Below are 55,385 nucleotides of genomic sequence, written 5' to 3' on the forward strand. Positions count from 1 at the left end.
TGAAGGCTTAAACGCTTTTATCGACTGGCGGCTGCCTGCGGTGTTTTTGCATGGCGGGCGGTCGCAAATGTCAGCGCGGCAACGGCCAGCAAGGTGACGAGATAGACCAGCACCTGCAATTCGCTCGGTCGTTGCGCATAGCCGATCATCGTATGCATGACCCGGCCAAGCATGCTGTTTTCATCCAATATCCACGACGTATCCCAAGCGGTGGCCGAAAGCCATGAAACCTTGCCTGCCTTTTCCAGAAAGGCCGCACTTTGCGAGGCCATGGCGGCGGCAAGGAAGGTGATCAGCAGTGTTGTGACCGAAAAGAGGTGGCGCATGGGGATTTTGACCAGACCGAAATAGGTGAGCGCTGAAACGCAAGCGCCGAGCGCCAGCCCCGCAACCGAACCGAGCGCCAGCGACGTCCAGCTCTCGCCGCCAGCCAGGACGATACCGTACATGAAGAGCGCCACTTCCGCGCCTTCGCGCAGCACCGCAACGCCAACCACGATAGCAAGCGCTGCAAGAGGCCGGCTGCCGTCTTCCACCTCGCTTCCCGCCTTCATCAGGTGAGCGGCCAGTTCACGCCCGTGATGGGCCATCCAGAGATTGTGCCAGATCAGCATGACGACTGCGACGGCGAGCACGCCTGCATCGAAAAGCTCCTGCCCAAAGCCATCCGCCCAGCGCGAGACAGCACCGGCGAAGAAGGCCAGAAGAACGCTCCCGGCCACACCACCGGCCACGCCGCCTGCGATCCACCATCGGCTCCCCGAAACCAGCTTCGTGGCTGCCAGCAGAATGCCGACAACCAGCCCGGCCTCAAAGACTTCGCGAAAGACGATGATCAATGCGCCCAGCATGGTGCTCTCCCCACTTGTCAGCCTTTATTCGGCAATGATGTAGCCAATGACGTCATTTTTCCGGAAGTCGTCGAAGAATTCGTATTTTCCGGGCTCTTGCGGACGAACATTCACCACAATGTCAAACGTTCCCGGCACCAGCTTTTCCACGTCAAGGTCGGAGGATTCAAACTCGGCTGGGGCCTTGTTCTTGTTGGTGACCTTGATGCGGAACGGTTCACCGGCCTTCACCTTGAGCTCGCTCGGGGTGAATTGCGCGCCATCGATCGTCACATCATAGGTGGTCATATCCGAAGCGCTCGCAAAAGCCGCGGTGCTGAGAATTGCAGTTGCTGTTGCTGCGGCGAGAATAGACTTGTTCCATTTCAACATATGTGCACTCCTTGCCGTCACGGCGGACGTCCATCTTCATCTTGCAAGAATGGTCTCCGTCCGTAAGACGATATTATGACATATGCGGTCAAGAAATAATTTGTCGCACCTTTGTTGGCCCATGGCAGCTTCCGGCAAGCTTCATTGGCCATATTTCGGCAGGGCGACCTTGTATAATATAGTCCTGAACGGGCCTTGAATTGCCGCTGACGAACGCATTGATATAAGTTCAAAATCTTTACGGAACGGGCAGTTCGCCCACCCTGAACAGATTGCGAAGGCTGATATGTACCGCGCGCTAACACGCGACATCGAAGTGACGGTGGAACCTTATTATCTGGAGGAGCAATCCGATCCGGACGACAGCCGCTATGTGTGGGGCTACCGCATCGTGATTTCCAATTTTTCAGAAAAATCCGTGCGCCTGATGCAGCGCTATTGGCACATTACCGATGAAAACGGACAGGTTGACGAAGTCAGCGGCCCCGGTGTTATTGGCGAACAACCAACACTCGGGCCCGGCGACACTTACGAATATTCCTCCGGCTGCCCGCTCGACACCCCGTCCGGCCTCATGTTCGGCCACTACACAATGGAAGCCGAAGGCGGCGAAGTCTTCGACGTCGACATCCCCGCCTTCTCGCTCGATATCCCGAACCTCACCCGGACGCTGAATTAAACAGGACGCAGCCGTCAAGTTCCATGCAAGGCTGTATTTCTAATCTTCCCTCAACAGTGAGGGTAGCATGAACGTTCAGGGTATTGGTCAAGCAGGTTTATTTGTTGACAGGTCGGCAACGTCTTCCAAGTCCAGAGAAGCCGCACCCTCTGCGACGGACAATCCAGCTCTGACTATTCTGGACGCAGTTGCGGGTGATGATGAGGACATCGGACTATATGCGCAGAACGGTCAGGCCGTCGCAGCCATGGCCCAGCGCTATACGGCTGCGCCTAACGGCTATGAAATCTATATGCCGGTGCGTGAAGGTTATAGCTCCAACAATCTGGCGCTTGCCATTACCGATCCATCCGCCGAGCCCTTTTCCGGCGGCCTGACGAAGGCAGAGGTGACAGAAGCGGCCCGCAAATCACTTGATGCACAGTATGCGCGCATGAAGGCCGATGGCAGCCCTTTTCAGTACAACAGTTTTGAAGGCGTCGACTGGTATTCGGCCTTCGGCGAACTCGACCGGCGCGCGCTGAACGCCATCACCACTGACGACAACGGGCTCTTCACGAAAGAAGAAAAGAACGTTGCACAATCCATCATGTCGCAACAGCAGGGGCTGGCTATGGGCCTCTATTCCGGGCCCACACGTCTTGCAGGCGACTTTCAGTCTGCGCATGCCACGTTCAGCGACGGAACCGAAGGGACCATGAACATGGCCAAGACTGCCGTCGAGTGGCTCGACAAGCTCAGCCTTGATGAAAAAACCACGTCTCGCACTTGGGTGGAACAGCGCGCAGTCAATCAGAAGGTCTACGAGGACAAAGCCAAAAGCCTTGGCCGCGAGCCCGATGATCTCAGTTCGGGCTCCTCGTTTGTCGACATGCTGATCCGCTCCATGAAGGAACTGGAGGACATGGGGCCGGATCATGGGCTCACAGATACCCCATCATACAGCAAGGTCTGGACGCTATTCGACCAGTACCGCGCCGATATGGAGCCGGATAAACGGACTTTCTTCGTTTAGCGCGGTCTCAATCCTTCTTGCGCGGCTTTTTCTTCCAGTCCGGCTTGCCACCCTTGGACGCCGGCTTTCCGCCCGGTTTGCCCTTGAATGGCTTGCCACCCTCCTTGGCGAAAGTCTTCTTGCCCCAGCCAGGCTTCTTGGCTCCACCATCGCGGTCGCCGTCGCGGTCGTTGCGTTTTCTCGGACCTGAGAGATCGGGCGCGCCGTCGAGCTGCTTGACGCGCATACTGCCTTCGATCAGCATTTTCGGGCCGAGCGCGGCGGCGAAATCACCGGCGGCGCTGGCGTGAATTTCCACGAAGGTTTCCACCGGCTGCATTTTGATGGCGCCGATATCGCGCTTGGAAATATTGCCGTTGCGGCATAGCATCGGGATCAGCCAGCGGGGCTCGGCATTCTGCTTGCGGCCGACCGAGAGCGAGAACCACACGCTTTCATCGAAGTCTTCACGCGCCCTGGAGGGCTGAGCGTCGAAATTGTTTTCGCGCGCCGGTCTGCCGTCCCGGCTCTTCGGCTGCGTGATCGACACTTCCTGAATGTCTTCCGGCGCAAAACGCGTGGCGCGGAACTGGCGGATATAGGCGGCAGCGATATTTTCAGCGCCATGGGCGGCAATCAGTGCCGCAACCACATCGCGCTCGCCCTCTTCAACCGGACGGCTCAACTCGTTATCGGCCATCAGCCGCTCGTCGTCGCGCTTCAGAATGGCTTCGGCTGCGGGCGGATTGGCCCACTCGGCCTGAATGCCGGCTGTGCTGAGCAGACGCTCGGCCTTGCGGCGTGCGGGCAGCGGAACGATGAGGGCTGAAACGCCTTTGCGCCCTGCCCGGCCCGTGCGGCCGCTGCGGTGCTTCAGCGTTTCTGCATTGGTCGGCAGGTCCGCATGCACCACCAGTTCCAGGCTCGGCAGATCGATCCCGCGGGCGGCCACGTCGGTTGCAATGCAGACGCGCGCACGGCCATCGCGCATGGCCTGCAGCGCGCGGCTGCGCTCTTCCTGCGTCAGTTCACCCGACAGCGAGACAGCCGGAAAGCCGCGGTTGGAAAATCGCGAAGTGAGGTGCGAAACGGCTGCACGCGTGGAGCAGAAAACAATCGCCGTTGCCGCATCATAATAGCGCAGCGTGTTGAGGATTGCATTTTCGCGGTCGGGTGCGGCGCAGACCAGCGCGCGGTATTCAATATCGCTATGCTGCTTTTCTTCCGCAGCGGTGGTGATGCGAAGCGCGTCGCGCTGATAGCTCTTGGCGAGCGCTGCAATCGATTTCGGCACGGTGGCCGAAAACATCAGCGTGCGCCGCTCTTCAGGTGCGGCTTCCAGAATGAATTCCAGATCCTCGCGAAAGCCGAGGTCGAGCATTTCGTCGGCCTCGTCCAGCACAACGGCGCGCAGGTTGGTCATGTCGAGATTGCTGCGACCGATATGATCGCGCAGACGGCCCGGCGTGCCGACGACAATGTGGCTGCCGCGCTCCAGCGCCCGGCGCTCGTTGCGCACGTCCATACCGCCCACGCAAGTGGCAATCACCGCTCCGGCTTCGGCATAAAGCCATTCCAGCTCGCGCGCCACCTGAATGGCAAGTTCCCGCGTCGGAGCAATTGCCAGTGCCAAAGGTGCTTCCGCGGGGCCAAAGCGCTTGCCGCCTGCCAGAACGTCGGGTGCAATCGCCAGACCAAAGGCAACCGTCTTGCCGGAACCGGTCTTTGCCGAAACCAGCGCATCGCGGCCCTCGAGTTCGGGCGCAATCACAGCTTCCTGAACGGGGGTGAGACTGTCGTAGCCGCGCTTTTCAAGCGCAGTGAGAAGAGGCGTTGCCACGCCATCAATATGGAGCATGAAGTTTTCTTTCGGGAACAAAGGCCGCGACACCAAGCGCAGCGGAGCAAATCTTGCCGCGCTTCTACATGGAGATGGGCGAAATGTACAGTGGGTGGTCGCCAAGACCCCCGCAGTGTCTCAGGCCAGACAGTCCAGCATCCATTGGACACCGAATTTGTCGGTAAGCTTGCCGTAATAGGAACCCCACGGCTGCAAGGCCAAAGGCGTGGTCACCCTGCCATCTTGAGACAATTTCTCAAATAGACACTCGGTCTTGCCACGATCTTCCATAATGAGAATGTGAGATGAGCCACGCATGGGCTCAGCATCATGATTGTCCGACGCAAAAAATAGAACGCCGGGACCTTCGAACCGTGCGTGCATCACCTTGCCAACGGTCGTTTCGCTGGCGACCGGAATGCCGTGGTCTCCGTGTCGCATCAACGTTGTCACCCGGCCAAGGCCACATTCGGCATAAAAGGAGAGCGCGGCCTCGCATTCGGTGGTGAAAAATAGATAATTGGCAAGCTGCATGGCTTTTTCCTTTGCAACGAACCGGGCAGCAATCGCGCCCGGCACGCATTCTTATTCCACAGGACGCGGCACCTTATGCGGCAGCGCTTGCAGCGATCGCCTGTCCAAGACCTGCGCTGTCGTAGCTGTCGCCGGCGATGCCCCAGCCACCCTCAGGGGCATAGACGATGTTAGACCAGATATGCTCGCGCCTGAGCCTGCCGCCGGCGGCCTTTTCAACGACGCTGGTTGCCTTTTCAATGAAGGCCTGTTTTGCCTCCGGCGTCGCCAGGGCAACCAAAGGCAGTTTCAGCTCCACGAATGCGGCGTCAACCGGCTTACCTCCAGCAAGCACACGCCCCTTCGGCAGTGTGTGTATCGAACCAACGACATTCGCTGTCATAAACGGGTTCCCGGTCAATTCAGAAACCTCGAGAAGCGCGTCTGTGAGCCCGGCAAATGCTTCCGCCTCAGCCTCGGCCGACAGCAGACCTTCGGGGATTGTGAGTGTGATAGGCATAACTTTTCTCCTTGTTGGGAATAGGGCGCAAGTTTTATATACTGAACGCTCTCTATCGATACACATCGATTGCTCTCTATGCAAGCCATAAAGAGCAATCACTCTTAAAAAAGGATTACATCATGCGCTACAGCGCCGAACATAAAGAGCAGACGCGGACCAGGGTCATTCTTGCCGCCGGACAGGTGTTCCGAAAAGAAGGCTATGGGGGAGCCGGCATTGATGCTTTGACGAAGGCGGCAGGCGTCACCAACGGCGCTTTCTACGGCCATTTCAAGTCAAAGAGAGAAGCTTTCCGCACTGCAGTCGTCGCGGGTATGGAAGAGCTCCGGCAGGGAATTGCAGCACTCAAGACCGAACAGCCGCGTGATTGGCTCAAGAGCTTTGTCAGCTACTATCTCGGATATAAGCGCACATGCGACCTTGGGGAAAGTTGCGCTCTGCCAGCGCTTTCCGCTGACGTAATGCGAGCCGATGACGAGACGCGGCGCTGTTACACCGAAGAATTGGAGCGCCTGACGGCAGAGATCGCATCCGGTCTGACGAATGAAGGTTCGCAGCATTCTCCCGAAGACCGGGCCTTACTATTGCTGGCACTGCTGGCCGGTGGCGCGACGCTTGCGCGCGCGGTGTCGGATGAGGCCTTATCTGAAAGGATTGCCCATTTGGTAACAGAACAAGCCATGCACAACGGGCTATCGCAAGAGACTCAAAGCGGCACATAGCCGGAAAACTAACCGGAGGAGCATCACCCCGCCGGTCGTTTCTCACCTCACTCCCCCATATTGCGCACTTCTTCCGCCGAAAAGCGGTAGGTCGTGGAGCAGAACTGGCAGGTGACGCTGATGAGGTCGTCTTCGAGGCTTTCCTGAATTTCCTCTTCGGACAGTCCCGCCAGCACGCCGCCGATCTTGTCGCGCGAGCATGAGCATTTGTCGTAGACCGTGTGAGCGTCGTAGACGCGCACGCCGCGCTCGTGGAACAGGCGGAAGAGCAGGCGTTCTGCTGTTACGTTCGGGTCGGTCAGTTCGTCTGCGTCGATGGTTTCCACCATGGCGCGGGCTTCCGTCCAGTGGTCATCCTCAGCCAGCTGATGGCCTTCCTCGTCGCCATCGCCGCCGGGAAGATCCGGCAGGCGCATGCGCTCGGGCGCTTCGGGCAGAAACTGGGCAATCAGCCCGCCGGCACGCCAGCCATGGCGCGGCTTGCCGTCTTCGTCGCGGTCGATGAGTTCGGCAGCGCTCAGGCGCACAGCCGTCGGGATCTGTTCGGATTGCCGAAAATAGGTTTCGGCAATGCGCTCCAGACTTTCACCTGCCAGCGGCACAATGCCCTGATAGGGCTGCATATGGGCACCCTGGTCGATGGTGAAGGCCAGCACGCCTGCGCCCAAAAGCTCCTGCGGCTCGGTGCGGCCGTTGGCAACGGCTTCCGCCAGCCGCTCCTCGTCGAAGCGCGCGTAAGCCCGAACGGCGTCAGGGGCTGCAAAATCGGCCACCAGCAGATCCACCGGGCCATCGCTTTGTGTCTGCACAATGAACTTGCCCTCGAATTTCAGCGAGGTGCCAAGCAGCACAGTCAACACCACGGCCTCGGAAAGAAGCCGGGCCACGGGGGCTGGATATTTGTGGCGCTCGAGAATGGCGTCCAGCATGGGGCCGAGCTGCACGGCGCGGCCGCGCACATCAAGGCCTTCCACCTGGAACGGCACAACATTGTCATCGCCGGCGTGGTCGAATTCGCCGAGACCAGCAGTCATCACATCACTCATCATAGAAACTCCTGCGGCCTTGCAACCGTTTTCAAAACCCAGCGTGTCGCCGCAACGTGTATCGGGATTTTTCGCCAGAAATGGCAAAGTTGCCGATTAGATGGTCATGGCGTCGCCGTTTTTCAACATCGACGCCCACGCGGCTTCCTTTGACGCTTTATAGGACAAAAGCGCGCAATCACACAAATCGGGAACGATCAGATCGCGCCGAGGCACCATGCCAGGATCGATTTTTGCGCATGCAGGCGGTTTTCAGCCTCATCAAAGACCACAGACTGCGGGCCGTCGATCACGCTGTCGGTCACTTCCTCGCCGCGGTGGGCCGGCAGGCAATGCATGAAGAGTGCATTGTCGTTTGCCTTTTCCATCAGCTTGGGGTTCACCTGATAGGGCATGAAAATATTGTGGCCGCGGGCCTTGTGTTCCTGGTTCATGGAAACCCAGGTATCGGTCACCACGCAGTCAGCGCCGGAAACCGCTTTCTCGGCATCATGCGTCAGCATCACCTTGCCGCCATTGTTGCGCGCCCAGTTCAGGAACCGGTCCTCCGGCTCCGATCCCATGGGCACGGCCATGTTCATCTGATAGCCAAAACGGGCTGCCCCTTCCACAAAGGAATGCAGCACATTGTTGCCGTCGCCGGTCCAGGCAATCGTCTTGCCTTCCACCGGCCCGCGATGCTCTTCGAAGGTCATGATATCGGCCATGATCTGGCAGGGATGCGTGTCGTCGGTCAGGGCGTTGATCACCGGCACGGTCGCCGCATCGGCCAGTTCCAGCAGGCGGGAATGGTCGGTGGTGCGGATCATGATCGCATCCACGAAACGGGAGAGAACCTTGGCCGTGTCGCCGATGGTTTCGGCGCGGCCAAGCTGCATTTCGGTGCCGGAAAGAAACAGCGTCTCGCCGCCGAGCTGGCGCATGCCGACATCGAAGGACACGCGCGTGCGCGTCGACGGTTTTTCGAAAATCATGGCCAGCGTCTTGCCTTCCAGCGGCTTGTCGCCCTTGCCGGCTTTCAGCGCCTGTTTGCGGGTTTTCGCGTCATCCATGATCAGCCGCAAATCGGCTGCGGAAACGGCGGATAGGTCCAGAAAATGTTTTACCGATGCCATATGACTCAATTCCTGAAATACTGGGTTAGCCGGCGGCCTGTTGTACGCGTTCAAGCGCATGTTCGATGCGGTTGATCCCGTCACGTGCTTCTTCGGCTGTGGTGGTCAGCGGCGGCAGAATGCGGATCACATTGTCCGCTGCCAGCACGCCCAAAACCTTTTCCTCACGCATGGCGGCCAGGAGGTCCGCATTCGGCGTTTTCGTCTTGATGCCCAGGAAAAGTCCCTCGCCGCGGATTTCCTCAATAACTTTGGGAAAGCGATCTTTCAGCGATTCCAGCCCCTGGCGGAAGACGAGTGCCACATCGCGTACATGCTCCAGAAAACCGTCCGCCAGAACGACATCCAGCACCGCGTTTCCGGCTGCCATGGCGAGCGGGTTGCCGCCATAGGTCGAACCATGGGTGCCGGCGACCATGCCCGATGAGGCCTCTTCGGTCGCCAGGCACGCGCCGACGGGAAAACCGCCGCCGATACCCTTGGCAACCGCCATGATATCAGGCGCCACACCGCTCGCCTCGTAGGAGAAGAGCTTTCCGGTGCGGCCGACACCGCCCTGCACATCGTCGAAAATCAGCAGCATGCCCTTTTCATCGCAAAGCGTGCGCAAAGCGCGCAGGAATGCGTGGTCGGCGGCGCGAATGCCGCCCTCACCCTGAATGGGCTCAATCAGAATGCCAGCCGTCTTTTCGCTGACCGCCGCCTTCACGGCATCCAGATCACCAAAGAGAACGCGGGTAAAACCGGGTGCCTTGGGACCGAAACCTTCAATATATTTGTCGGTGCCGCCGGCTGCCACGGTCGTGGTCGTGCGGCCGTGGAAGGCATTGTCAAAGGTGATAATCTCGAAACGGTCCGGCTCGCCTTTGGAGAAGAAATAGCGCCGCGCGGTCTTGATGGCGCATTCCAGGGCCTCGGCACCTGAATTGGTGAAAAACACACGGTCGGCAAAGGTCACATCGGTCAGCCGTTTTGCCAGCCGCTCCTGTCCGGGCGACTGATAAAGGTTCGAGGTGTGCCACAGTTTTTCAGTCTGCTTTTTCAGCTCTTCCACCAGATGCGGATGGGCATGCCCAAGCGCATTGACGGCAATGCCGGAGGCAAAATCCAGATAGCGCTCGCCATCCTCGGTTATCAGCCACACGCCTTCACCTCGCTCAAACCGCAGCGGAATGCGGTTATAGCTATTATAGAGTGAAGAGGCGTCTGCCATGGCTCTTGTCTCCCGGAGCGCGTGAACGATTTTGTTTTCAGGGGTTTCGACCGCGGGTGGAAGGACCACCTTAAATCAAAAATGCCGCCAGTTATGGCGGCGGGCGCACTATCGTCATTTCGCGCCTTATTGTCAATAAAGCCTTGGAATCCGGGCAGCGCGCACGCAAAATGCGGGTTTAGGCGCGCGCATTTTCTCCATCAAGTTGGGGAAAAGTTGAAAAATCGATTCGAGCGATTCACGGGACTCTTGTCACGGAGTCCCGCGCCTACTAGGTTAATAAAAGATTACTAGACGCGAGCGGCGGACCTAGTCACCACGATATGTACAAGCGTAGCGGGCGCCGGATCGGTTCCGGGCCATGGTGAGGGATTCTGTCTAGGGAAGCGGAACAGGAGAATGAACGTGAGCTGGACCGACGAGCGGGTAGAAAAACTCAAGAAACTGTGGGCCGAGGGCCTGAGCGCCAGCCAGATTGCTGCGCAGCTGGGCGGCGTGAGCCGCAATGCCGTCATCGGCAAGGTGCACCGTCTGTCCTTGCCGGGCCGGGCAAAGGCCGGCGGCACAGCCGCGCCGCGCGCGCCGAAGCGGCAGGCACCGGCCCCGCGTGCGCCGAGCTATAACGCCACATCGCGACCGGCAGCGCCGCGTTCGGCCCCGCGCTCTGTTGGTGCAACAGCCCTTCGCCAGGACCCCGATGCGAGCATTTTCGAAGAGATCGAGATTGATCGTGCAGACAATGTGGTCGTGCCGATTTCACGGCGGCTGGCGCTAACGGAACTCTCCGAGCGCACCTGCAAGTGGCCGGTCGGCGATCCGCTGAAAGAGGATTTCCATTTCTGCGGCAATGACTCGCCTGAAAATACGCCCTACTGCACTTACCATGCGCGGCTGGCCTATCAGCCAACCGGCGAACGCCGCCGTGCCGCATCGCGTTGAGTACGACTTCCTGCGTAAATCAAATCTGCGGGTCCTTCGGGGCCCGTTTTTTTTGTTTGGAATAATCGACGCCGGCAACGGCCGACCATGACAGGAAAACCGGCTCAATCGTCGTTGCGACGCCAGGTCCAATTGAAGTCCATCGCGAAAACATAGGCTGCAAATGCGCCGGCGGTGATTGCAAACAGCAGTGTGTCACTCATGGCTTTCTCCATCGTTTGGAGATGAAACGCACGACAGGGATTTTTGATCCCATTGTTTTTGCACATTATCGCCAGAGAGCGGCCAGATTGTGGCCCCAAGCGTGAGAGGGCGCAAACAAAACCCGCCGGACAAGGGCGGGTTTCAATGGGCGTGACGTTTTGCCGTTCCACCGGATTAGCGGAAGGTAAACTTCTTTCCTTTGTAAGGACCACTGGTGTAGCGCAGAAGATATTTGTTCTTAGATACCTCCTCCACCGTGAAGGTTTGGCTCGAACCATCGCTCAGCTTCATAGAGACCGATTTGGAGCCGACTTTGTAGGTGCCGGTAAGGGCCTTGCTGCCCTTATGCTTCATCGTCACCTTGCCGCCACCGGCGCCTCCGCCGAATGTCGCTACCGAGCCTGCGTCAAACGACATTTTCCGGTTGCTCATAAAGCTCTGCAATGCGCTTCCCGTCATAGAATCCGCAAAAGCAGGCCAAGCGAGCGCTAGCGCGAAAAGAGTTACCATCAACTTCTTCAAGTCTGTTCTCCTAAGTTCAGTCCTCCACAACCTCCCATAGGAGGCCGCAACCTCTAATATGTTAAAGAAACGAAGAAATCCCTAACACAGCGCGGCAATTCGGGGTTCGAAAACGCGAACTGCTCAAACAGTCTTGCCTTCAGCTCTCCAGCCGATATGGCACCATCTGCCGCTCGTTGTGATCGATCGCCAGCTTGCGCTTTAGCGGTGGAATGGCACGGCTTTCGCAATTGGCGCGCTCGCAAATGCGGCAGGATACGCCGATGGGATCGTAAGCCGCACGGGATTCGATATCGAGACCATCTGCGTAAACGAAGGTGTTGGCGTAGGAGACTTCGCAACCGAAGGCCAGCGCGAAGCTCGGCTGGTTGGCGTGATAGCCGTGCCTGCCCTTCTGCACCTGCACGGCAAGACAGAGATAGCGCACACCATCGGGTGTTTCAGCCAACTGGCGGATGATCCGGCCGGGCGTCTCGAACGCCTGATGCGCGTTCCAAAGCGGACAGGCCGCGCCAAAGCGGGCGAATTGCAGCTTGGCAGCGCTGTGCCGCTTGGTGATATTGCCGGCCCGGTCGATGCGGGCGAAAAACACCGGCACACCCTTGCGCCCCGGCTTCTGCAATGTGCTCAGACGATGGCAGACCTGCTCCAGAGACGCGCCGAAACGGGATGCCAGGAGTTCAATATCATGCCGCAATTCGCGCGCGGCCTGATGAAACATCTTGTAGGGCAGGATCAGCGCGCCGGCGAAATAGTTCTGCAGGCCCATGCGACAGATTTCGCGCGCTTCAGCCGACCGGAATGCCGTATCCTTCAGCGTCGCCTCAATGACCTCGGCCCCTGCCAGCTGCGCCACCAGATGCGCCATCTGGAAATCGCGGGTTGGCTCGTTGGCGTGGCGGCTGATCGTCAAAAGCCGTTTGGCGGGTTCATAGCGCCTGAGCGCCTCGTCGTTGACCGCGCCGCGCACGGTGCGCACCTGATGTTCACGCTCCAGATAGCGCGAAAGAAGCGCATAATTCTCTTCAAGCCCGATACCCAGACGCTCGGCAAGCGCTTCCGCCGCCACATCGATTTCGTGCAGATAGTTGTCGACGAAGTGGAAGAAATCGCGCACCTCTTCATAGGGCGTCGGCTCCACCTGCGCTGCCCCGCCCAGACGGTCGTCGAAACTCGCCACCTGTTCGCCAAGACGCCGATAGGCCTGATGACAGGTAATCAGCGCGTGCGCCAGCCCCGGCGCGTTTTGCGTGACGAGCTTCAGCTCCTGCACGCTCGGCGCATAATTCTCAAACAGCGTGTCGGTCAGCGCCTCCGACAGCGCCGATAAAAGCCGCTCGTTTTCACCCGAGGCCAGTTCGGAAATGTCGAGCTGGAACTTCTCTGCCAGCGACAGGAGCACGGCGGCCGAAACCGAGCGCTGATTGTTCTCGATCTGGTTGAGATAGCTTGTCGAAATGCCGATCACGCTGGCAAATTGCGCCTGCGTGAAATCATTCGCCTGCCTGATGTCGCGGACCTTGCGGCCAATGAAGAGTTTTCCCGTCGCCATTTTGCATATTCACAATTTACGTTTTGCAAATTTATAATTCTACATTCGCACACGTTCAATCATTTTCTTTGACGCTGCAATTGGTTAAGTGCATCGTTGGCGCAATCGTAAAGACCACTGCCGGGGAGTGATATGCAGGATATTCTGGAACAGCTTGAAGAACGACGCGAGCAGGCCCGTCTGGGTGGGGGCCAAAAGCGCATCGATACACAGCACCAAAAGGGCAAGCTGACGGCGCGCGAGCGGCTGGATGTTCTTCTCGATGAAGGCTCGTTTGAAGAATATGACATGTACAAGTCCCATCGCTGCACCGATTTCGGCATGCAGGACACCAAGTTTCCGGGCGATGGCGTGATTACCGGCTGGGGCACGATCAATGGCCGCCCGGTTTATGTTTTCTCCCAGGATTTCACCGTCTTCGGCGGGTCGCTCTCTGAAACGCATGCGGAAAAGATCTGCAAGATCATGGATCTCGCCGTGCAGAACGGCGCACCCGTCATCGGCCTGAACGATTCAGGCGGCGCGCGCATTCAGGAAGGCGTGGCCTCGCTTGGCGGTTATGCGGAAGTGTTCTGGCGCAATGTGCAGGCCTCCGGCGTCGTGCCGCAGATTTCCGTCATCATGGGGCCGTGTGCCGGAGGTGCTGTCTATTCGCCGGCCATGACCGACTTCATCTATATGGTGAAGGACACATCCTACATGTTCGTCACCGGGCCGGATGTGGTCAAAACCGTCACCAACGAAATCGTCACGGCCGAAGAGCTGGGCGGTGCCTCCACCCACGCGAAAAAATCCTCCGTTGCCGATGGCGCGTTTGAAAACGATGTCGAGGCGCTTCTCGAAATCCGCCGCATGTTCGATTTCCTGCCGCTGTCGAGCCGCGAAAAGCCGCCCGTCCTGCCCACCGCAGACAGGCCGGATCGCATCGAGATGGCGCTCGACACGATCATTCCGGATAACCCCAACAAGCCCTATGACATGCACGAGGTGATTGCCCGCATCGCCGATGAGGGCGATTTCTTCGAGGTGCAGAAGGACCACGCAAAGAACATTCTCTGCGGTTTCATTCGGCTCAATGGCGCAACAGTCGGCGTTGTCGCCAACCAGCCTATGGTGCTGGCGGGCTGCCTCGATATCGACAGCGCCAAGAAGTCCGCCCGTTTCGTGCGCTTCTGCGACGCCTTCAACATCCCGATCCTTACGCTTGTCGATGTTCCAGGCTTCCTGCCCGGCACGGCTCAGGAATATGGCGGCATCATCAAGCATGGCGCAAAACTCCTCTTTGCCTATGCCGAAGCCACCGTGCCGAAGGTCACCGTCATCACCCGCAAGGCCTATGGCGGCGCTTACGACGTGATGGCCTCCAAACACATCCGCGCCGACGTCAACTACGCATGGCCGACAGCCGAAATCGCCGTCATGGGTGCAAAAGGGGCGACCGAAATCCTCTACCGCTCGGAACTCGGGCAGCCTGAAAAAATCGCCGCCCGCACCAAGGAATACGAAGACCGCTTCGCCAACCCCTTCGTCGCCGCCGAACGCGGCTTCATCGACGAGGTGATCATGCCACATTCAACGCGGCGGCGCGTAGTGCGGGCGTTCGAGATGTTGAAAACAAAACAGGTGCAGGCACCGTTCAAGAAGCACGACAATATTCCGTTGTGAGGGTGGCGGATGCCGACGCTCCTGAACTGGAAGGGACACAAATTCCTGTTTTACTCGAAGGAGATCGGTGAGCCGCCACATGTTCACGTTTTGAAGGATAAAAAGCAGCTAAAAGTTTGGCTTTCCGACCTTCGCGTCGCAAGAAATGCCGGTTTTGCTGCCCACGAAGTCAATGCTATTCTGGCGGTTATCGCAGAGAATAGAGCCCAGTTTCTGGAGACCTGGAATGACTACTTTGGACATTGATGAAAAGCAGCTTCTGGTCGAAGCGGTCGAGGTTTCGGACGCCTTCATCATCTTCAAGATGGCGGATGGGCGACGCATCGAAGCGCCCTTGTGGTGGTACCCCCGGCTTCAGGCGGCCAACCCGGAGCAGCGCGCCAAATGGGAAATCCTGCCATTCGGTGACGCCGTCGGCTGGGAGGAAATCGATGAATATATCAGCGCAAAAGCCCTCATCATCGGTGGTGCCGCCCCGGGCGCAGTGCCTCCCTCGCAGGCGGCTGAATGATGGGCCGGGGATATCGCATAGAATGCGGCTTCTTCGAAGCGGTGAACTTTCTGTTTTCAACACTGCGCTTGGTGCGGGCATTTGAGATGTTGAAATCGAAGCAGGTGCAGGCACCGTTTAAGAAGCACGATAGTATTCCATTGTGAGGGTTTGATGGGGGACGAGAAGTCATTACCGATAAATGTTGATCTTGGTGCCAGCGCCAAGCTCGAAATTAAAGGAGAAATCCCGTCTTCATCAATGGGACGTCTATTTGACGCCCTCACAGATGCCATACGTCCATTTACGGAAGCCAGAGGGCTGCGCGCAGATCAAATTAGACTCCAAAGGGAAGACGTCCTTATTGAGATTGCGCGACGTGCAAGGCTGCGGCTCGAAGAAGAGGGAGAAGTTGCCCAGGCTATCCCGCTGAAGACCATGGTGCCCCTCCTAGAAAAGGCATCGCTCGAAGATCCAACGGACGAAGAAATGATCCAACGATGGGCCGACCTATTGGCCGCTGAAGCCTCAAATCCAGGTGAGAATCGTAGATGGCACATCGATACGCTAGCATCAATTGACGGCTGGCAAGCTCACTTGCTCGAAGAGATTTCCGCGCGAGAACCCGCAAGGTCATTTTTCGAAATTCAAAATTTCACGCGCGAAGCGGCAATCGAAGAATTTATGCTTACAGTCAACGATGCAGCGCGTGTGCCCAAGAGTGACGTCGTCGCGGTGCTCGAAAAGTTGCGTGGCTTTACATTGTTCTTCGATGGAGCAGATATACCCAATGCAAACGAATTTGAGTTGAAAGACTTCGATGAGGCACCCGCTTTGCTCCAATTGGATGCTTTGGGCTTAGTTTGGGTGCAAGCAACATCGTTCGTTGCAGGAGACGAACGAAGCTTTGTATTTAATGCCCAGCTCACACCATTGGGGCACAGCTTTGTTTCATTATTCAAGAGCAGCGACGTGGAGTGAGTAAGCGACATGACGAAAACTGACGGTATGCGCATGATCAAACCACCCCATGTTGGTGGTTTCGTCCGCAGTGAAATTATCGAGCCTGCCGGTTTGTCCGTGGCGGGTGCCGCTATTGTGTTGGGTGTTGCTAGACCCACATTGTCCAATTTCCTCAACGAGCATTCCAGCCTGTCCGCCGAAATGGCGCTGAGGCTTGAGAAGGCGTTCGGGGTCAGCATGGACACGTTGATGCGGATGCAATCGAACTATGACATCGCCCAAGCAAGGCTTCGGGAGGGCGAGATCAATGTGCAGCCCTACGCACCTGCATCAAGCGACCCGGTGCCGCACAGATGAACGATGTTGCAACAGGCCAAACGCCCGCGAGAGCCCCCATCCTGAGGAGGCCACAGGCCGTCTCGAAGGACGGGGGCGGGCACGCGACCCTTCGAGGCGATGCTTGCGCATCGCACCTCAGGGTGAGGCCCGAGTGCTTTGCAACATCGGGGCCATCAAAAAAATTGACCTCACAATCCCGTAACCGCCACTACGAAACACAAACCCCGGACCTACATTGAGAAACGTCAAAAACGTTTCACCAAAAGGACCCCACACATGACTGACGAAAACAAATTTCCGCCTGAGAAGAACCTGCCCGCAGGCTATGTGCCGCCGAAGGTCTGGACATGGGAGCCGGGCAATGGCGGGGCGTTTGCCAATATCAACCGTCCCATTGCTGGCCCCACGCATGACAAGGAGCTGCCGGTTGGCAAGCATCCGATCCAGCTCTATTCGCTCGGCACACCGAATGGCCAGAAGGTGACGATCCTTTTGGAAGAGCTGCTGGCGAGCGGCCATTCCGGTGCGGAATATGATGCCTGGCTCATCAAGATCAACGAGGGCGACCAGTTCGGTTCCGGCTTTGTGGATGTGAACCCGAATTCGAAAATCCCGGCCATGATGGACCATGCGCCGAAGGATGGCGGTGCGCCAATCCGGCTTTTCGAAAGCGCCTCCATGATGACCTATCTCGCCGACAAGTTCGGCGCGTTTCTGCCGTCCGACGCGCGCAAGCGTGCTGAAGTGATGAACTGGCTCTTCTGGCAGATGGGATCCGCTCCCTTCCTCGGCGGCGGTTTCGGCCACTTCTATGCCTATGCGCCGGTGAAGATCCAGTATGCCATTGACCGCTACGCCATGGAGGTAAAGCGCCAGATGGATGTGCTTAACCGTCAGCTTGCCAATCACGAGTTCATCGCGGGCGACGAATACTCCATCGCCGATATGGCCATTCTGCCCTGGTATGGTCGTCTGGCTGCCAAGGGTGCCTATGATGATGCTGGCGACTTCCTGTCGGTTGATGAATACGAGCACGTGCAGCGCTGGCGCAAGCAGCTTTATGCCCGCAAGCCGGTGGAGCGCGGCTCGATGGTCAACCGCACCTTCGGCGAGCCCTCCATGCAGCTGCACGAACGTCACGATGCCTCCGACTTCGACACGAAGACGCAGGACAAGATCGGCGACAAGAGCTAACGAGAAGACGAATGGCAAAACTCCCCGAAATGACCAAACATCGCGGCTTTCCTTCCGGTCTGCCCAAAACAGGCTGGCAGTTCACGATCCGGCGCGCCAATCCCAAAGGCATTGCCAAGATCGTGGAGCGGCCCCGCCATGTCAGCCGCGATGAAACCGAAGCGCAGGCCGATGTGGCCTTCCTGCATTCGCTCTGGCACCATTTCGGGGCTGAACCCTTCGAACGCGGCAATCTCGATGCCGGACGTCTCTCGCGCCTTTTCGGGCGCGAGGTCGTGGCTGCCGAAAAGCCATTCGACCCCGCCTCCTATCAAGCCATGCTCAAGATCAACGAAGACGTGGCCCGCAAAAACTTCCCCGAAGCTTTTGAAGACGTGCTGGAGGTTTGATGCAACCCGTCTCCTACCGCCCAGCTAAGCAGGAAGACGCGCAGTTCACCCTCAATTTGGAGGAGGCTGCAATGCGTGGCTATGCCGAGGCGCTGTGGGGTAGTTGGCGACCGAGATCAACGCTTGAGGAATTTGACCCCGAGGGCGTAGAAATCATCTTGGCGGACAAGAGCGAGATCGGCCTCAGAAAGCTGAACAGGAAAGAAGAATACCTGTTCGTTCAGAGACTTTATTTGCTCCCAGAGTTCAGACGGCGCGGGATCGGTCGGGCCGTGATTGATGATATCAAATCACGCGCAACCTCTGCCAACCTCCCAGTTCAGTTGTCGGTCTTGACGACAAATCTTGATGCAAAGCGCTTTTACGAGCGCGAGGGTTTTTCGGTGATCGCCTCCACCCCGGAACGGATCAGAATGGAGTGGCGGGCATGATTGGCGACAAGGCGCTCGTTCTGTTTTCCGGCGGACAGGATTCCGCCACCTGCCTTGCCTGGGCCTGTGCGCAGTTCGACGCGGTTGAAACGGTCGGTTTCGATTATGGTCAGAACCATCGTGTCGAGCTTGATGTGCGCCTCACCTTCCTTGAAAAATTCAAGGCGCAGTTTCCCGCCTGGGCGGACAAGCTCGGTGACGATCACATGATCGATATGGGTTTGCTGTCTGCGATTTCCGAAACGTCTCTCACCCGCGACATGGAAATCGAGATGACGGAAGCCGGGTTGCCGAACACATTCGTGCCGGGCCGCAACATTCTCTTTTTCACCGCGGCTGCCGCACTTGCCTATCGCCGCGAGGCAAAACACCTTGTTGGCGGCATGTGCGAGACGGATTATTCCGGCTATCCCGATTGCCGCGACGATACGTTGAAAAGCCTGCAGGTGACCCTCTCGCTCGGCCTCGACACGCGTCAGGTCATCCACACGCCTCTCATGTGGCTCACCAAGGCCGCCACCTGGCAGCTTGCTGAAGACCTTGGCGGCCAGCCGCTGGTCTATCTCATTTTGGAAGAAACCCACAGTTGCTATCGCGGCGACCGCACCACGCGCCATGCGTGGGGCTATGGCTGCGGCACTTGCCCCGCCTGCGAATTGCGGCGTTCCGGTTTCGAAACCTATGCGGCAGAGGCTGCGTGATGGAGAAGACGATTAGAAATCATCTCAAAAAATCCATACGGCACTTCGCTTTTGCAGGCACACTCCTGTTCAGCCTGGCTGCACCATTTGCCGCCATTGCAGCCGAAACCCCACTCTGGGAAGGGGCTGAGGTTTCGCAGGCGCAAAAGCAGGCGAGCGAGAGGCTCCTCAGCGAGACCGGCAGCCCTGAAAAGGCGGCTGAAAAGGCCATGAATGCCGGTTGGGAAAGTGTTGCGCGGCAAGACCTGGACGCAGCCATTCAACACTTCAATCTGGCCTGGCTTATCAATCCAATTGATGGCGCTGTCTATTGGGGCCTCGGCGTCGCCACCGGCATTCGCGGCGATGCGGACGCCATCGTCGACCGCTACTTTGAAAAGGCGCAGTCCATTCTCGGCGATGAGGCTCATCTGCTGGTTGATTGGGGCCGCATTTACGAGCAGCGCAACGAATACAACAAGGCGCGAGGCCATTTCGAACAGGCTGCGGCCAGCGATCCGAAAGACACCGAGCCGCATCTGGGACTGGTGCGCATCGGCCAAAAACTGGGTGACCTCGACATGGTCAAGAAACATCAAGGCATACTCTACGAGCTAAAGAAGTAGAGTTGGGAGGCATAAGGGCATCATGTTCAAGAAAATTCTGATTGCAAACCGCGGCGAGATCGCCTGCCGGGTCATCAAGTCGGCGAAGAAGATGGGCATTTCCACTGTCGCCGTTTATTCCGACGCTGACCGCAACGCCGAGCATGTGAAAATGGCTGATGAAGCCGTCCATATCGGCGCGCCGCCCGCAGCTGAAAGCTATCTTGTGGCCGACAAGATCATCGCCGCCTGCAAGCAGACCGGTGCTGAGGCCGTGCATCCGGGTTACGGGTTTCTCTCCGAGCGCGCCTCCTTCTGCGAAGCGCTGGAAAAAGAAGGCATTGTCTTCATCGGCCCCAAGGTGAAAGCCATTGAGGCAATGGGTGACAAGATCACCTCCAAGAAAATTGCCGCCGAAGCCGGTGTTTCCACTGTCCCCGGCCATATGGGCCTGATCGATGATGCCGAACATGCGGTGAAAATTGCCGGTGAAATCGGTTATCCGGTGATGATCAAGGCGTCTGCTGGCGGTGGCGGCAAGGGCATGCGCATTGCCTGGAACGATGCCGAGGCGCGCGAGGGTTTCGAGCGCTCCAAATCCGAAGCAGCCTCCTCTTTCGGCGATGACCGCATTTTCATCGAAAAATTCGTTGAAGAGCCGCGCCATATCGAAATCCAGTTGCTGGGTGATGCCCACGGCAATGTCATCTATCTCGGCGAGCGCGAATGCTCGGTCCAGCGCCGCAACCAGAAAGTCGTTGAAGAAGCCCCCTCGCCGTTCCTGGATGAAAAGACCCGTAAGGCCATGGGCGAACAGTCCGTGGCGCTTGCAAAAGCAGTGGATTACCAGAGTGCCGGTACGGTCGAATTCATCGTCGACAAGAACCGCAATTTCTACTTCCTCGAAATGAACACCCGCCTGCAGGTGGAGCATCCCGTCACCGAGTTGATTACCGGTGTCGATCTGGTCGAGCAGATGATCCGTGTCGCCTACGGCGAGAAACTGGCGCTCACCCAGAAGGATGTAAAGCTCAATGGCTGGGCGATTGAATCGCGCCTTTATGCCGAGGATCCATACCGCAACTTCCTGCCCTCCATCGGCCGCCTCACGCGCTATCGCCCGCCAGCGGAAGTTTCCGTGGGCGAAGCAAAGGTGCGCAATGATACCGGCGTCACAGAAGGGTCGGAAATCTCCATGTTCTACGACCCGATGATTGCCAAGCTCTGCACCTGGGCGCCGGATCGTCTGAAAGCCGTCGACGCGATGGCCGACGCGCTGGACCGTTTCGAGGTCGAAGGCATCGGCCACAACCTGCCTTTCCTCGCCGCCCTCATGCAGCATCCGCGCTGGCGCGAAGGTCGCCTTTCCACCGGCTTCATCGCCGAGGAATATCCCGAGGGTTTTGGCCCGGTCGAGCCGGATCAGGAAGCGCTGCATCGTTTTGCCCAGGCTGCGCTTGCGCTTTCGCGCATCGCATCCGAGCGCAATGCGGGCATTTCCGGCGCGCGCTTTTCTGTCGGCACCGGCAATGGCAAGGATAAGGTCGTGCGCATTGGCGAGACCGCCATTCCCGCCACCATCACGCATCTGGAAACCGGCTTCGGCATCAGCCTCAATGGTGGTGATGTTGCGCAGGTGGAAACGGCCTGGCAGCCTGGCGAGCAGATGGCCATCGTGACCATCGAAGGCCATGATTACGCCTTCAAGGTGCAGCCCGCGCCCGGTGGTTTCCGCATGCGCCAGCGCGGCATTGATGTGAAGGTTCAGGTCTTTGCCCCGCATGTGGCAGAGCTTGCCGCGCTCATGCCGGTCAAGCTGCCGCCGGATACATCCAACCTGCTTTTGTGCCCCATGCCCGGCCTCATTTCCTCGCTTCTGGTCGCCGAGGGCGACGAGGTGCAGGAAGGCCAGGCGCTCGCCATCGTCGAAGCCATGAAGATGGAAAACGTGCTGAAAGCTGAAAAGCGCGCGGTGATCAAGGCGGTCAAGGCCGAGGTTGGCCAGTCGCTCGCCGTGGACGAAGTGATCATGGAGTTTGAGGGCTAACCCCTTCACCCCGTCATGGTCGGGCTTGACCCGACCATCCAAACGCAAGCCCTGACGTGGATCCTCGGGTCGAGCCCGAGGATGACGGAGGGAGGGGAAACCCGGAGGAAAATCAATGACCAAGACAACACTCGAAGACTGGAAAGCCCTCGCCTCGAAGGAACTGAAAGGTGCTGATCCCGACACGCTGAATTGGGAAACGCCCGAAGGCATCACGGTCAAGCCGGTCTACACGGCTGAGGACACCGCCCAGCTCGACAACACCGACACCCTCCCCGGTTTCGAGCCATACCTTCGCGGGCCGCGCGCCACCATGTATGCGGGCCGTCCCTGGACGATCCGCCAATATGCGGGTTTCTCCACGGCGGAAGAATCCAACAACTTCTACCGCAAGGCGCTCGCCGCCGGTCAGCAGGGCGTCTCCGTTGCCTTCGATCTTGCCACCCATCGCGGTTATGATTCAGACCATCCGCGTGTGGTCGGCGATGTCGGCAAGGCGGGCGTGGCCATCGACAGCGTTGAGGACATGAAAATCCTCTTTTCCGGCATTCCGCTTGAGAAGATTTCCGTGTCCATGACCATGAATGGCGCGGTCATCCCGGTGCTTGCCTCCTTCATCGTTGCCGGCGAGGAACAGGGCGTGCCGCGCGCGCAGCTTTCCGGCACCATTCAGAACGACATTCTCAAAGAATTCATGGTGCGCAACACCTATATTTATCCGCCCGAACCCTCCATGCGCATCGTTGCCGATATCATTGAATATACGGCAGCCGAAATGCCGAAATTCAACTCCATTTCCATTTCCGGCTATCACATGCAGGAGGCGGGTGCGACGCTGGTGCAGGAGCTTGCCTTCACGCTCGCCGATGGCCGCGAATATGTGCGTGCCGCGCTTGCCAAGGGGCTGGATGTCGATGCCTTTGCCGGCCGCCTTTCCTTTTTCTTTGCCATCGGCATGAATTTCTTCATGGAGGCTTCCAAGCTGCGCGCTGCGCGTCTTCTCTGGTCGCGCATCATGAAGGAATTCAACCCGAAAAAGCCCGGCTCGCTCATGCTGCGCACGCATTGCCAGACATCGGGCGTGTCACTGGCCGAGCAGGACCCTTACAACAATATCGTGCGCACCGCTTATGAAGCCATGGCCGCAGCGCTTGGCGGCACCCAGTCGCTGCACACCAATTCCTTCGATGAGGCGATTGCCCTGCCGACGGAATTTTCAGCCCGCATTGCGCGCAACACGCAGCTCATCCTGCAGCACGAAACCGGCGTCACCAACGTCGTCGATCCGCTGGCCGGTTCCTATTATGTCGAAAGCCTCACCAACGAACTGGCCACCAAGGCCTGGGCGCTGATTGAGGAAATCGAGGCCATGGGCGGCATGACCAAGGCGGTCAATGACGGTCTGCCCAAGCGCCTGATCGAGGAAGCCGCCACCCGCAAACAGGCAGCCATTGACCGCGGCGACGAGGTGATCGTCGGCGTCAACAAATATCGCCTGGAAGAAGAAACCGCCATCGACATTCTCGACATCGACAATGCCGCCGTGCGCACCGCGCAGATCAAGCGCATTGAAGACACCAAGCGCCGCCGCGACAGCAAGGCCGTGGAGGCTGCCCTTGCCGCGCTCACCAAAGTTGCCGAAACCGGCCAGGGCAATATTCTCGCCGCTGCCGTCGAAGCGGCCCGCGCGCGCGCCACCGTCGGCGAAATTTCCGACGCCATGCGCTCGGCCTTCGGCGACCACGCCGCAGTGCCTGAAGTCGTCCACCACGTTTATGACGAGGCCTATAAGGGCGACCCCGAAATGGCCCAGCTCACCGCGCGCATCGCCGATTATGCCAAGACAAGCGGCAAGCCGAAAATCATGGTCGCCAAGCTCGGCCAGGACGGCCACGACCGCGGCGCCAAAGTCATATCCTCCGCCTTCGGCGACATCGGCTTCGACGTGCTCGCCGGTCCCCTCTTCCAGACGCCCGAGGAAGCCGCCGATCTGGCGGTGAAATCGCAAGTGCAAGTGGTGGGCATGTCATCACTGGCCGCCGGCCACAAAACGCTCGCCCCGCAGCTGATCGAGGCGCTGAAAGCCAATGGCGGCGGCGAGATCATCGTCGTCGTCGGCGGCGTTATCCCACGGCAGGATTATCAGTTCCTGTATGATGCCGGTGTGGCCGCGGTGTTCGGGCCGGGGACCAATGTGCTGGATGCGGCGCGGGCTGTGATGGATTTGGTTGAGGGTAGGAAGAGGAATGATTGAGGGGGCGAGCAACTGACTGGAGTGCCAGAACATGTCTGAAAGCGGATACTGGCGTTGGAACACCAATATAACTTGGCACTATTTTAGTTCGGTAGGAATTTCTGCTGCATCGGCTCGTGAGGCTACCAGCGAGTTTATGCGCGATCACCATATCCGAACACTCTTATATTTCTCGGAGTGCACAATTGAGTCAGCATTAAATTCAGCGAAACGCAACTCGATGTCCGGGGAACCCGAAGAAGCCATCTTTCGCACTCTGAGGTGGGGTAGCTTAAGAGACAAGGCAACTAAATGGCCTTCGGAAATTGCCGGTCGTGAAATATCGTTCGAGCCCGATTTTTGGCAATTTTTCGACCATTTCAAAAATGTTCGGAACGAAGTTACCCACCCCAAAAGGCACGACCATTCTATCTACGCGGACTTGGACAAAGCCGACCCAACGACAATTGAGAAAGCCATCGCCCGAGCTTTAGTTACTCTGTATTCAGCGCAGAAAAAACCCTGGCCCTACTGGCTTCTTAGCTGGAATTATGTTGGTTTCAATGGTGACAAAACCGCTCCTTTTGAGAGCAACAATCTAAATGGTTTCTTTCATTCGCTCCCAGCATTGGGAATTCGATGGCATGGAGCGAGCCAAATGTGTTTTGAACAGGAAGGCATGTCTACGCTGGCGAATTTCGATGAACTTGATGCCGTGATGAAAAAAGTCACACTCGATATTGAGCCGCCAAACAAAATCTTTACGGACCGCCCTCGACTTACCCGCCGTTGGTGGGATTTGTCCTTTTTGCAAAGCTGCTTCGGCTTGAGCAACAAATAAGGACCTTCCCATGCTCGCCAAGTGGCATTCACCGAAATTAAGCACGGTCCCAGCCTCACCCTGAGGTGCCGGAGCGCAAGCGCAGGCCTCGAAGGGTCAGGCTGGCCCCATGCTGTTCGAACCACCCGCCCCCGTCCTTCGAGACGGCCTTCGGCCTCCTCAGGATGAGGGCTAGTCATCGCGCGTGCCTCCAAAAGCGTGGCCAGGATTTTCTGCCGGGCTGTAATCCTCCTTTCTCCCCTTGGGGAGAAATGTCATGGACGGCACCAATTTCCCCCAGCCTCACCCTGAGGTGCCGGAGCGCAAGCGCAGGCCTCGAAGGGCGAGGCTGGCCCCATACTGTTCGAACCACCCGCCCCCGTCCTTCGAGACGGCTTACGGCCTCCTCAGGATGAGGGCTAGTCATCGCGCCTGCCTCCAAAAGCGTGGCCAGGATTTTCTGCCGGGCTGCAATCCTCCTTTCTCCCCTTGGGGAGAAATGTCACGCGCAGCGTGACAATGAGGGGTTCCCACTGCGCCCTCATGAGAACCCCTCATCCGACCCATGTTTTCTTGCGCTTGTTGGAGGCATGGCGCGGGTGGCCACCTTCTCCACAAGGAGCGAAGACCAAGGGACGGCACCAATTTTCCCCCAGCCTCATCCTGAGGTGCCGGAGCGCAAGCGCAGGCCTCGAAGGGCGAGGCTGGCCCCATACTGTTCGAACCACCCGCCCCCGTCCTTCGAGACGGCTTACGGCCTCCTCAGGATGAGGGCTAGTCATCGCGCCTGCCTCCAAAAGCATGGCTAGGACTTTCTGCAGGGCTGCAATCCTCCTTTCTCCCCTTGAGGAGAAATGTCATGCGCAGCGTGACAATGAGGGGTTCCCACGGCGTCATCATGAGAACCCCTCATCCGACCCATGTTTTCTTGCGCTTGCTGGAGGCATGGCGCGGGTGGCCACCTTCTCCACAAGGAGCGAAGACCAAGGGACGGCACCAATTTCCCCCAGCCTCACCCTGAGGTGCCGGAGCGCAAGCGCAGGCCTCGAAGGGCGAGGCTGGCCCCATACTGTTCGAACCACCCGCCCCCGTCCTTCGAGACGGCTTACGGCCTCCTCAGGATGAGGTCGGTGCAAAGCTGCCAACTCAGGATGAGGGCTACTCAACCTTCCCCATCGGCCCACGCCGCGACAAATCCGGCAGACCTTCATAATTCTGCGCAATCAACGCTTCCTTCTTGCGCCGGTTCCAGCCTTTGATCTGTCGTTCCCGCGCAATAGCATCGATGATACGGTCGTAGACTTCCATGAAAACCAGTTCCACCGGGCGGCGTTTGAAAGTGTAGCCTTGGTAGATACCTTCATTATGCTCCCAAAGCCGCGCCTCGATATTCTGCTTGGTCAGGCCAGTGTAATAAGACCCATCCCGGCACCGCAGAATATAAACCGTGACTTCCATTGCATGCCCCCAAATACAAATTTTAGGCTGTCACGGATTGTGACGTTAGGCAACAAGCTCTCAAAGGGAGGCCTGCATCGAGCACCGGCCATCCTCCAGCCTCATCCTGAGGTGGGAGCGCAGCGACCCTCGAAGGGTCAGGCTGGCCCCTATCGTGCAACAACCCGCCCTCGCCCTTCGAGACGGCCTTCGGCCTCCTCAGGGTGAGGGCTGGTCATCATGCGCCCCCGCCAAAACGGGGATAAACGCAGCCCTCAGACAAGCAAAATCAATCGCATAACTATTTTTTCATCCCCGCCCTCTCAAACCCCATCCATAATACGCCCGTCCCGCACGGATACACCACAGGGCGCTGTGGCGAGTGGGGCCGGTTCTGGGTTCGGGGGCAGACGCAGGCCTCGGATATGGGCTCTTGCCGAAGAGGCCATTGGACATTCAAACGGGAATGTTCGCACCGGGGTTTTGCAAGAAGCGGTGACCCGGCGGAGATCAGGGTAAGGCAGCCCCCTCCGACGTGCAGGCTTGGCCTGCATAAGCTAAGACACGGTTCGTGCCTTTATCTGGATACCTCTACGGAGGAGAAGGAGAACCGGGCGTTGATCACCAAGTTTGCAATTCAAAAACAACTGAAGGCGGGGCGCTTTGTGCGCATCATAAACTAACAACAATGTGGCGCACAAAACGCCCCATCCGATCCTGAATGGGGTCGAAACGAGAGAATGATGCGAAACCCGGAAGCGATCCGCTTGCCGGGGTTGGGGTGCAGAAAATGAGGGAAAGACGTTGTTTGACACCGCGCCAACCACATCCCCCGTCATCCTCGGCCTTGAGCCGAGGATCCACACACAGGCCGAAGGGTGGATGGTCGCGTCAAGCCGACCAAGACGAAGGGAGGGGACCCCCAGTCTCTTCGCCCAGAGAAGAGGAAAAGTCAGCTCGCCGCCCCTTGTCTCTGGCAAGTGCAAAACGAAGAGGGATTGATGAGGGGCAGCGCCTATGAACCGGTCGGATGGGGATGAAATAGCGGAAAGCGGATGCAAGCCAAAAGGGCTCGAAAGATCATAAGCGCATTGAAAACGCCGAGAATGCCCCTCACCCTGGTCCCGTCTCCGCAGCCAGGACGGGAAAAACGGGGCGTGTCAGCTTTCCATGGAATAGCCCGCCCCGCGTACGGTGCGGATGACGTCTTTCATGTTGGAAATGTTGAGCGCCTTGCGCAGGCGTCCGACATGGACGTCCACTGTGCGCTCATCGACATAAATGTCGTGACCCCAAACGCCATCGAGAAGCTGGGCGCGGGAAAAGACCCGGCCCGGTGCGGCCATGAAGAATTCCAGCAGGCGGAATTCGGTCGGACCGAGACGGATTTCTCGCGATTTGCGGTGTACGCGGTGGCTATCGCGATCCAGTTCGATCTCGCCGCATTTCAATACGCTGGAGAGTACTTCGGGCTTGGCGCGGCGCAGCATGGCCCGCACCCGCGCCATCAGTTCCGGGGTCGAAAACGGCTTGACGACATAGTCGTCGGCACCGGTGGACAGGCCCCGCACCCGCTCGCTTTCCTCGCCGCGGGCGGTCAGCATGATGATCGGCATGCGCTCGGTCGCACCACGCTGACGCAGGCGGCGGCAAAGCTCGATGCCGGACACGCCCGGCAGCATCCAATCGAGGATCAGAAGGTCGGGCACCTGTTCCTGAAGGCGGATGTCGGCCTCGTCCCCCCGCAGGATCGTTTCCACATCGTAGCCTTCGGCTTCAAGATTGTATCTGAGCAGAACGCTCAGGGCTTCTTCGTCTTCAACAACGGTAATTTTCGGCTGCAAAACCGTCGCTCCTTATTCGGCAGGCGGCATTCAGGCGTCGGGCGTCACGGCCACGGAAACACTGTCGTCATGCTTCGGGCGTTCACCTTCGGGCTGATAGCCGGTCGTGATGTAGTAGATCGATTCTGCAATATTGGTGGCGTGGTCGCCGATGCGCTCCAGGTTCTTCGCGCAGAAGAGCAGGTGTGTGCAGGGCGTGATATTGCGGGGATCTTCCATCATGTAGGTCAGGAGCTCGCGGAAAAGCGAGGTGTACATCGCGTCGATTTCCTCGTCGCGGTCGCGGATCGATTCCGCCTTTTGCGCCGAGCGGGTCGCGTAAACGTCCAGCACTTCCTTCAGCTGCATCAGCGCCAGTTCGGACAGATGCTCGAGACCGCGGGCCAGGGCGCGCGGCACGCCAGACTGCTGGATGGCGATCACGCGTTTGGCGTTGTTCTTGCCAAGGTCACCCACACGCTCCAGATCGGCGGCGATGCGGATGGCACCCATGATTTCGCGCAGGTCGGCGGCCATGGGCTGGCGCTTGGCGATGGTAACCACGGCCTTGTCGATGATTTCGCGCTCGGCATTGTCGAGCACGACGTCCTCGGAGATGACCTTCTGGGCGAGTGCGGCGTCGCCGGTAACGAGCGCGCGGACGGCGTCTGCGGCCATCTGCTCGGCCAGTCCGCCCATTTCCGAAATCCGGCGGGTCAGATATTTCAGCTCTTCGTCATAGGCGGATGTGATGTGCGAATTTGTCATTGCGTTTCTGCCTTTTTGAGATCACGGGTTGCGGCTGAATTCGGATCAGCCGAACCGCCCCATGATGTAATCCTGTGTGCGCTGGTCGTTCGGATTGGTGAACATCTTGTCGGTGTCGTCTTCCTCAACCAGTTCGCCAAGGTGGAACATGGCGGTGCGCTGGGAAACGCGAGCGGCCTGCTGCATGGAGTGCGTTACGATCACGATCGTGTAGTTTTCCCGCAGTTCGTGGATCAGCTCTTCCACTTTTGCAGTCGCGATCGGGTCAAGCGCCGAGCAGGGTTCGTCCATCAGAATGACTTCAGGGCTGACGGCAACGGCGCGCGCAATGCAAAGGCGCTGCTGCTGGCCACCGGAAAGGCCGGTGCCGGGCGCATCGAGGCGGTCCTTCACTTCGTTCCAGAGACCGGCTTTCTGCAGGGAGGTCGCGACAATCTCATCCATCTCGGATTTCTTGCGCGCCAGACCGTGAATGCGCGGGCCATAGGCGACGTTTTCATAAATCGTCTTGGGGAACGGGTTCGGCTTCTGGAACACCATGCCCACCTTGGCGCGCAGCTGCACCGGATCGACCTTGGGGTCGTAGACATTTTCGCCATCGATGGCGATGTCACCTTCAACGCGGCAGATATCGATCGTGTCGTTCATGCGGTTGATGCAGCGCAGGAAGGTCGACTTGCCGCAGCCCGACGGGCCGATGAAGGCGGTGACCGAGCGCGGGCGGATTTCGATATTCACGTCCTTGATGGCGTGCTTCTCGCCGTAAAACACCTGAACGTTTTTGGCGGAGATTTTCGATTCTGTCATGACGTCTGCTTTCGTCGTCGTTTTTACATTACTCATAAGCGCGTTGTTCATCGTAGCATCGTTCATGGCCATGTCTCCCCTTTACCAGCGACGCTCGAAGCGACGGCGAAGAATGATTGCAATCAGGTTCATCATAACCAGGAACACCAGGAGTACGATGATGGCACCGGATGCGCGCTCCACGAAGGCCGGGTCGCCGCGCTGGGTCCAGTTGTAAACCTGCACCGGCAGAGCCGAGGCCGGATCAAAGAAGCCCTCCGGAGGAGCGGCGGGGTATTCGCGAACGAAGGCCACCATGCCGATGAGAAGCAACGGTGCGGTTTCACCCAGCGCCTGTGCCAGACCAATGATCGTGCCGGTGAGAATGCCCGGCATCGCCAGCGGCAGAACGTGGTGGAAAATGGACTGCATTTTCGAAGCGCCGACGCCAAGGGCTGCATCGCGAATGGACGGCGGCACAGCCTTCAATGCAGCACGCGTGGCGATGATGATCGTCGGCAGCGTCATCAGGGTCAGCACCAGACCACCAACGATAGGCGCAGACTGCGGCAGGCCGGCATAGTTGATGAAGACGGCAAGGCCCAGAATACCGAAAACGATGGATGGAACGGCGGCCAGATTGGCGATGTTCACCTCGATCAAGTCGGTCAGGCGGTTTTGCGGGGCGAACTCTTCCAGATAGATCGAGGCGGCCACACCGATGGGAAGCGACAGGACCAGCACGATCAGCATCATATAGGCCGAGCCGAGGATTGCGACGCCGAGGCCGGCAGCTTCCGGACGCGTGTCGGAGGCATCAGGCGCGGTGAAGAAATCCCAGTTGAATGCGGTCGTCAAAATGCCGGCCTGTTTCAACTCGTCCGCCAGTTTGAGCTGTTCGGGGGACACGTTCTTGTCCAGCTCGGCGGACGCCATGGTCACGCGGCCCTTGTAGTATCCGTCGATACGACCCGACGCCAGAAGCTTGAAGGGAACAGTCGTGCCAATCGCGTCGATATGGGAAAGAACATAGTTGCGCAGCGTGGCCGGTGCTTCCTTGGAAATCAGTTCCGCGGCCGCCTTGGCGTTCAGACCATCGATGGAAATGCCCTCAGCTGCCATCTTCTTCTTAATCGCCTCCTGGATCAGCGGCATGTAACCGAATGTGGTTACCTTGGCGATCTCGTCAGGATTGCGATTGCCAGACTTGTCGAGCTTTGCGGCATCAAGATGAATATCGACTGCGATGTAGGTCTGCTGGAAAGAGGACAGGCCATTGCTGAGGATGGAGGCCAGGAGACCGATGAGCGCCAGGACGCCGATCATGACGGCGATCTGCCCCATACGACGGAAGCGGGCCTCTGCGGCATTGCGCTTCTTCGTGCGTTCATCGAGAACCAGCAGCGAGCCGCCAACCTGGCGCACGTTGTTGTTTGAGAGCGTTGCGGTTGCGTCGGTCATTAGTCGTATTGCTCCCGGTATTTGCGCACGATGACGAGGGCCAGAACATTGAGGCACAGAGTGAAGACAAAAAGCGTCAGACCCAGCGCGAAGGCAACGAGCGTTTCAGGGCTCGCAAATTCGGTGTCGCCCGTCAGCTGGCTGACGATCTTCACCGTCACGGTCGTCATGGCTTCCAGTGGGTTGAGGTCCATTCTGGCGGCTGCACCCGCGCCCATGACCACGATCATGGTTTCACCGATGGCACGGCTGGCGGCCAGAAGAATGGCACCCACGACGCCCGGAAGGGCGGCCGGCATGATAACCTGCTTGATGGTTTCGGACTGCGTGGCACCAAGGCCATAGGAACCGTCGCGCAGCGATTGCGGAACCGCGTTGATAATGTCGTCGGAGAGCGAACTGACAAAGGGGATCAGCATGATGCCCATGACGAGGCCGGCTGTCAGCACCGAAGACGAGGAGTTGCCAAGACCGAGCGGCTGGGCAAGCCAATCGCGCAGGAAAGGGCCAACCGTGATCAGCGCGAAGAGACCATAAACGATCGTCGGAATGCCGGCGAGAATTTCAATGGCCGGTTTGGCAAGGCTGCGGACCGTCTTGCCAGCATATTCGGCGAGATAGATGGCGATCATCAATCCAACCGGCACCGCGAAGAGAAGGGCGACGAAGGAGACGTAGATCGTGCCCCAGAGAAGCGGGATAATGCCGAGGTCAGAACCGCCGCGGAACTGCGGGTTCCAGGTCAGCGAGAAGAAAAAGTCCTTCGCCGGATACATCTGGAAGAAGTGGATCGATTCAAACAGAAGCGATGCAACGATGCCGAAGGTCGTGAGGATCGCGACCAGCGACGAGCCCATCAGCAGCGCCTTGATAAAGGATTCGCTGACGTTTCGTGCGCGCATCTCAGGACGAACGCGGCTGTAGGCGATCGCAGCGAAGACGATCGAAACCACAAGAACGGCAAAGACCATCAGGCTGGAACCGAGATGCTTGGCGTCGCGATATTCACGCGCTGCGTCAAGCACCGGAACCGGGATGTCGGAGCCCACCGCAACACCCACTTCGGCCAGACGCGAGCGTACATTGGTGAAATCGGCACGCATGCGGGAGAGCTCTTCTTCGCTCAATCCGCCCTTTTCGGCCAGCACATCCAGCCCATCGGCGATGCGGTGAACATCGGCCATGACCAGGCTGCGGGCACCGCCATCGGGAATGACACTGTCGGGGATCATCCGGCTGACGCCGGTTTCGATCAGAATTGGCTGAATGAACAGCCATGCGATCATGAGGAGAAAGGCAGGAACGGCAGCAAAAAGCGCGACCGAATGGCCGTAATAGCCAGGAAGCGAATGCAATTTGACGTTATCGCGCGCAGCAAGGGACAGGGCGCGCTGTCTTCCGAGTATGAAGCCGAGCACAGCTATGCCCAGTATGACGACGATCAGAATTCCCGCGCTCATATTTCCAACTCTTTTCCAGAAAACAAGCTGATGGCGCACCAACGCGCCACCAGCCTTCGTTCGAAACTGAACTTAGTTCAGGGGACCCATCGGGGTGCGGTTCTTGACAGCTTCCTGGGTCTTTGCGAGTTCCGGATCGGAAACCAGACCGTAAGCTGCGAGCGGGCCGTTCGGGCCAGCCATGTCGTCGGAAACGAAGAACTCAACATATTCCTGGAGGCCAGGGATCACGTCGAGGTGTGCGTTCTTGACGTAGAAGTAAAGCGGACGGGAAACCGGGTACTCGCCAGAAGCGATGGTTTCGGTCGACGGCGTTACGCCAGACATGGTTGCAACCTGAAGCTTGTCGGTGTTGTTTTCATAGAAAGACAGACCGAAAACGCCGATGCCGTTCTTGTTGGCGTCGATGCGAGCCAGCGTTTCAGTGTAGTCGCCGTCGATGTCAACAGAGACGCCGTCGGTGCGCAGCTGCATGCAAGCCTTTTCAGCAGCCTTTTCGTCGCCGTTGTTTTCAGCCTTGAGGGCTTCCAGCGTGCCGTCTTCTTCACAACCAGCAACGATCACCTTCTCGTCGAACACTTCGCGGGTGCCGTGCTTGGTGCCCGGTACGAAAGCCAGGATGTCCTGGTCAGCGAAATCAGAGTTGATTTCGTTCCACTTCTTGTAGGGGTTGTCGACGAGCTTGCCGTCTACAACAACCTTGGCAGCCAGAGCCTTGTGCCAGTCAGCCGGGGTGAACGCGAAGGACGGACCGTTGATGTCAGAGGCGAAAACGATACCGTCGTAACCGATGCGCACTTCCTGGATTTCGTTAACGCCATTGGCCTTGCAGGTGTCGATATCGGACTGCTTGATACGGGAAGAGGAGTTGGCGATGTCGATGGTGTTTTCGCCAACGCCTTCGCACAGAGCCTTACGGCCAGCGCCCGAACCGCCACCTTCAACAACAGGCGTCGGGAAATCGAAGTTTTCGCCGAATGCTTCAGCAACGATCGATGCATAAGGCAGAACCGTAGAGGAACCCTTGATCTGGATGTTGTCGCGAGCCACTGCGGCGCCGGCAAAAGCAGCAGAAGCTGCGAGCGCGGCGATGGTGATCTTAAGAGCGTTCATAAAAGTCTCCCGTTTATGGGCTTGAATTCAAAATCCGGCGGCCTGCCGCCGTTTGCCTCCTTCAGGCTAGCCATTCTCTAGCCAGTTGCAGCATACCTTTTATGTCACTTTGGTGAAACATTTGTGACATATTATCTATTTGAAATTATTATGGTATTTCTGACGTCTGCGAAGTTATGTGACTTTATATGTCAAAAACGGACCGTAAAAGCAGATCCTTCCCCCTCTTTTGAGGTCACGATCAGGCGGGCGCGGTGGCGGGTGAGGATATGTTTGACGATGGCGAGGCCGAGACCGGTGCCTTTTTTGGAGCGGCTGGCCTCCACGCTGACGCGATAGAAGCGCTCGGTAAGGCGCGGAATGTGTTCGGCGGGAATGCCCTGCCCGTAGTCGCGCACAGTGACCTCGACCGGTGTTTCACCGCCGCCGCCCAGCGTGATATCGACCTTCTTACCTTCCTGCCCGTATTTGCAGGCATTCTGGATGAGATTTTCGAAAACCTGCATCAATTCATCGCGGTCGCCGGTGACGACGACCGGGTTTTCCGGCAGGTGAAGTCTCAATTCTACGTCCAGATCATTGGCCAGATGGGTAAGCCCATCGCGGACCTGCCCGAGCAGAGGGCCGAGATCGACTTTCTCGGAGGGCGCAATATGCGCCTTCAGCTCGAGGCGCGACAGCGACAGGAGATCGTCAACCAGACGGTTCATGCGGTTGACCTGCTCCATCATGATGCCGAGGAACTTTTCCGCAGCCTTGGGGTCCTTGCGCGCCGGCCCCTGCAGCGTTTCAATGAAACCACCCACAGCAGCGAGTGGCGTGCGCAGCTCATGGCTGGCATTGGCAACAAAGTCGGAGCGCATGCGGTCCAGCCGGCGCGTTTCGGAAATGTCGCGGAAGGACAAAACAAAATAGCGCGCAACGCCACTACCTTGAACAGATGCGGCGACCTCGGCGCAATTGACGGCATAGACCTGGGTCGATGGCAGGCGTTCGGAATATTCGACCTCGGTCGATTTTCCGGCTGCAATGGTCTCGCGCACCATATCGAGTATAGCAGGCGAGCGGTTTCGCAAACTGACATGCTGGCCGACCGGCCCTTCCCCGAAGGTTTTTGCAGCCACCGGGTTTTCAAAGACAATATTCTCGCGGGCATCGAGAAGATAAAGCGGCATATCGGTGGCCGCCAATGCGCCCTTGATCCCGGCCAGCCTGTCGGCCTCGCCGGAAAAGACATCAATCTTTTCAGCGGTTTTGCGGCGGCTTGGGGCGCGGATGAGCACAGCGGCGGCGACCACCGTGGCAAAGAGAACCGAAACAGCCCAATGGACGCCCAAAACGGCAGCGGCAGTGGCGGCGAGAACGGCCAGAAGAACAATCACCCCGCCACGGCCGGAGCGTTCTTCATCGCCTGTATCGCTATCCATTCCGGCCTCGACCAATTCCACTACCTTTTGATGCCATAACACGTTTCAACACCATGCGGGAGATTTTGAAAGCATGGTCTAGCCGATTCATATGACAGTTTTTATTTGTAGGCCGGGTTGAATTCGCGTCGCGCTTATGGCCATCCTGCCTCCGTCAAAGACCGAAAAATATGGCGGGAACCATGGGCGATAGCGAAAGCAGGAAAACCGAAATCTTCATCAACGGCAAGACACGGACATTCGACGTCGATGATCCCGACCTGCCGGACTGGGTGGAAGAAGAGGCGCTTGCATCCGGCAATTTCCCTTACAGGAAAAAGCTCTCCAAGAAGAAGTACGAAAAGGAGCTCTACGATCTGCAGAAGGAGCTTGTGAAGGTTCAATATTGGCTGCAGGCGACCGGCGGGCGTGTGATGGCGCTCTTTGAAGGACGCGACGCTGCCGGCAAGGGCGGCACGATTGCGGCGACCTTGCAATATATGAACCCGCGTTCAGCGCGGGCGGTAGCGCTTTCCAAGCCGACGGAAAAAGAGCGTACGCAATGGTATTTCCAGCGTTATGTGGAGCATTTTCCCTCCGGCGGCGAGTTCGTGGCCTTCGACCGCTCATGGTATAACCGCGCCGGTGTGGAGCCGGTGATGGGTTTTTGCACCCCGGAAGAGCATCGCGCCTTTCTGAAGGCAGTTCCCAATTTTGAACAGATGATCGTCAATGACGATATTCATTTCTTCAAGTTCTGGCTGAATATCGGTCGAGAGATGCAGCTCAAACGCTTCCACGACCGCGCCAACGATCCGCTGAAAACGTGGAAGCTTTCGCCCATGGATATCGCCGCGCTGAACAAGTGGGACGATTACACGCAAAAGCGCGACCAGATGATGCTGGAAACGCATAGCGGACAGGCACCATGGACGGTGGTGCGGGCCAACGACAAACGCCGTGCACGGCTGAATGTCATCCGCCACATTCTTCTGCATCTGCAATATGATGGAAAGGACCGTGAGGCGATCGGCGAGATTGATCACGACATCATCGGCCAGGGGCCCGACCTTCTGGACTGATGAAAGAGACATGAGCGGTCTTGAGGGGGAACAGTGCATTCCCCTTCGTGCGCCTCACGTGTCGCCCGCGTCGCCCTTCGGCTCGACGTGGACACCATAGAGTTCCATTTCGCCATCTGCGCCGCCGGCTGCGACATTCAGGTTGAGCTGACCGTCGCCGCTGTTTCCAGCGTCAGCGGGCATTTCCACCTCGAAAATGAGATCAACATTGTCGTCGGTGAGGGTGAAACGGTGTCTGCCGCAATCCACCGAACCGCCGAAATCGCAGGTCACCGACAGCTGGGCATCCGGTGAAACGCCACGGGCGCTGATGGCGATGACGGACGGATTGCCCGCCATCTGACGCAGCAGATCCCGCGGGACGGGTATGGTGATGCTGCTTTCGGCACCGCCTGCGGGGGCGCTGACATAGAGGAACTGCGTCTCGCCTTCGCGGCGGACCTCTGCACTCACATCGGCACCGCGCTCAACCGTGCCGTCGCCGGGATCATACACGGTCTCCCAACCTTCGCCAAAACCACGTTCGGGACGGAAGGACTGCAGGCCGGGCGCTTCAAAATCCTCATCAGACGCTGTCGGCGGCGGGTTTGGCACGCTGGTGTCGCGCTCCTGAGGGCTCAGGAGAAGCCCGGTGCTATCGACCCACCAATAGGCTGCGGCACCGAACGCAATGAGAATGACCAGCGAAAACAATCTCGCACGCCAGCGCCTGCGCGGCTTTTCCTTTTGCTTCTTCTGCCTTTTTGGCGGCGGTGCCACGCGATCTTCAAGGTGGTCGGCCTTTGGTTCGGCGACGGGTGCTTCGTCCAAATCGGACGTCTCGGCGCGCGGATGTGGCACCACCCCCAGACGGCCATCTGCCGCAACACCGCCAAGATCGGGTGCGGCTGAAATCGGTGCACTCTGATAATGATCGCCTCGATCAACCTCGACCGAAGGGGCCTGCGGCGGTTCGGCGGTGTCATCAACACGACCGACGGGCGCGGACGGAAAATCCGGTTCGGACGGAGCAACCGGTTCCGGTGCGGGCGCTGGCTGTTCATCCATCGCAGGATTGGCTGCATGCCGCGGCTCGGGCTGTGCATCAACGGCTGCGGCACGGCTGGCATTTTCGGCCGCAACCATCCGCTCGGTCTGAAGCAGTCGCTCCTCGCGCTCGATCTCCTCAATGAGCGCTTCCAGGCGGTGGCGCTGCTGGGCAACGACAGCCGAATCGGAAATGCCCTGCTTGCGCAGACCCGACTCCAGAGCCGAACGCGCAGACTGATAAATGCGCGCACGCATCTGTGCATCGGTATGCCCCGCCTTGGCGAGTGCGTTCCTGATTGCAGCTTCCAAACCTTTCAAGGGCGGTTTTCTCCTCGTTGCGGCCTATCCGCCAGCATGTTCGATTGAAGCATCATCGCCTCGGTGAAAATATAGGTATCCAGCGGTAATGTCTGCAACGGAATTGTTCAAGCCTTATCGCCCCGGCATTTCACCGCTTCTCCACAGGCCGGCGGGCGGGCGGTCCACACAGTTTCCCGCTTTTCATCGAGGACAAGCTCTGATAAACGGCTTACGTGTGCGTAAACGTAAATTTTTGGGAGGAATTATGGCTTTACCCTCTATTTTGAAAGATAATCTTCGCATTCCGGTTGTTGCTTCTCCGCTTTTCATTATCTCCCATCCTGCGCTGGTTCTCGCGCAATGCAAGGCCGGTGTCGTTGGATCCTTTCCGGCCTTGAATGCGCGACCGGAAGCCCAGCTGGACGAGTGGCTGGCGCAGATTACCGAAGAACTGGCCGACCATAACCAGAAGAACCCGGATCGGCCTGCTGCCCCCTTTGCCGTGAACCAGATCGTTCACAATTCCAACAAGCGGTTGGAACATGATCTGCAAATGTGCGTGAAATACAAGGTTCCGATCGTGATTTCCTCGCTTGGTGCTGTGCCGGAGGTCAACCAGGCCATCCAGTCCTACGGCGGCATCGTTCTGCATGATGTGATCAACAACCGTCACGCCAATTCCGCCATCCGCAAGGGTGCGAACGGGTTGATCGCCGTTGCCACGGGTGCAGGCGGCCATGCGGGCAAGCTTTCCCCCTTCGCGCTCATTCAGGAAATCCGCGAATGGTTCGACGGACCGCTTCTGCTCTCGGGCTCAATTGCCAATGGCGGCGCCATTCTGGCAGCCCAGGCCATGGGTGCCGACATGGCCTATATCGGCTCGCCCTTTATCGCGACGGAAGAAGCCCGCGCGGTGGACGAATACAAGAAGATGATTGTCGACAGCCACGCCGACGATATCGTCTATTCCAACTATTTCACCGGCGTCCACGGCAACTACCTGAAGCCCTCGATTGCTGCAGCCGGCATGGACCCGGATCATCTGCCCGAGGCCGACCCCTCGAAGATGGATTTCAGCCAGGCGGCAACCGGCGGCGCCAAAGCCTGGAAAGATATCTGGGGCTGTGGCCAGGGCATTGGCGCGGTCAAGGAAATCGGTCCGGCTTCAGCCCTTGTCGACCGGCTGGAGCGCGAATATCGCGCGGCGAAAAAGAATATCTGCGGCTGATTTTTTCCGCTATAGACAGCGGAACCTGGTGGCGCTCGGGGCCACCGGGTCTTTTTTTTGCGGAGAGCATCATGCGCGCGGTTTCACTCTGGACGTCGATACCAATTGTAGCCGGTGTTTTTGCCGTCGCCACCTTTACGACAGCGTTTGCAGGGGCAGGAAAGACGTTTGGCAACTGGACTGCCCAATGCACCAACGGGCTGACATGCGATGTGAGTCATTTCGGCAGCAGCGACGACCCGTTTTCAGTCTTTGAACTCCAGCGCACATCTCAGCCGAATGCGCCTGTTCGCATCAACTTTGCCCTCACAGATCGCGAGGCGCTAAAGGACGCAGGCACCCTGCAAATCACCGCGCAAGCCGATAACGGCGCACGGATCGAAATGCCCGGCGCGACCATAGTCTATGACGAAGACAACTGGCGCTGGACCATTGGCGGCGACCTTCCCATGGATCAGCTGATCGCCGCGATGAAGGAGGGAAGCAGCCTGCATGTTGCCATCGTCGGCAAAACTGCGCGCATTGAGGGCAATCTGCCCCTTTCCGGCATGACCGCAAGCCTGCGCTATATCGACGACCAGCAGGGCCGTGTCGACCGCACGGATGCGCTTGAGGCAACAGGCTCCAAGCCACCGTCAGAATACGCGCCGGCAAGCGATATTACCGCCTTCAAGGATCTTCCGGAGGCCGTGCGAAAGGATTTCGAGGCGGACGGCATATGTTCGGACCTGGAAGAGAGCATGTTCGCCAATATGGAAGCGTTCATTGCCCGATTTGAAAATGACGAGGTCCTGATCGGCGCACCATGCGGTTCGCCCGGCGCCTATAATGCGCCGTTTGCGCTCTACCACGGTTATGGCGACGACATCACCACGATGGCGCTGCCCACCATGCGCGATGGCAGACCGGGCGTGATGACATTGCCATACAATGTTTCCTTCGATTACCGCACCCGGCAGATCGAGGCCTTCTTCAAAGGCCGCGGCATCGGCGATTGCGGCTCCTACCACATCTGGGAGTTTGTCGATTCGGAAGAAGGTCTGACGCCCACACTGGTGAAAGAAATGGAAAAGGGTGATTGTGACGGTCTTGAAGATGGCGGCCCCGACAACTGGCCGACCCTCTGGCCACAGAAATGAGATGCCGCCTCACTTCGAGACCGCATCACGCCCAGCCCAGCCGCGCCTGCCGGCCAAGCGCTGCATTCACCTGACCTGCGCAGGAGGGCGAAAACAATTTCTGCCATTTTCCCAATGCGCTGCCAAAAACCGTCTTGAAATCAGCAGTCAATACCTGTATCAGCGCCTCACACAAGGCCGGGGCACCAAGCCCAGGAGCTTTGGGCCGCTTTAGCTCAGTCGGTAGAGCACATCATTCGTAATGATGGGGTCACGTGTTCGAGTCACGTAAGCGGCACCAGTTTTGCAGTTTCCCATAGATCTCAAGGTCACGCAGTGGTTGGTGCCGTTCAGGCGCTTTTTCGTGCCCTTATGGTCGCCTTGCCAGCCGCTTGACGCCTTGTTCTTTATATCGGACAAAGCTTGGCGTTTGGCTGGCATATCGTAGAAAGGTCTCTTTGTGGCGGGTTTGATTTATGTTTTGAATGGGCCGAATTTGAACCTTTTGGGGAAGCGGCAGCCGGAGATTTATGGCAGCGAGACGCTGGGTGATGTGGAGGCGAAGTGCCGTGAGAGGGCGGGCGCGCTTGGCTTTGACATCCGGTTTTTGCAGTCGAATGCGGAACATCAGATCATCGACTGGGTCCATGAGGCGCGTGAGGATGGGGTGGGGATTGTGATCAATCCTGCGGCTTACACGCATACGTCTGTTGCCATTCTCGATGCGCTCAACACATTTGAGGGGCCGGTGATCGAGGTGCATATTTCCGATATTCACAAGCGCGAGGCGTTTCGCCATCACTCCTATGTGGCGCTCAGAGCCGATGAGCAGATCGCGGGCAAGGGGACTGAGGGCTATGTGATGGGCATTGAGCGCGTGGCCGCACTGCTTTCGAAATAGTTATTCCGGCAGGAAGGCGACCACACGGGCGGGTGCGGCAGAAGCGCCCTTGAGTTTCAGCGGGAAGACGCCGACCTCGAAACCGTGGCTTGGCAGCTGATCGAGGCCGCAGAGCTGCTCCATATGCCAATAGGGGCGGCGGCGGCCGACGAGATGACCTTCCCAGAAGCGCGTCTTGCCGCCGTCCTTTTTAGCCTGGGCGATCTGCACCTTGAAAGGCAGGTCCCACCCCCATTGATCAATGCCGCAGACTTTGACGCCGCGGTCGAGCAGCCAATCGGTTGCCTGCTCGCTCATGCCGGTGCCGCGCTGCCAATAGTCTTTCTGGCCGAGATATTGGTCGCGACCTGTGCGGATGAGTGCAATCGTGCCTTCGTTGATTGCTGCACCACTTTCAGCAATTGATTTTTCCATGTCGGCCACGGTAATCGGCTCACCATCGGCCTTATGGGTCATGTCGAAGACGACACCGGGGCCGAAGCAGAGTTCGAGCGGGATTTGTTCGATGGTGGGCAGCGGCTTGCCGTCAGGATCGACCGTGCCATAGTGCCACGGAGCATCGATGTGGGTGGTGGAATGGACGCCCATTTTGGTGATCGTATCATCTGCCCAACCTTCGAAATCTTTCGGCATGAGCCCGAATGGCAGGCCAAGAAGGCGCACCAGCAAGCGGCCTTTCTTATGCGGTTTGTGCTTGATTTTCACACGCATGAAGCCGGGATCATCGGGGTTGAAGCGAACCTCTTTGGTAAGATCGACGACGCGGCGTTTTGGCATGATCATGTTTTGCGGCTCCCCCTGCCCTTGCTCTTGCCTGCTCTTTTGTCACGGGGCAGGCGATTTGAAAAGGCGGTGCGGCCGGCGGCTCGGGACAGAATTGTTATTGACCATAACTATCTCGGCGCATAAAAAAGTATTGCGATAACCCGCCGGATAAGCCGCCTTGGGAGGAGGATTTCATGGTCGATATTTCAAAAGTACGCGCGATTGATTTTCACACACATGCCGAAGAAGGCTGTGGGTGCCATCCCGATGACGGCTATGACGACTTGCAGCGGACCATGGCGACCTATTTCCGGGCCGCCTGGGAGCATCCCCCGACAGTGCAGGAAACGGCGGCGCATTACCGCGAACAGAATGTGGCTGCAGTGATCTTTCCGGTGGATGCAGAAAGCTATACGGGTTACCGCCGCTACAAGAATGAGGAAGTCGCGGAAATTGCGGCCGAAAACAGTGATATCCTGATCCCCTTCGCCTCGATTGATCCGCACAAGGGCAAGATGGGCGTGCGCGAAGCGCGTCGCCTGATTGAGGATTTCGGCATCAAGGGCTTCAAGTTCCATCCGACATTTCAGGGCTTTTATCCCAACGACCCGATTGCCTATCCGATGTATGAAGTGTTGCAGGAATATGGTGCGATTGCGCTGTTCCACACCGGCCAGACGGGCGTGGGTTCGGGCATGCGCGGCGGCAATGCCATGCGGCTGAAATTCTCCAACCCGATGTATCTCGATGACGTGGCGGTGGATTTTCCCGATATGCCCATCGTGATGGCGCATCCCTCCTTCCCCTGGCAGGAAGAGGCGCTTTCGGTGGCCACACATAAGCCGAATGTCTATATCGACATGTCGGGCTGGTCGCCGAAATATTTCCCGGAGATTCTGGTTCGTTACGCCAATACGCTGTTGAAGCACAAAATGCTGTTTGGCTCTGATTGGCCGATGCTGACGCCGGAGCGGTGGCTGAGCGACTTTGAAAAGATCGATATCAAGGACGAGGTGCGTCCGCTGATCCTGAAAGAGAACGCGGCCAAGCTCCTGAAGCTCAGCTGACCTCAAAGCCCTCGAAATCTTTCAGGGCATTCAGCACAATCGACGTTTTGACATGCTGCACGGATTCATGCGGCAGTAGGACGGCGTTGACGAAGCGGGACAGGTCTGAAAGGCCGCGCGTGGCAACCTTCAGGTGATAGTCCATCTCGCCGGTCAGCGCATAGGCTTCCAGCACTTCTGGCAGGCCCCGTACCAGTTTGGCAAAGCGCTGGGCGTTGTCGCGGTTGTGTGTGGCAAGCGTCACAGAGATGATCACCAACAGGTCCAAACCGAGCTTTTCGCGATCAAGACGGGCCTGATAACCCCATATATAACCCTCGGCTTCCAACCGCGAACGACGGCGCGAGCATTGCGATGGCGATAGCGCGATGCGCTCGCTCAGTTCGTTATTGGTGAGACGGGCGTCTTTCTGCAATTCCACGAGAATGCGGAGGTCATAGCTATCGAGATGATCATTCATTGCATACTCTTCCGGCTTTTTGCACAAAGCATGCATTAATTCACCAATAACCCTGAAGAATGCAAGAACATTTCCTCCAAAACGGATCATACTGTGCACAACAATCCAAAAAGGAGGAGAGATCATGGGCCCCTTCCCACACGATGCACCACCAGCTGAAATCAACGCTGAAAACCCAGCCGGTACGGACGGTTTCGAATTTGTCGAATTTGCACATCCCGAGCCGGAAAAGCTGGCCGCGCTTTTTGAGCGCATGGGCTATGCGCCGGTTGCGCGCCACAAAACGAAGAATGTCACAGTGTGGCGGCAGGGCGATGTGAACTACATTGTGAACGCCGAACCGGGCAGCCACGCCATGCGCTTTGTGGACGACCACGGCCCTTGCGCGCCCTCCATGGCCTGGCGGGTGGTGGATGCAGAACATGCATTCAATCATGCCGTTTCCAAGGGTGCAAAACCGTATCTGGGTGACGACAAGGTGATGGACGTGCCAGCCATTGAGGGTATTGGCGGTTCGCTGCTCTATTTCATTGATGCCTATGGCGAAAAGGGCTCAGCTTATGACGGGGAATTCGAATGGATCGGTGAGCGTGATCCGAAGCCGAACGGTGTTGGCTTCTATTTCCTCGACCATCTGACCCACAATGTCTATCGCGGCAATATGGATACGTGGTGGGACTTTTACCGCGATCTGTTCGGCTTCAAGCAGATTCATTATTTCGACATTGACGGACGCATCAGCGGTCTGGTGAGCCGTGCGATCACCTCACCCTGCGGCAAGATTCGTATTCCGCTGAACGAATCCAAGGACGATGTGAGCCAGATCGAGGAATATCTGAAGAAGTACAAAGGCGAAGGCATTCAGCACATCGCGGTCGGCACGGACGATATCTATAGCTCGACCGATGCGCTCGCCGAAAACGGACTGAAATTCATGCCGGGCCCGCCGGACACCTATTACGATATGTCATTCGACCGGGTGCAGGGCCATGACGAGCCGATTGAGCGGATGAAGAAACATGGGATTCTGATCGACGGCGAAGGCGTGGTGAATGGCGGGATGACCAAGATCCTGCTGCAGATATTCTCCAAAACCGTGATCGGGCCGATCTTCTTCGAGTTCATTCAGCGCAAGGGCGATGAGGGATTTGGTGAAGGCAACTTCCGCGCACTGTTCGAATCCATCGAAGCGGATCAGATCGCACGCGGTGTTGTCGATCGTCCAGCAGCGGCCGAATAAACCGGCCGCCGCCAAGTTCAGCCTCAGTGACCGCCACCAGCCGGTGCCGCCAGAAGTGCATCCTTGTTCGCGACAAGGAAATCCTTCAGCGGCGACGGCTTTTTGCCGGTCAGCTTTTCGAAGTCGTCCGTGACCAGATCGAAGTGGCCTTCACGCACGTTTGCTTCAATGCCCAGCATGAAGGGCAGCATGAATTCAGGCACACCGGCAGCCTTCATGCCTTCGGCAAGCTGGTCGTCTGTGAGGTTGATAACCTCGATTGGCTTGCCGGTCGCTTCCGAAGCCAGCGCCGCAATCTCTGCATAGGAAAGGGACTGCGGGCCGGTCATCGTCAAAACCTCGCTTGAGGTATTGTCGGAAGCAAGTGCTGCCGCAAGCGCTGCTGCGCAATCGACATGGGCGATATAGGCGAGACGGCCGCCGTTGGTGGAGGTGAACCACTTTCCAGACTGCAAAGCAGAGGGAAGGCTCATGAAGAGATTTTCATTGTACCAGCTGTTGCGCAGGATCGTGTAGGTCAGGCCGGAAGCCTTGATGGCCTCTTCAGTGCCGCGATGATCCGGTGCAAAGGTAATCCTTGATTCGGGACCAGGGTTGGGCATGGAGGTGTAGACGATATGTTTCACGCCGGCGGCCTTGGCGGCATTCACGGCAGCCTGGTGCTGCTTCAAGCGCTTGCCGGGCACATCAAGCGCGTCGGTGGAGATCAGCGCCAGGCGCTCAGCACCTGCAAAGGCTGCGGAAAGGCTTGCAGGGTCATCAAAATCGGCCGCGCGGACATCGACGCCTTTGGCGGCAAGATCTGCCAGCTTGGAGGGATCGCGCGTGGTGGCAATGATATCGCCAGGCGCAACGCCATTGGCGAGAAGAAGGGTGACGGCGCTTTTGCCGAGTTTGCCAGAGGCACCTGTTACGAGAAGTTTGCTCATGTCATTTCCTTTCACTTCGACCTCTCAGCGAGGCAACAATTTTATGTGGTCTCTTTTTGAGATCAAGTGCAAAATAGAGCTTGAAGTTGCGGTGTAAAGTAGGCACATTTTGGGAACCAGCAAAAAAGGAACCGGATTGCCCTGGCACCGGAGGATGAAATGACGAAATCTCTGACGCGCGCGACCCTTGAAAAGATGGGCTTTGACGCATCCAACTGTCCGATACGCGATGTCATGGACAAGCTTTCAGGCAAGTGGAGCGTTTTGCTGCTTTTGGAATTGAGCGACGAGGCGAAGCGTTTCGGCGCATTGCGGCGCGCGATACCGGATATTTCCCAGCGGATGCTGACGCAAACATTGCGCGATCTGGAACGCGACGGGTTTATCAGCCGGACGGTTTTTCCGACTAAACCGCCGAGCGTGGAATATGCGCTGACGGAACTGGGGCACTCGTTGATGCCGCTGATCGTCAGCATTGTGCGGTGGGCAGACCAGCATCACAGGGTCATCAAACAGGCTCGAACGACATTCGACGAAGCGGCCTAGACTGTTTCAGTTTTTGACTGAAACAGTCCACATTTTTTCGCTCACGCCAATTGCGCTTTGCGCAATGCTCCACTGGGGCGGCGCATGAGCGCCGGGCCACGCTTGTGGCCTTGAGCGCTTCAGTAGACGAAAAGGCCGGAAACCAGACCGGCCTTTCCCGTTTTATCGGCTTGAAACCCGATCAGGCCGCCAGTTCTTTCGATGCAGGGGCGAAAATCTTCGTTCCCGATTGCTCCTGCGCCGCACCCACGAGACTGCTGACCATGTCTGCGGTGATAGCCGACAGCGTCCAGCCGAGATGGCCATGGCCGGTGTTGTAAAAGACGTTCGGGTTGCGACCCTGTGCCACCCGCGGCATCATATTCGGCATCATCGGACGCAGACCAGCCCAGGGCACAAACTGGCGCGTGCTCATTTCGGGGAAGTATCTGTTGCACCATTCGACCAGCGGGTCGATGCGCGCTTTGCAGATATCCTTGTTGAAGCCATTGAACTCAGCCGTGCCGGCGACACGGAAACGGTCTGCACCCAAGCGGCTTGCAACGATCTTGGCGTCGTCGTCCAGAAGGCTGACCCAAGGGGCTGCCGCCTGATCTGCCTCGGTGGTGAGGTTCACGGTGATGGAATAGCCCTTGACCGGGTAAATGTTGACACGGTCGCCGAGCTGAGAGGCCAGTTTGCGCGATGCGGTTCCGGCACACACGACGACCTTGCCGAAACGGTGGGTTTCAATTCCGCTGTTTCCCCTGCGGGCATGAAGGGTTACGCCCTCGGCATCGGCCTTTGTATCCAGCACAGCGGTGCCGAATTTGAGCACGACACCCTGGCGCGCGCAGGCTGCGGCCAGACCGTTGGTGTATTTGTGAATATCGCCGGTAAAATCGCTGTCGGTGAAGAAGCCGCCGACAAAATCGCCCTTCAAAGTCGGCTCGATCGTGCGGATTTCCTCAGGCGTCACTTCGCGACGAACAAGACCACCCTTGGCCAGCATCGCCGTGACACGCTGTGCGGCTTCAAAGTCTTTGGGTGTCTTGTAAAAATGGAGAATACCGCGGTCTTCCCGGTTGAACTCGATGCCCTCGCTCTCGGCCATGTCGATGAGGTGCTGACGGGCCGCGATTGCCAGGCGTGCGGTGGTGACCGTGTTTTCCTCGTGCTTGGGAATGGCGGCGAGAAACTCTGCCATCCAGCTGAACTTGTGCCAGGAGGGCTTGGGATTCACCAGAAGCGGCGCACCGGGCTTGAGCATCCACTTGATGCCCTTGAGAACGGTGGACCAGCTGTTCCAGACTTCGGCATTGGAAGCCGAAAGCTGACCGCCATTGGCGTAGCTCGTTTCCATGGCCGCATAGGAATTGGGATCGAAAACGGTGACGGCAAAGCCACGTTTCATCAGCTTGTAGGCCGTGGTTATGCCAGTGATCCCGGCACCAATAACAGCAACAGAATTATCTTGAATTTCAGTCATGAGGGCGCATTCCTTCTCGCGAAGCTCTCGCGGAATGTGCCCCCTCTGTCATAGGCCTGAGAGTTTTGCGGGCCTCACCTGAGACCTCACTTACACCGTCGGCGGAAGCCTTTTGAGCTTCACTTTTCAGAGTGTTTCCTTGATTGCGGTCCTTTTACCTGAGAGTTTCCGGGGCGGTTGCTCCTTCGGTGCGACAATTGCCGTCTCTCCCGCAATGACGCAAATGATCTAGAAAACGACGCGTCTTGTCAAGTGGTGCAAAACCGCGCCCACATCAGAAATCCTATCCAGGCGATTGAAATCCCAGTCCCGCGTACCGAAATTGTCAGGGGAGCTCTTTTTTATTTCCCGCCGATGTTTTAACAACGGGCAACAAGGCGTCACCCGGCTCTTTACGCATTTCCTGAGAGTGACGCCGTATTGGAGGCACAAATGACATCCAAACTCGAACAATTGCGCGAAATGACCACGGTTGTGGCCGATACCGGCGACATCCAGGCTGTCGCGCGCCTCAAACCGATCGATTGCACGACGAACCCGACGCTGGTTCTGAAGGCTATTGGCACGGAGACTTTCAACGACGTTGTTGATGAAGCCATTTCCTGGGGCAAGAAATCGAACCTTTCCGGCGACGCTGCCGTGGCGGCAATCGCTGACCGCATGGCGATTTCCGTTGGCGCGGAACTTGTCAAACTCGTTCCCGGTCGCGTTTCCACCGAAGCCGATGCTGACCTCTCCTTCGATATCGAGGGTTCCGTTGCCAAGGGCCGCCAGATCATCAAGGCCTATGAAGAGCGCGGCATTGAACGCGAGCGCATTCTCATCAAGCTTGCATCGACATGGGAAGGCATCAAGGCTGCAGAGATCCTTCAGAAAGAGGGTATCGACTGCAACCTGACGCTGCTCTTTTCCATGGCACAGGCTGTGGCTTGCGCTGACGCCGGAGCCTTCCTGATTTCGCCTTTCGTTGGCCGTATCCTCGATTGGTACAAGAAATCGACCGGCGAAGACTATACTGCGGAAACCGATCCCGGTGTTCAGTCTGTGCACGCGATCTACAACTACTATAAGGTTCACGGCATCGACACTGTCGTTATGGGCGCATCATTCCGCAATATCGGCGAGATTGAAGCGCTGGCCGGCTGCGACCGACTGACGATCAGCCCGGCACTGATGGATGAACTTGCTGCCAGCGATGCCAAGCTGCCGCGCGTTCTCTCCCCTGAGAAGACCACGCCGGTCGACAAGATCAACATGGATGAAAAGACCTTCCGCTGGATGATGAATGAAGATGCCATGGCGACGGAAAAACTCGCCGAAGGCATCCGCTCCTTTGCCAAGGATCTCGGCGCTCTGCGCGACATCGTGAAAAAGAAACTCGAAGCCTGATTTTCGGCTGTTTTCTTTAAAGAGCGCCCCGTTTTACTCGAAACGGGGCGTTTTGTTTTGTCTGCTTGGCGCTTCAAAGCCATGCAGAAACCAAATTGAGACAGAATTTCATCTTATTTTTCAAGGACCTGCGTACTAAAACGAGAATAGAAACAATTTTAGTGTTCCGTTTTAGAGCATCTCAAACCCTGCCTTCTATTGTGACCTCATCGGCAGAACCGACAAACGGGGGCCGCAAGAAGAAACACAAAGCTAACAGGACAGGGTTAGGTCAATGTACAAGAAACTAGGACTGGCATTCGTCGCGGCGGTGGGTATGAGTCTTCTGACTGTTGCAGACGCAAGCGCGATCTCACTCGGTTCGGCAAGCCGCCAGCACAATTCCACTGCACGCAGCAATGCACCGCTGCAATTCCAGCTGTTCTGCCTGCAGAACCCGGCAGACTGCAGAAGCAGCGGACCGGCGAAGATTTCATACACATCTAAGGTTCGCAAGCTGCTGACACAGGTCAATAGCCAAGTGAACCGTCAAATCAAACCGCGCCGGGAAAAGACGGACGTTTGGCAGATTTCGACCCGCGAGGGTGATTGCGATGATTATGTGATGACCAAGCGCCACAAGCTGATGGCAGCCGGCATCCCCTCTTCCGCGCTTCGCATCGCGGTCGTGAAGACCAAGAAGGGTGCTGGCCATGCCGTTCTGGTCGTTAAAACCAGCGCTGGCGAACTGGTGCTCGACAATCTGCGCAAGAATATCGTTTCGCGCCAGGCAAGTGGATACCGCTATGTAACGGTATCGTCTGCCAACCCGATGCGCTGGAACTAACATATAACGAGAGCCGCGAGACCCGATGAATGGGCTCCTGCCAACATCAGACGACCCCGGAGATGCATTCCGGGGTCGCTTCGTTTCCAGCCAACTTTCTCTTTTCGAAACAAAAAATCCCGAAAAAGAACATTTCGATAAAAATTTACAGAACCGCTTAAAGGGACACCAAGAAGTTTGCGCTAAAAGTGGGCACAAGGAGGCGGAAAGGCAACAGCCCGAACGCCTTCAGAACAACCAATAAAACAAGAACCGGGAAAGACCGGGCAAAGACAGGGATGTTCAAAATGTTGGGTTACGCAAAACATATCGCCGCCGCTTTTCTGGCACTGGCAACCGTGAATGCCGCGCCGGCCATGGCTTTCGGGCTTGGCAGCATGACGCGCACGGTCGGCATGAATGTGCAGTCGGAGATCGTTGTCGCCAAGACTGGCTCGATCCGTCCGAGCGTGGACAACAGAGTGTGCATGGGTGCGATTGCGCGCTGCGGCCCCAAGGAAAATCACTTTTCTGATTTCGTTGTTACCTTCCTGAATGTGAAGGCGCGCGAGATCGAGGCGGTACGCAAGGCCATCAGCGCCCAGGAGCAGGCCTACAGCTTTTCGCCGGTCTGGAACGTCATCGTTCCCTTTGAAAAGCCGGAGCTGAAGGACAATGCATCGCCCTTCATGATCCAGCAAATCTGGCTCTAACCGCCGGATACCTTAATTATCAGCAGTTGCCACCCTGTTTGAAACAGGCCTTATCCCGCCACACGCCTTTGCGCGTCTGGCGGGCTTTTTCCATGGCTGCGTTGAGGTCCTTGCTTGCGGGTGAGGCAAATGCGTGGCCGTTGGCGACGATTTCGGCCTGAACGTTCTTCTGGCCGATTTCACAATCGCTGAGCCGGATCCCCTCGCCCTCCTGAACTGCAAGCGCGCAACGCAGCAACTGGCGGCTGAGAAGCCTGCCTGCAAACAACGTTGCTGCCCTTCCACAAGGCCAGCGAGACCCCGTGTCAGAGGCGCAAATCCTGTCTGCCGGCACAGGCTTGATACCGGCGAGAATATAACTCTTTCCACCGGCGCGAAATGTGGCGCTGTCTTCCATGGTGATCTGTTGCGGCAGGCGTTTGACGAAAAGACGCTCTTCCGCTTCACGCTTTTCGGCCGTGCTGTCAGGCGGCGGCAGGCGTTCATAATTCTGCTTCGACCGATCAATGCGAACGGGTTTGGTGGTCCAGGGTGACTCCTGTGCTCCGACAAATGCGGGAGAGACGGTAGTCATAACCGTCAGCAATAGGGGCAGGATTTGCTTCAGGGAAAGTGATATCTTCATTTAGCGGCGGGCCGTTTCCAACGGGTTCGAACTAAATGGAAGGCTAAGGCCATCGGAGCGCAGTGACAATGACCGATTGAGGCTTTCGCTCCTGTTGAAGCCTATCTCCGGTTATCCTACATGTGGTCAAACACACCAGGAGAATGACGACATGGTTTTCGAAGCGGCGCGGCTGGCATTCATCAACCTCTTTGCTTCTGAAACACGCGGCGTTTTCTGGAAGGTTCTGGGCCTGACACTGGCGGCGCTGCTGGTTGTGTGGATATTGATCCGCAAGATCTTCATCTGGCTGGCCCTGCCCTGGCTGGAGCAGCTGGTTCCCGGCATACCCGAATGGGCGGGCTGGATCGGGTTCGTTCTCGGTATTGTCGCGAGCATTGGTTTGGCGCTGGCGCTGGCGCTGTTGATTTCCCCGGTGACGGCGGCAATTGCGGGCTTGTTTCTCGATGATGTGGCAGAGGTTGTGGAGCAGCGCGACTATCCGCAAGACCAGCCGGGGGTTGCCATGCCACTCGGTCAATCCATCATCTCTGCACTCAGCTTTTTCGGCATTGTTGTGCTCGGCAATCTCATTGCGCTGCTCATGCTTCTCATTCCAGGCATCAATCTCATCGCCTTCTTTCTGGTGAACGGCTATCTGCTCGGGCGGGAGTTTTTCGAGTTTGCCGCCATGCGTTACCGCTCGATCCACGACGCAAAGGCGTTTCGTCGGCAGAACCGGGGAACGGTTCTTATGGGCGGATTTGTGATTGCCGGCTTTCTGGCGATTCCGCTGCTCAACCTGTTGACCCCGCTGTTTGCCGCAGGCCTGATGGTGCATCTCTACAAGATGCTCAATCGCGAGCAACAAATCGTATAAAATCAACGTCTTCGATTGCAATTCGCCTGTCGATATCTATTGTATCGAAGAGGAGAATTTTATGACGACACTTGTTTTGATCCCGGGCCTGGTGTCCGATGAAATCATCTGGAAACCGCTGGCGGATGCTGCGCGCCCGCATATGCCGGTTTATGATGCGCTGCCCACGGACAAGGCGACGATCCCCGATATGGCAGCGTCGATCCTGGAGGCTGTCGATGGCGATCTGATTGCTGTTGGACATTCGCTGGGTGGGCGCATTGCCATGGAACTTGCTCATCAAGCTCCCGAACGGGTTAAGGGTCTGGTGCTTGCCAACACGGGCCACCATCCTCTTTCTGAAGGCGAAACACCGAAGCGTCAGCAGAAGATCGATCTTGGAAACGAAGATATGGCCAAGCTCGCCGCAGAGTGGCTGCCGCCGATGCTGGACCCTGCGCGGGTGAGCGACACGGCGCTGGTTGCGGAGCTGACCGCCATGGTGCTGCGCGCGGGACCTGAGGTCCACGAGCGGCAAATCCGCGCGCTGATGGCGCGACCGGATGCCGGGGCTTATCTTAGCGACATCACCTGCCCGGTTCTGCTGATTGCTGCGTATCAGGACAAGTGGAGCCCGGTTTCCCAGCATGAGGAAATCGCCGAAGCACTCGGTGGCGAAAGCGACATGGCGATCATTGACAATGCGGGGCATTTTGCACCGGTGGAGCAGCCTGACGCGGTCGTCAGTGCCACCATGGGCTGGCTGAAGCGCAGGTTCGAGATCGGTTGAGGCGTACTCATGTTTTTTCTCATGACTTGTGAACATCATCCCAATAAGGACGCTGCGCGCGACGAACACAGGCCGAAACATCGCGAATGGGTGCGCTCGGGCGGCGATGGCGTGGCCGTTGTGCTCGTTGGCTCAGCAACATTGAATGATGACGGCACGACGCGAGGCAATTTCGGCATTCTGGAGGCCGAAAGCCTTGAAAAGGCGATGGCCTTTGCCGAGGGTGATCCGTTTGCCAAGGCAGGGATCGTGAAGGTGATCTCCATGACGCCGCTGCCGGACACGTTTCAGGCGCACAGGATCAGTGATCCGATGACGGTGCGGCAGGGCTGAACATCAAATAATGGAAACATCAAAGGGGGCCGATCAGACAGGCCCCTTTTTGTATCAGTTGATCATTGTATTTGGCAGGTAGAGCGATATTTGCGGGAAGGCCACCAACAGGGCCAGCGTAACCAGCATTGCCAGCCAGAAAGGCAAGACGCCTTTGAAGATATCGCTGAGTGGCACATCCGGTGCGACGGACTTCACAATAAACACGTTCACCCCAACCGGCGGCGAAATCAGCCCCATTTCCAACGTCAGAACCACAAGAACGCCGAACCAGATCGGATCATAGCCGAGTGCCGTAATGACCGGGAAGAAGATCGGCATGGTGAGCACGATCATGGCGAAGCCTTCGAGGAAGCAGCCGAGAACCATGTAGGTGAGCAGGATCAAGGCCAGGACGCCGATGGCCGGGATATCGAGCCCGCCCAGAAAATCGCCCACGGCCTGCGGTATATGGCTCAAAGCGAGGAACGGGTTGATCATATGCGCGGAGATGAGGATCAGCATCACCGTGGCCGTAGTGACAACGGATTCCTTCGACGCGGTCCAAAGGGATTTCAGATCGAGTGTGCGGGTAATGATACCTAAGATGATCATCAGCCCGGCACCGACGGCGGCAGCTTCCACAGGCGAGAAAAAGCCGCCGTAAATGCCACCGATGGTGAGCGCGATGATGCCCAGAATGGGGGTTGAGTCAGCGAGCGCCTTGACCTTCTCGCTGATGCTTGTGCGCGGCCCTGCCGGGCCATAGGCCGGATTGATGTAGCAGAGCAGGCTGATCATGAGCATGAAGACCACGAGAAGCAGGACGCCCGGTAGAACGCCTGCCAGGAAGAGCCGCCCAATCGATTCCTGCGTCAGGATCGCGTAAATCACAAAGCCGGTGGATGGCGGGATCAGGATGCCGAGCGTGCCGCCCGCTGCCACGACACCGGTTGACAGACGCGGGCTGTAGGAAAAACGCTTCATTTCGGCAAGCGACACTTTGCCCATGGTCAGTGCTGCCGCAACCGAAGAACCGGAAAGGGCAGCAAACCCGCCGCAGCCTATGACCGTTGCCAGGGCGAGACCGCCCTTCAGATGGCCGATGATGACATAGGCAGCGTCATAAAGCCTTCGGCTCATGCCAGTGACGGCGGCGACATTGCCCATGAGAATGAAGAGCGGCACCACCACCAGTTCGGCAGACGTGGAAAGCGTGAAGGTTTCCGAGGCCAGCAGGCTGAGGCCGGAATTGGCACCATCAATGGCAACGATGCCACCGAAGCCCACGAGAAACATGGAAAAGGCCACGGGAACCCGCAGCACCAGGAGAACAACCAGAATGGCCATTCCGGCAACGCCGATTGCAAAGGGGCTCATGCGTGTTGCTCCCTCTTGCGGGCCAGCATCTCAAAGGCCCTGAGCAGCATGGCAAAAGACGTGATTACGCTGAATGCGCATAGCGCCCACTGGAACCATGCCTTGGGCAGGCCAATGACATTGGTGGCGAGGTTTAGCATCAAGGAAATTTGCGAGGACTGATAGACCGTCCAGGCAATGCCGGCGAAAATGGCAGCACCTGCCAGTGCGGAAAAAACATCCGAAGATCGGTTCAGCCAAGCTGGAAACTGTTCTTCGAAAATATCCACGGCCACATGCGCTCTCAGTTTGTCGGCCATGGCCATGCCGCCGAAAACGACGATGGACATGGTCATTTCGGAAAGGTCCTGCGCGCCATAAAGCGGCGTGTTGAAAAGCCGGCCAGTGACGTCCACCAGAATGACGGCGACCTCAAAGATCAGACCTGCAGAACCAATGACGGCAGACAGGTTGATCAACCTGTCTGCCCAACGCGCCAGGAACGCATACATAAAGGCTTACTTTCCTTGCATCGCCGCCAGGACATCCTCGGCGCCGAGTTCCTTCACGATGGATTCAGTCACGGGAAGCGTGAGTGCACCAAAGGCTTCCGCTTCTTCAGGGGAAAGCTCGACCACGGTCTTGTTGCTGTCGCCCTTGACGGCTGCGATTGCATCGTCGCCACGCGCATTCCAGGTTTCTTCCGCATGTTTGGAAAGGCCAAAGCCGCTATTGTCGTCAACGGCTTTCTTGAATTCGTCGGAGAGACCATCGTAACGGCCCTGGTTCATGACGAGATAGAAGCCGACCGTGCCGAGCGGCGCACCCACGGTGTAGCTGTTGGCCACTTCGTTGAGCTTGAAATCGAGAATGGCGCTTGAACCGGTAACGATACCATCAATGAGGCCGGTCTGGAGTGCGTTGTACATTTCCGTTGCCGGCATCTGAACGGGCGTTGCGCCAAGCGCTTCCAGCACCTTGCCCTGGGCGGAGCCGGAAACGCGGATCTTGAGACCCTTCACATCGTCAGGCGTGCGGATTTCCTTGTCTTTCATGATGAAGACATTCGGTTCGGATACCCAAAGCGCCAGCGGCTTGGTGCCGGGGAACTCGTCCTTGAGGTATTTGTCGTAAGCATTCCAGATCATCTCGTAGCCGGGCTTTTCGCCAACGACGCCGGGAAGTTCGGAAATCATGGTCTTCTGGAACTGTGATGAAGTGTAGCC

At 57.7% G+C, this 55,385-nt stretch carries 58 protein-coding genes, 1 tRNA gene, 1 pseudogene and 1 riboswitch (2 of these 61 running past the window's edge); of the genes and pseudogenes, 33 read left to right on the forward strand and 27 right to left on the reverse strand.

The genetic code is table 11. The features are described from left to right. Positions 1–11, forward strand: the end of a protein-coding gene (locus NHF56_RS13275; protein WP_252805290.1) for an O-succinylhomoserine sulfhydrylase. Its footprint begins 1,174 nt before the window's first position; the window shows 11 of its 1,185 coding nt (coding positions 1,175–1,185); the start codon falls outside the window, past its left edge; it ends in the stop codon at positions 9–11. 6 nt (positions 12–17) lie between these two features. Here the strand turns inward: NHF56_RS13275 and NHF56_RS13280 are convergent, their stop codons facing one another. Together NHF56_RS13280 and NHF56_RS13285 are read right to left on the reverse strand one after the other, a co-directional pair. Further along, entirely contained in the window at positions 18–851 is an 834-nt protein-coding gene (locus NHF56_RS13280) for an FTR1 family protein (protein ID WP_252805292.1), read from the reverse strand. Between the two features lie 24 nt (positions 852–875). Continuing rightward, positions 876–1,223, reverse strand: a complete 348-nt coding sequence (locus tag NHF56_RS13285; protein ID WP_252805294.1) for a cupredoxin domain-containing protein — start codon at positions 1,221–1,223, stop codon at positions 876–878. 286 nt (positions 1,224–1,509) lie between these two features. On the opposite strand from NHF56_RS13285, the gene apaG reads away from it, so the two are divergent. Continuing rightward, positions 1,510–1,902, forward strand: coding sequence for a Co2+/Mg2+ efflux protein ApaG (apaG, locus tag NHF56_RS13290; protein ID WP_252805295.1), 393 nt, complete (start codon positions 1,510–1,512; stop codon positions 1,900–1,902). Positions 1,903–1,969: 67 nt separating this feature from the next. Then, positions 1,970–2,917 (forward strand): hypothetical protein, encoded by a 948-nt coding sequence (locus tag NHF56_RS13295; RefSeq protein ID WP_252805296.1) that lies wholly within the window; start codon positions 1,970–1,972, stop codon positions 2,915–2,917. A 7-nt stretch (positions 2,918–2,924) separates the two neighbouring features. Here NHF56_RS13295 and NHF56_RS13300 read toward each other — a convergent pair whose 3' ends face one another. The 3 genes from NHF56_RS13300 to NHF56_RS13310 all read right to left on the reverse strand — a co-directional run bounded on the left by NHF56_RS13300 (position 2,925) and on the right by NHF56_RS13310 (position 5,769). Continuing rightward, positions 2,925–4,754 (reverse strand): DEAD/DEAH box helicase, encoded by a 1,830-nt coding sequence (locus NHF56_RS13300; protein WP_252805297.1) that lies wholly within the window; start codon positions 4,752–4,754, stop codon positions 2,925–2,927. A 120-nt stretch (positions 4,755–4,874) separates the two neighbouring features. Then, entirely contained in the window at positions 4,875–5,270 is a 396-nt protein-coding gene (locus NHF56_RS13305) for a VOC family protein (RefSeq protein WP_252805915.1), read from the reverse strand. Between the two features lie 73 nt (positions 5,271–5,343). Then, a complete protein-coding gene (locus tag NHF56_RS13310; RefSeq protein WP_252805298.1) occupies positions 5,344–5,769 on the reverse strand; it encodes a 4-oxalocrotonate tautomerase family protein in 426 nt (141 codons plus the stop codon). Between the two features lie 122 nt (positions 5,770–5,891). Between NHF56_RS13310 and NHF56_RS13315 the strand changes: the two genes are divergently transcribed. Continuing rightward, complete coding sequence (locus NHF56_RS13315) at positions 5,892–6,494, forward strand: TetR/AcrR family transcriptional regulator (protein ID WP_252805917.1); 603 nt, start codon at positions 5,892–5,894, stop codon at positions 6,492–6,494. Between the two features lie 47 nt (positions 6,495–6,541). Here the strand turns inward: NHF56_RS13315 and NHF56_RS13320 are convergent, their stop codons facing one another. From NHF56_RS13320 to NHF56_RS13330, 3 genes are all read right to left on the reverse strand, one after another. Continuing rightward, the gene (locus NHF56_RS13320) at positions 6,542–7,540 is read right to left on the reverse strand and encodes an Hsp33 family molecular chaperone (RefSeq protein WP_252805299.1); all 999 of its coding nucleotides are present in this window, start codon (positions 7,538–7,540) and stop codon (positions 6,542–6,544) included. A gap of 197 nt (positions 7,541–7,737) precedes the next feature. Beyond that, a complete protein-coding gene (gene argF, locus NHF56_RS13325) occupies positions 7,738–8,655 on the reverse strand; it encodes an ornithine carbamoyltransferase (RefSeq protein ID WP_252805304.1) in 918 nt (305 codons plus the stop codon). 25 nt (positions 8,656–8,680) lie between these two features. Then, complete coding sequence (locus NHF56_RS13330; protein WP_252805306.1) at positions 8,681–9,868, reverse strand: aspartate aminotransferase family protein; 1,188 nt, start codon at positions 9,866–9,868, stop codon at positions 8,681–8,683. Positions 9,869–10,273: 405 nt separating this feature from the next. Here NHF56_RS13330 and NHF56_RS13335 point away from each other — a divergent pair, with 405 nt between their 5' ends. Continuing rightward, positions 10,274–10,807, forward strand: a complete 534-nt coding sequence (locus NHF56_RS13335) for a GcrA family cell cycle regulator (protein WP_252805919.1) — start codon at positions 10,274–10,276, stop codon at positions 10,805–10,807. A 378-nt stretch (positions 10,808–11,185) separates the two neighbouring features. Here the strand turns inward: NHF56_RS13335 and NHF56_RS13340 are convergent, their stop codons facing one another. Together NHF56_RS13340 and NHF56_RS13345 are read right to left on the reverse strand one after the other, a co-directional pair. Beyond that, positions 11,186–11,533, reverse strand: coding sequence for a hypothetical protein (locus NHF56_RS13340; RefSeq protein WP_252805308.1), 348 nt, complete (start codon positions 11,531–11,533; stop codon positions 11,186–11,188). Between the two features lie 139 nt (positions 11,534–11,672). Continuing rightward, complete coding sequence (locus tag NHF56_RS13345) at positions 11,673–13,085, reverse strand: short-chain fatty acyl-CoA regulator family protein (protein ID WP_252805310.1); 1,413 nt, start codon at positions 13,083–13,085, stop codon at positions 11,673–11,675. Positions 13,086–13,217: 132 nt separating this feature from the next. On the opposite strand from NHF56_RS13345, the gene NHF56_RS13350 reads away from it, so the two are divergent. From NHF56_RS13350 to NHF56_RS13410, 14 genes and pseudogenes are all read left to right on the forward strand, one after another. Further along, positions 13,218–14,750 carry an acyl-CoA carboxylase subunit beta gene (locus NHF56_RS13350; protein WP_252805312.1) on the forward strand — a complete coding sequence of 511 codons (1,533 nt, stop codon included), beginning with the start codon at positions 13,218–13,220 and terminating at the stop codon, positions 14,748–14,750. Positions 14,751–14,759: 9 nt separating this feature from the next. Continuing rightward, positions 14,760–14,996 carry a DUF4160 domain-containing protein gene (locus NHF56_RS13355; protein WP_252805314.1) on the forward strand — a complete coding sequence of 79 codons (237 nt, stop codon included), beginning with the start codon at positions 14,760–14,762 and terminating at the stop codon, positions 14,994–14,996. Next, complete coding sequence (locus NHF56_RS13360; RefSeq protein ID WP_252805316.1) at positions 14,977–15,261, forward strand: DUF2442 domain-containing protein; 285 nt, start codon at positions 14,977–14,979, stop codon at positions 15,259–15,261. Before NHF56_RS13355 ends, NHF56_RS13360 begins: the two co-directional genes overlap by 20 nt. Positions 15,262–15,414: 153 nt before the next feature. Next, positions 15,415–16,221 carry a hypothetical protein gene (locus tag NHF56_RS13365; protein ID WP_252805319.1) on the forward strand — a complete coding sequence of 269 codons (807 nt, stop codon included), beginning with the start codon at positions 15,415–15,417 and terminating at the stop codon, positions 16,219–16,221. Positions 16,222–16,230: 9 nt separating this feature from the next. Beyond that, a complete protein-coding gene (locus tag NHF56_RS13370; protein ID WP_252805320.1) occupies positions 16,231–16,560 on the forward strand; it encodes a HigA family addiction module antitoxin in 330 nt (109 codons plus the stop codon). 258 nt (positions 16,561–16,818) lie between these two features. Continuing rightward, the gene (yghU, locus tag NHF56_RS13375; RefSeq protein WP_252805322.1) at positions 16,819–17,736 is read left to right on the forward strand and encodes a glutathione-dependent disulfide-bond oxidoreductase; all 918 of its coding nucleotides are present in this window, start codon (positions 16,819–16,821) and stop codon (positions 17,734–17,736) included. Positions 17,737–17,747: 11 nt separating this feature from the next. Next, positions 17,748–18,125, forward strand: a complete 378-nt coding sequence (locus tag NHF56_RS13380) for a hypothetical protein (RefSeq protein ID WP_252805324.1) — start codon at positions 17,748–17,750, stop codon at positions 18,123–18,125. Further along, positions 18,125–18,556 (forward strand): N-acetyltransferase, encoded by a 432-nt coding sequence (locus tag NHF56_RS13385; RefSeq protein ID WP_252805326.1) that lies wholly within the window; start codon positions 18,125–18,127, stop codon positions 18,554–18,556. The genes NHF56_RS13380 and NHF56_RS13385 overlap by 1 nt, the downstream gene beginning before the upstream one ends. Further along, positions 18,553–19,257, forward strand: coding sequence for a 7-cyano-7-deazaguanine synthase QueC (gene queC / locus NHF56_RS13390; RefSeq protein ID WP_252805328.1), 705 nt, complete (start codon positions 18,553–18,555; stop codon positions 19,255–19,257). The genes NHF56_RS13385 and queC overlap by 4 nt, the downstream gene beginning before the upstream one ends. Next, a complete protein-coding gene (locus NHF56_RS13395) occupies positions 19,257–19,862 on the forward strand; it encodes a lipopolysaccharide assembly protein LapB (RefSeq protein WP_252805330.1) in 606 nt (201 codons plus the stop codon). The genes queC and NHF56_RS13395 overlap by 1 nt, the downstream gene beginning before the upstream one ends. A gap of 22 nt (positions 19,863–19,884) precedes the next feature. Next, a pseudogene (locus tag NHF56_RS13400) lies at positions 19,885–21,256 on the forward strand (acetyl/propionyl/methylcrotonyl-CoA carboxylase subunit alpha); the annotation flags it as partial. Positions 21,257–21,336: 80 nt separating this feature from the next. After that, a complete protein-coding gene (locus NHF56_RS21035) occupies positions 21,337–21,888 on the forward strand; it encodes a biotin/lipoyl-containing protein (protein WP_373456313.1) in 552 nt (183 codons plus the stop codon). Between the two features lie 115 nt (positions 21,889–22,003). Further along, positions 22,004–24,142 (forward strand): methylmalonyl-CoA mutase, encoded by a 2,139-nt coding sequence (gene scpA, locus NHF56_RS13405; RefSeq protein WP_252805334.1) that lies wholly within the window; start codon positions 22,004–22,006, stop codon positions 24,140–24,142. A 31-nt stretch (positions 24,143–24,173) separates the two neighbouring features. Beyond that, a complete protein-coding gene (locus tag NHF56_RS13410) occupies positions 24,174–24,962 on the forward strand; it encodes a hypothetical protein (RefSeq protein WP_252805336.1) in 789 nt (262 codons plus the stop codon). Between the two features lie 1,137 nt (positions 24,963–26,099). Here NHF56_RS13410 and NHF56_RS13415 read toward each other — a convergent pair. The 8 genes from NHF56_RS13415 to phoR form a co-directional block, all read right to left on the reverse strand. After that, positions 26,100–26,399: a GIY-YIG nuclease family protein gene (locus NHF56_RS13415; RefSeq protein WP_252805338.1), complete on the reverse strand. Its 300-nt coding sequence runs from the start codon at positions 26,397–26,399 to the stop codon at positions 26,100–26,102. Positions 26,400–27,538: 1,139 nt separating this feature from the next. Continuing rightward, entirely contained in the window at positions 27,539–28,222 is a 684-nt protein-coding gene (gene phoB / locus NHF56_RS13420; RefSeq protein ID WP_252805340.1) for a phosphate regulon transcriptional regulator PhoB, read from the reverse strand. 30 nt (positions 28,223–28,252) lie between these two features. Beyond that, positions 28,253–28,969: a phosphate signaling complex protein PhoU gene (gene phoU, locus NHF56_RS13425; protein ID WP_252805343.1), complete on the reverse strand. Its 717-nt coding sequence runs from the start codon at positions 28,967–28,969 to the stop codon at positions 28,253–28,255. Positions 28,970–29,014: 45 nt separating this feature from the next. Beyond that, positions 29,015–29,776: a phosphate ABC transporter ATP-binding protein PstB gene (pstB, locus tag NHF56_RS13430; protein WP_252805922.1), complete on the reverse strand. Its 762-nt coding sequence runs from the start codon at positions 29,774–29,776 to the stop codon at positions 29,015–29,017. Positions 29,777–29,857: 81 nt separating this feature from the next. Then, positions 29,858–31,216 carry a phosphate ABC transporter permease PstA gene (gene pstA, locus NHF56_RS13435; RefSeq protein WP_256995416.1) on the reverse strand — a complete coding sequence of 453 codons (1,359 nt, stop codon included), beginning with the start codon at positions 31,214–31,216 and terminating at the stop codon, positions 29,858–29,860. After that, positions 31,216–32,676 carry a phosphate ABC transporter permease subunit PstC gene (pstC, locus tag NHF56_RS13440; RefSeq protein ID WP_252805345.1) on the reverse strand — a complete coding sequence of 487 codons (1,461 nt, stop codon included), beginning with the start codon at positions 32,674–32,676 and terminating at the stop codon, positions 31,216–31,218. Before pstC ends, pstA begins: the two co-directional genes overlap by 1 nt. Positions 32,677–32,748: 72 nt before the next feature. Then, entirely contained in the window at positions 32,749–33,789 is a 1,041-nt protein-coding gene (locus NHF56_RS13445; protein WP_252805348.1) for a PstS family phosphate ABC transporter substrate-binding protein, read from the reverse strand. A 191-nt stretch (positions 33,790–33,980) separates the two neighbouring features. After that, on the reverse strand, positions 33,981–35,216 hold the full coding sequence (phoR, locus tag NHF56_RS13450; protein WP_252805350.1) for a phosphate regulon sensor histidine kinase PhoR: 1,236 nt from the start codon (positions 35,214–35,216) through the stop codon (positions 33,981–33,983). 182 nt (positions 35,217–35,398) lie between these two features. On the opposite strand from phoR, the gene ppk2 reads away from it, so the two are divergent. Beyond that, positions 35,399–36,277 carry a polyphosphate kinase 2 gene (ppk2, locus tag NHF56_RS13455; protein WP_252805352.1) on the forward strand — a complete coding sequence of 293 codons (879 nt, stop codon included), beginning with the start codon at positions 35,399–35,401 and terminating at the stop codon, positions 36,275–36,277. Between the two features lie 54 nt (positions 36,278–36,331). Here ppk2 and NHF56_RS13460 read toward each other — a convergent pair whose 3' ends face one another. Continuing rightward, positions 36,332–37,624, reverse strand: a complete 1,293-nt coding sequence (locus NHF56_RS13460) for a hypothetical protein (RefSeq protein ID WP_252805354.1) — start codon at positions 37,622–37,624, stop codon at positions 36,332–36,334. 247 nt (positions 37,625–37,871) lie between these two features. Here NHF56_RS13460 and NHF56_RS13465 point away from each other — a divergent pair, with 247 nt between their 5' ends. From NHF56_RS13465 to aroQ, 4 genes are all read left to right on the forward strand, one after another. Further along, the gene (locus tag NHF56_RS13465; protein WP_252805355.1) at positions 37,872–38,834 is read left to right on the forward strand and encodes a nitronate monooxygenase family protein; all 963 of its coding nucleotides are present in this window, start codon (positions 37,872–37,874) and stop codon (positions 38,832–38,834) included. Between the two features lie 71 nt (positions 38,835–38,905). Then, positions 38,906–39,973, forward strand: coding sequence for a DUF1176 domain-containing protein (locus tag NHF56_RS13470; RefSeq protein WP_252805357.1), 1,068 nt, complete (start codon positions 38,906–38,908; stop codon positions 39,971–39,973). Positions 39,974–40,177: 204 nt separating this feature from the next. Continuing rightward, positions 40,178–40,253, forward strand: a tRNA-Thr gene (locus tag NHF56_RS13475). A 159-nt stretch (positions 40,254–40,412) separates the two neighbouring features. Further along, complete coding sequence (gene aroQ, locus NHF56_RS13480; protein ID WP_252805359.1) at positions 40,413–40,853, forward strand: type II 3-dehydroquinate dehydratase; 441 nt, start codon at positions 40,413–40,415, stop codon at positions 40,851–40,853. Here aroQ and NHF56_RS13485 read toward each other — a convergent pair whose 3' ends face one another. Beyond that, complete coding sequence (locus NHF56_RS13485) at positions 40,854–41,636, reverse strand: cyclase family protein (protein WP_252805360.1); 783 nt, start codon at positions 41,634–41,636, stop codon at positions 40,854–40,856. It lies immediately after the preceding gene. Positions 41,637–41,812: 176 nt separating this feature from the next. Here NHF56_RS13485 and NHF56_RS13490 point away from each other — a divergent pair, with 176 nt between their 5' ends. Beyond that, a complete protein-coding gene (locus NHF56_RS13490; RefSeq protein ID WP_252805363.1) occupies positions 41,813–42,685 on the forward strand; it encodes an amidohydrolase family protein in 873 nt (290 codons plus the stop codon). Here the strand turns inward: NHF56_RS13490 and NHF56_RS13495 are convergent. Continuing rightward, positions 42,678–43,145, reverse strand: a complete 468-nt coding sequence (locus tag NHF56_RS13495; protein WP_252805365.1) for an Lrp/AsnC family transcriptional regulator — start codon at positions 43,143–43,145, stop codon at positions 42,678–42,680. The genes NHF56_RS13490 and NHF56_RS13495 overlap by 8 nt on opposite strands. Positions 43,146–43,269: 124 nt before the next feature. On the opposite strand from NHF56_RS13495, the gene hppD reads away from it, so the two are divergent. After that, on the forward strand, positions 43,270–44,385 hold the full coding sequence (gene hppD / locus NHF56_RS13500) for a 4-hydroxyphenylpyruvate dioxygenase (RefSeq protein WP_252805367.1): 1,116 nt from the start codon (positions 43,270–43,272) through the stop codon (positions 44,383–44,385). A 23-nt stretch (positions 44,386–44,408) separates the two neighbouring features. On the opposite strand, the gene NHF56_RS13505 is transcribed toward hppD, so the two are convergent. Beyond that, a complete protein-coding gene (locus NHF56_RS13505; protein ID WP_252805369.1) occupies positions 44,409–45,314 on the reverse strand; it encodes an SDR family oxidoreductase in 906 nt (301 codons plus the stop codon). A gap of 159 nt (positions 45,315–45,473) precedes the next feature. Here NHF56_RS13505 and NHF56_RS13510 point away from each other — a divergent pair, with 159 nt between their 5' ends. After that, the gene (locus tag NHF56_RS13510) at positions 45,474–45,860 is read left to right on the forward strand and encodes a helix-turn-helix domain-containing protein (RefSeq protein ID WP_252805371.1); all 387 of its coding nucleotides are present in this window, start codon (positions 45,474–45,476) and stop codon (positions 45,858–45,860) included. Positions 45,861–46,041: 181 nt separating this feature from the next. Here the strand turns inward: NHF56_RS13510 and NHF56_RS13515 are convergent, their stop codons facing one another. Beyond that, entirely contained in the window at positions 46,042–47,328 is a 1,287-nt protein-coding gene (locus NHF56_RS13515) for a D-amino acid dehydrogenase (RefSeq protein WP_252805373.1), read from the reverse strand. A 136-nt stretch (positions 47,329–47,464) separates the two neighbouring features. After that, positions 47,465–47,550, reverse strand: a riboswitch (glycine riboswitch). A 210-nt stretch (positions 47,551–47,760) separates the two neighbouring features. Between NHF56_RS13515 and tal the strand changes: the two genes are divergently transcribed. The 3 genes from tal (at position 47,761) to NHF56_RS13530 (ending at position 50,235) form a co-directional block, all read left to right on the forward strand. Beyond that, positions 47,761–48,717, forward strand: a complete 957-nt coding sequence (gene tal, locus NHF56_RS13520; protein ID WP_252805375.1) for a transaldolase — start codon at positions 47,761–47,763, stop codon at positions 48,715–48,717. Between the two features lie 274 nt (positions 48,718–48,991). Then, on the forward strand, positions 48,992–49,543 hold the full coding sequence (locus tag NHF56_RS13525) for a transglutaminase-like cysteine peptidase (protein WP_252805376.1): 552 nt from the start codon (positions 48,992–48,994) through the stop codon (positions 49,541–49,543). Positions 49,544–49,830: 287 nt separating this feature from the next. Next, entirely contained in the window at positions 49,831–50,235 is a 405-nt protein-coding gene (locus tag NHF56_RS13530) for a hypothetical protein (RefSeq protein ID WP_252805378.1), read from the forward strand. 19 nt (positions 50,236–50,254) lie between these two features. Here the strand turns inward: NHF56_RS13530 and NHF56_RS13535 are convergent, their stop codons facing one another. Beyond that, complete coding sequence (locus tag NHF56_RS13535) at positions 50,255–50,809, reverse strand: thermonuclease family protein (protein ID WP_252805380.1); 555 nt, start codon at positions 50,807–50,809, stop codon at positions 50,255–50,257. Positions 50,810–51,011: 202 nt separating this feature from the next. Here NHF56_RS13535 and NHF56_RS13540 point away from each other — a divergent pair, with 202 nt between their 5' ends. From NHF56_RS13540 to NHF56_RS13550, 3 genes are all read left to right on the forward strand, one after another. Further along, entirely contained in the window at positions 51,012–51,719 is a 708-nt protein-coding gene (locus tag NHF56_RS13540; protein ID WP_252805382.1) for a sulfate transporter family protein, read from the forward strand. A gap of 61 nt (positions 51,720–51,780) precedes the next feature. Next, complete coding sequence (locus NHF56_RS13545) at positions 51,781–52,488, forward strand: alpha/beta fold hydrolase (RefSeq protein ID WP_252805384.1); 708 nt, start codon at positions 51,781–51,783, stop codon at positions 52,486–52,488. Positions 52,489–52,497: 9 nt separating this feature from the next. Next, positions 52,498–52,821, forward strand: a complete 324-nt coding sequence (locus NHF56_RS13550) for a YciI family protein (protein WP_252805386.1) — start codon at positions 52,498–52,500, stop codon at positions 52,819–52,821. Positions 52,822–52,875: 54 nt separating this feature from the next. On the opposite strand, the gene NHF56_RS13555 is transcribed toward NHF56_RS13550, so the two are convergent. The 3 genes in view from NHF56_RS13555 to NHF56_RS13565 are tightly spaced (at most 6 nt apart) and all read right to left on the reverse strand, a layout consistent with a single transcriptional unit that may run on beyond the window. Beyond that, entirely contained in the window at positions 52,876–54,180 is a 1,305-nt protein-coding gene (locus tag NHF56_RS13555; RefSeq protein ID WP_252805388.1) for a TRAP transporter large permease, read from the reverse strand. Beyond that, the gene (locus NHF56_RS13560; RefSeq protein ID WP_252805391.1) at positions 54,177–54,671 is read right to left on the reverse strand and encodes a TRAP transporter small permease; all 495 of its coding nucleotides are present in this window, start codon (positions 54,669–54,671) and stop codon (positions 54,177–54,179) included. Before NHF56_RS13560 ends, NHF56_RS13555 begins: the two co-directional genes overlap by 4 nt. A 6-nt stretch (positions 54,672–54,677) precedes the next feature. Further along, on the reverse strand, positions 54,678–55,385 hold the 3' portion of the coding sequence (locus tag NHF56_RS13565) for a TRAP transporter substrate-binding protein (protein WP_252805393.1). Its footprint extends 282 nt past the window's final position; the window shows 708 of its 990 coding nt (coding positions 283–990); its start codon lies beyond the right edge, outside the window; its stop codon occupies positions 54,678–54,680.

The sequence above is a fragment of the Rhizobium sp. L1K21 genome (assembly GCF_024055895.1).
GTDB lineage: Bacteria > Pseudomonadota > Alphaproteobacteria > Rhizobiales > Rhizobiaceae > Ensifer_A.

Bases quoted from the DNA above. Each gene is read 5' to 3' on its own strand.
- NHF56_RS13350 (WP_252805312.1), top strand. From the start codon at position 13,218: ATGCAGGATATTCTGGAACAGCTTGAAGAACGACGCGAGCAGGCCCGT.
- NHF56_RS13490 (WP_252805363.1), top strand. From the start codon at position 41,813: ATGGTCGATATTTCAAAAGTACGCGCGATTGATTTTCACACACATGCC.
- ppk2 (WP_252805352.1), top strand. From the start codon at position 35,399: ATGGGCGATAGCGAAAGCAGGAAAACCGAAATCTTCATCAACGGCAAG.
- NHF56_RS13365 (WP_252805319.1), top strand. From the start codon at position 15,415: ATGGGGGACGAGAAGTCATTACCGATAAATGTTGATCTTGGTGCCAGC.
- NHF56_RS13555 (WP_252805388.1), bottom strand. From the start codon at position 54,180: ATGAGCCCCTTTGCAATCGGCGTTGCCGGAATGGCCATTCTGGTTGTT.
- NHF56_RS13360 (WP_252805316.1), top strand. From the start codon at position 14,977: ATGACTACTTTGGACATTGATGAAAAGCAGCTTCTGGTCGAAGCGGTC.
- phoR (WP_252805350.1), bottom strand. From the start codon at position 35,216: ATGGATAGCGATACAGGCGATGAAGAACGCTCCGGCCGTGGCGGGGTG.
- NHF56_RS13515 (WP_252805373.1), bottom strand. From the start codon at position 47,328: ATGACTGAAATTCAAGATAATTCTGTTGCTGTTATTGGTGCCGGGATC.
- NHF56_RS13560 (WP_252805391.1), bottom strand. From the start codon at position 54,671: ATGTATGCGTTCCTGGCGCGTTGGGCAGACAGGTTGATCAACCTGTCT.
- argF (WP_252805304.1), bottom strand. From the start codon at position 8,655: ATGGCATCGGTAAAACATTTTCTGGACCTATCCGCCGTTTCCGCAGCC.
- NHF56_RS13285 (WP_252805294.1), bottom strand. From the start codon at position 1,223: ATGTTGAAATGGAACAAGTCTATTCTCGCCGCAGCAACAGCAACTGCA.
- NHF56_RS13525 (WP_252805376.1), top strand. From the start codon at position 48,992: ATGTACAAGAAACTAGGACTGGCATTCGTCGCGGCGGTGGGTATGAGT.
- NHF56_RS13355 (WP_252805314.1), top strand. From the start codon at position 14,760: ATGCCGACGCTCCTGAACTGGAAGGGACACAAATTCCTGTTTTACTCG.
- NHF56_RS13410 (WP_252805336.1), top strand. From the start codon at position 24,174: ATGTCTGAAAGCGGATACTGGCGTTGGAACACCAATATAACTTGGCAC.
- NHF56_RS13320 (WP_252805299.1), bottom strand. From the start codon at position 7,540: ATGAGTGATGTGATGACTGCTGGTCTCGGCGAATTCGACCACGCCGGC.
- NHF56_RS13345 (WP_252805310.1), bottom strand. From the start codon at position 13,085: ATGGCGACGGGAAAACTCTTCATTGGCCGCAAGGTCCGCGACATCAGG.
- NHF56_RS13445 (WP_252805348.1), bottom strand. From the start codon at position 33,789: ATGAACGCTCTTAAGATCACCATCGCCGCGCTCGCAGCTTCTGCTGCT.
- NHF56_RS13295 (WP_252805296.1), top strand. From the start codon at position 1,970: ATGAACGTTCAGGGTATTGGTCAAGCAGGTTTATTTGTTGACAGGTCG.
- apaG (WP_252805295.1), top strand. From the start codon at position 1,510: ATGTACCGCGCGCTAACACGCGACATCGAAGTGACGGTGGAACCTTAT.
- NHF56_RS13505 (WP_252805369.1), bottom strand. From the start codon at position 45,314: ATGAGCAAACTTCTCGTAACAGGTGCCTCTGGCAAACTCGGCAAAAGC.
- NHF56_RS13315 (WP_252805917.1), top strand. From the start codon at position 5,892: ATGCGCTACAGCGCCGAACATAAAGAGCAGACGCGGACCAGGGTCATT.
- phoU (WP_252805343.1), bottom strand. From the start codon at position 28,969: ATGACAAATTCGCACATCACATCCGCCTATGACGAAGAGCTGAAATAT.
- yghU (WP_252805322.1), top strand. From the start codon at position 16,819: ATGACTGACGAAAACAAATTTCCGCCTGAGAAGAACCTGCCCGCAGGC.
- hppD (WP_252805367.1), top strand. From the start codon at position 43,270: ATGGGCCCCTTCCCACACGATGCACCACCAGCTGAAATCAACGCTGAA.
- queC (WP_252805328.1), top strand. From the start codon at position 18,553: ATGATTGGCGACAAGGCGCTCGTTCTGTTTTCCGGCGGACAGGATTCC.
- NHF56_RS13310 (WP_252805298.1), bottom strand. From the start codon at position 5,769: ATGCCTATCACACTCACAATCCCCGAAGGTCTGCTGTCGGCCGAGGCT.
- NHF56_RS13470 (WP_252805357.1), top strand. From the start codon at position 38,906: ATGCGCGCGGTTTCACTCTGGACGTCGATACCAATTGTAGCCGGTGTT.
- tal (WP_252805375.1), top strand. From the start codon at position 47,761: ATGACATCCAAACTCGAACAATTGCGCGAAATGACCACGGTTGTGGCC.
- NHF56_RS13510 (WP_252805371.1), top strand. From the start codon at position 45,474: ATGACGAAATCTCTGACGCGCGCGACCCTTGAAAAGATGGGCTTTGAC.
- NHF56_RS13395 (WP_252805330.1), top strand. From the start codon at position 19,257: ATGGAGAAGACGATTAGAAATCATCTCAAAAAATCCATACGGCACTTC.
- NHF56_RS13485 (WP_252805360.1), bottom strand. From the start codon at position 41,636: ATGATCATGCCAAAACGCCGCGTCGTCGATCTTACCAAAGAGGTTCGC.
- NHF56_RS13330 (WP_252805306.1), bottom strand. From the start codon at position 9,868: ATGGCAGACGCCTCTTCACTCTATAATAGCTATAACCGCATTCCGCTG.
- NHF56_RS13535 (WP_252805380.1), bottom strand. From the start codon at position 50,809: ATGACTACCGTCTCTCCCGCATTTGTCGGAGCACAGGAGTCACCCTGG.
- NHF56_RS13530 (WP_252805378.1), top strand. From the start codon at position 49,831: ATGTTGGGTTACGCAAAACATATCGCCGCCGCTTTTCTGGCACTGGCA.
- NHF56_RS13540 (WP_252805382.1), top strand. From the start codon at position 51,012: ATGGTTTTCGAAGCGGCGCGGCTGGCATTCATCAACCTCTTTGCTTCT.
- NHF56_RS13305 (WP_252805915.1), bottom strand. From the start codon at position 5,270: ATGCAGCTTGCCAATTATCTATTTTTCACCACCGAATGCGAGGCCGCG.
- NHF56_RS13300 (WP_252805297.1), bottom strand. From the start codon at position 4,754: ATGCTCCATATTGATGGCGTGGCAACGCCTCTTCTCACTGCGCTTGAA.
- pstB (WP_252805922.1), bottom strand. From the start codon at position 29,776: ATGACAGAATCGAAAATCTCCGCCAAAAACGTTCAGGTGTTTTACGGC.
- pstA (WP_256995416.1), bottom strand. From the start codon at position 31,216: ATGACCGACGCAACCGCAACGCTCTCAAACAACAACGTGCGCCAGGTT.
- scpA (WP_252805334.1), top strand. From the start codon at position 22,004: ATGACCAAGACAACACTCGAAGACTGGAAAGCCCTCGCCTCGAAGGAA.
- NHF56_RS13545 (WP_252805384.1), top strand. From the start codon at position 51,781: ATGACGACACTTGTTTTGATCCCGGGCCTGGTGTCCGATGAAATCATC.
- NHF56_RS13550 (WP_252805386.1), top strand. From the start codon at position 52,498: ATGTTTTTTCTCATGACTTGTGAACATCATCCCAATAAGGACGCTGCG.
- NHF56_RS13465 (WP_252805355.1), top strand. From the start codon at position 37,872: ATGGCTTTACCCTCTATTTTGAAAGATAATCTTCGCATTCCGGTTGTT.
- NHF56_RS13380 (WP_252805324.1), top strand. From the start codon at position 17,748: ATGGCAAAACTCCCCGAAATGACCAAACATCGCGGCTTTCCTTCCGGT.
- NHF56_RS13370 (WP_252805320.1), top strand. From the start codon at position 16,231: ATGACGAAAACTGACGGTATGCGCATGATCAAACCACCCCATGTTGGT.
- NHF56_RS13385 (WP_252805326.1), top strand. From the start codon at position 18,125: ATGCAACCCGTCTCCTACCGCCCAGCTAAGCAGGAAGACGCGCAGTTC.
- NHF56_RS13495 (WP_252805365.1), bottom strand. From the start codon at position 43,145: ATGAATGATCATCTCGATAGCTATGACCTCCGCATTCTCGTGGAATTG.
- NHF56_RS13415 (WP_252805338.1), bottom strand. From the start codon at position 26,399: ATGGAAGTCACGGTTTATATTCTGCGGTGCCGGGATGGGTCTTATTAC.
- pstC (WP_252805345.1), bottom strand. From the start codon at position 32,676: ATGAGCGCGGGAATTCTGATCGTCGTCATACTGGGCATAGCTGTGCTC.
- NHF56_RS13280 (WP_252805292.1), bottom strand. From the start codon at position 851: ATGCTGGGCGCATTGATCATCGTCTTTCGCGAAGTCTTTGAGGCCGGG.